Consider the following 57,476-nt stretch of genomic DNA (forward strand, 5'->3'; position numbering starts at 1 on the left):
TGTTTTTGAGTTGGTAGGGTTCCAAAATAGGCCGTGTATAAATGGAATACGGTTAAGGCCACCCCTAAAAAGGTAACAACCCATGCCCATTTTCCAATATTTGATCGAAACTGATTTTCCTTATCATATTTCTCTAGTATTTCTTGTGCATTTATTGGTTGCTGATCTTTCATTGTCTCACCTCATTTTTAATTGGATTTTATACCTCGATTTTATTTCACATCGTCCAAACTTTTAATATCAGAGCTTTTACGTGTGACAATTTGAATAACCTCTGGATAAATATGCCCAATAAATGCGGCGTTTGGAACTTCATGTCCTTCAAATGCTGCCTCGCCATTGACTGCTTGTATTGCTGGTACATGTACAGACATACCTAAATCCATGTTTCCATCTCGAATACTAGATAGGTTTTCTACAGATGCGCCAGTTTCTGTGTTTGTTAAGTTAAATCCTTCGATATGTTTGTTCCAAATACTTGCCATCTCTCCCCCTAGTGGATAATAAGTGCCGCCTTGACTTCCAGTTCCGAGTATAAAATCATTCTTGCGGTTGCTTTTGTCAGCAGTAAGCTCTGCTACTGGGTTGTCAATAGTGAGACCCTGTTCCTCATAATAACGCTTTGCGCCAGGATGAATAGGAAGCCCCTCAGCTCCGTTTAGTGCGTTTTCTAAAATCATCTGCTTTGCTTGAGCATGTGTATTTTCATTTGCGTTTTCAATCATTATCTTTGCTAGCTCATAACCAAGCTCATCATCGATCGTATCTGTACTTCCCATTAAAATAGCGTAGGCAGTCACAGTTTCCACATCTGAATCTAAAAAGTCATACGTATCCTTAGGAATAGTGTGACGTCTATATCCGCTATTCTCTTCAATATAAGAGATTGCATCATCAGATAAACTAATCATCACAACATCTCCTGCAGAATTTTGCAAGCTTTCGATACTTGCAGCCGGGAGTCCAAGGATACCTATAGAAATATCAATATTTCCATCCTGTACACCATCAGCAGCATCACCAAAGCCCTCCTGATAAGCTTTGTAATCATCATCAGTAATTCCATAGGCATCTAAAATTAGCTTAGAGACGGAGCTAGTCTCACTAGCCGGAGGGCCGATAGCAATATTTGGCTTCCCTCCACTACACGCTGCAACCAAAAGTGCCAAAACCATTAACAAAACAAGACTAAGACTCTTTTTTTTCAATTTCTCTCCCCCAAGGTTTATTTTTCACCCAAATGATAGCGCTTCCATTATGTTGTAAAAAAATAAGCCGGTTGGCATATCAAATAGATGATTATTAATATTATACTTTTAATCTATAATTTTACAACTAAATATCAGTATTTTCTGATTTTTATAAATGGTTGCAGGATTATTACAGGTGCCAGGCACCTGTAATAATCCTGCAACAATCTCTTTTAATATGTAGATAAGATAATTAATTATTTGAAAATGTATTTAAATTCGTGATTTTTAATAAAAATTAATGTACAATAAGCACATATTTGAGGAGGTAATGAGAACATGAAACAGTTAGATGCACATGAGATTATTTCTTACATTCAACACGCAAAAAAATCTACGCAAGTGAAGGTATACATAAAAGGAAGTGGGATTGACCAACTTTCTTTCGGAGAAAATACAAAGGTTTTTGGACAAGGGAATTCTCTTATTCTATTTGGAGAATGGTCTGAAATTCAACCGACATTAGATGAATATAAAGCACAAATTGAAGATATAGTAGTTGAAAATGAAAGCAGAAACTCTGCAATACCTTTATTAGATTTAAAAGGTATTAATGCAAGAATTGAACCAGGTGCAGTTATTCGTGATCAAGTGAGCATTGGTGATAATGCAATTATCATGCTAGGTGCTGTAATCAACATTGGCGCTGTCATTGGTAAAGGTACAATGATCGACATGGGAGCAATCCTTGGTGGTCGTGCAACAGTGGGAGATAACTGTCACATTGGAGCTGGAGCAGTGCTTGCAGGTGTTATTGAGCCACCTTCTGCAACTCCAGTAATAATTGAAGACGACGTATTAATCGGTGCTAATGCTGTAGTTTTAGAGGGGTGCCGAGTTGGCAAAGGAGCAGTTGTTGCTGCCGGAGCAGTTGTAACAAAAGATGTACCGCCATATACAGTAGTTGCGGGTACACCAGCTAAGGTAATTAAAGATATCGATGCACAAACAAAATCTAAAACAGAAATTATGCAAGAACTACGTCAAATTTAAGAAGGTGACACATGAAAACCTTACTTGATATTCGTCGCGATTTGCATCGTATACCGGAGCTTGGATTTAAAGAGGTGAAAACGCAGGCTTACTTATTGGAGCAAATCCACTCGCTTCCACAGGATCGATTAACGATTGTTACGTGGAAGACAGGTATTGTCGTGAAAGTAGAAGGACTCCAGCCAACTCAAACGATTGGCTGGAGGACTGATATTGACGGTCTCCCAATCACGGAGGCTACCGATGTTGCCTTTTCATCTGAGCACATGGGTAGAATGCATGCCTGCGGGCACGATATGCATATGACCGTTGCGCTCGGTTTGCTTCAAAAAATAGTAGAGTCACCATTAAACGATCATATGGTGTTCTTGTTTCAACCAGCAGAGGAAAGTCCAGGTGGTGCTCTTCCGATGTTACATTGGCTAAAGGAAGAACAGCCCGAGCTTATGCCAGACAAGATATTTGCTTATCACGTAGCTCCAGAATATTCAGTTGGTACGATAGCTACTCGCCCTGGCTTACTATTTGCCAATACCTCTGAGCTCTATATGGACTTATTAGGGAAGGAGGGCCATGCTGCCTATCCACACCAAGCAAAGGATATGTCGATTGCGGCAGCGACTCTTTTGCTACAGTTGCAGTCTATCGTTAGCCGAGTAGTCAATCCAATGAAGCCTGCAGTTTTAACTATTGGAAAGTTTTCATCGGGAACTGTCCAAAATATTATTTCTGGTCATGCTCGTTTAGAGGGAACTATTCGGACAATGGATGCTTCTACAATGACACTCATTAAAGAAAAAATAGAAGCATTCTGCCATGCCACTGAAATAGCATTTGATTGTGACGTGAAAATCGATTATGGGTCTTCTTATTATCAGGTATATAACAATGAGGATATCGCCAATGATTTTCTAGCTTTTGCAGAGCAGCATGAAGCAACCAACGCCATCCACTGTGAGGCCGCGATGACAGGCGAGGATTTTGGCTATTTCTTAAAGGACATACCAGGCATGTTATTCTGGGCTGGTGTCGATTCTCCTTTTGGACTTCACCACGCGAAGATGAATCCAAGTGAAAAGGTTTTAGACTATCTCGTTCCTTTTGTAGACAAATACTTCAGAACACTTACAAGCAAATAGACTGGACAGAGATGATGAATCTCTGTCTTTTTTTTCTAAGAAACAATAAAGTCTTCTGATTTATTGCCTTTTGAGTAGGATTGAATTTTTTTGAAAATTGGAGGTGATATTAGCAAAATCGTACCATCTATTACACATGCTTTTCGCTTAAGCTGATTCTATTTGATGGCTGAATATAACAGTATAAGTTATTCCCCTCTAATTACTCTCAATCTAATGATTGGAGCGACAGGCGGCGACTCCAGTGGGATGAGTGAGACAGATAAGCCATCACAACGTGCGCGCTAGCGACGGTGATGGCTTATCGCTCACCCCACGGAATGCCCCCGCCGAGAGCTGAAATTTGTCATCTATATACATGCTTGCCGGGTAAACTATTTCTATTTAATAGTTGAAAATAGTATAAATTATTTCATCTAGCAGGGATTATCCTACTGCAAATAGAACTAATATTAAAATTGATGAAGAATGTAGGTGTTTGTTATGAGTGAAATTATTAATTATTACAACCAATTTGATGAGTGGGGGAGACTTGAAAGAGAACCAATTGAATTTCAGGTGAATTGGCATTACATAAAGAGATATCTTCCTCCTGCTGGGAATATACTCGATAACGGGGCGGGACCGGGGAAATATTCAATCAAGCTAGCAATGGAGGGCTATAGGGTAACCCTAACTGACCTTACACCGAAACTAGTAGAGATAGCGAAAGAAAAAGCAGAAGAATTTCATCTGGAAAATCACTTTTCAGATTTTCTTGTAGCAGATGCAAGAGACTTATCCGGGATCCAAGATGAGCAGTTTGATGCGGCTCTTATGCTTGGACCTATGTATCATTTACAGGAAGAAGCCGACCGGATAAAAGCAATACGTGAATTACATAGAGTAACCAAAAAGAATGGGCTTGTTTTTATTGCGTTTATGCCTAGGATTAAGCACATACTTACTTCTCTCATGTACCCTGAAAATTGGAAGCCAAATAACCAGATGAAAAGCATTCAACAATTTAACGACACAGGCAGCTTTAATCACCAAGAAGCTGGGCGTTTTACAGGAGCGTATTATTTTAATATCGAAGAGATAAAGCCGTTCATGGAAGCGCATGGATTTGAAAGCTTAGAATTAATAGGCTCAAATGTCGCTTCAATATTGAATAAGGAAAATTGGGACTACTGGAAAGACAAAGGTGAGCAGGAATACAAAAATCTAATTGACCTGCTGATTGAAAAAGCCAATGACCCTTATATTTTAGGGATATCCTCTCACCTATTGTATATTGGAGTAAAAAAATAGCTGAACAATAAAGAGGGTGAAAGTGATTTGTCACCGCCACCCTCTAACATTTATTAATCCACCAATTGAACATTATAATCTTTAAACCAAATATGCGTTTGAGCTAAGTAAGCTAATAGCTGGGGACCAGTCATCAATTGTCCAAACCAAGGAATCTTAAAGGCCTCTCCATTAGATTCGATTAACGTTTGAAGACTTCTAGGGTCAAATAGTTCATGCAATATAGAATTCTTATCTAGCAGTTGCTCCTTCAGCATGAGCTGAACCTTTGCTGCATAGACCGGATTATGGGTTTTTGGATAAGGGCTCTTTTTACGATAGAGCACTTCGTTTGGAAGAATTCCCTCTAATGCCTTCCTAAGAATGCCTTTTTCTTGGTTTCCAACCATTTTAAAATCCCACGGAATATTCCACGCATACTCTACAAGACGATGGTCTGCAAAGGGGACACGCACTTCTAAGCTTGCTCCCATGCTCATCCGGTCTTTTCGTTCCAAAAGTGTGGACATAAACCAAATCATATTCATATAAAAGAGATTTCTTCGTTCTGCTTCTAAGGAGGACTCGCCAAACAGCTGAGGTGTTTCTGCTACGCTTATATCATATGCGTTTTGTACATAATCTTCAATTTTCAATTTTTGTTGCCAGCTATCGTTTAGCAAGGAGTGTCTTTCATGCTTGGATCGAATCCAAGGGAAGCCTGTTTCTGCATTTCCAACCTTATGAAACCAAGGGTAGCCCCCAAATATCTCATCCGCACATTCTCCGGACAATCCTACGGTAAAATCCTTTTTTATTTCTTTACAGAACCATAGTAAAGAGGAGTCTATATCTGCCATTCCAGGTAAATCACGTACATGGACTGCCTCCGTTAAAAATTGAGCTAGATCATCCTGTGTAATGACTGAAAAATGGTGAGTAGTATGAAGAGAGCTAGAGACTTTTTGGATGAAAGGGAAGTCCTCGCTAGGCTGAAATTCATTTCCCTTGAAGTGAACATTATTGTTTTCATAATCAATCGAGTAAGTATGAAGAGGGGGTATTCCATCTCTTTTATAAGCATTTGCAGCAATTGCAGAAATAGCACTAGAATCTATTCCTCCCGAAAGGAATGTACATAAAGGCACATCGGACACAAGCTGTCTTTCTACCGCATCTGTTACTAAGTAACGTACTTTTTCTATCGTTTCCTCTAATGTGTCGGTATGCTCTTTACTTTCCACGTTCCAATACCGCCACATACGCAGGCCGTTTTTCGAAAAAGTTAATGCATGTGCTGGTCTAAGCTCCTTTATCCCTTTATATACACCGAATCCAGGAGTGCGGGAAGGCCCAAGCCCAATAATCTCTGATAATCCATTCCGATCAATCTCTGTTGGAACATCTGGGTGTGCAAGCAATGCCTTTAATTCAGATCCGAATAGCAATCCATCATTTCTTTCCGTAAAAAACAATGGCTTTACTCCTAAGCGGTCTCTTGCTATAAAAACCTTTTGCTCTTCTTCATCCCAAATGGCAAAAGCAAAAATTCCATTAAAGTAATCAACACACTTTTCCTTCCATTCAATATAAGAGGTTAATAATACCTCTGTATCTGAATGCCCTGAGAATGAATGCCCTCTACTTAATAATTCCTTTCGTAAATCTTCCGTGTTATAAAGCTCTCCATTATAGCAAAGCGTATAATTCCTAGATTGATAGCTTTTGCTCATTGGCTGTTTGCCTCCGACGGGATCAACAACAGTCAATCTTCGATGACCAAAGAGAGCATGGACCGCACTCCACACATTATGATCATCTGGTCCCCGCTTTTTTAAACTCTCTGCCATTTTCTCCACAACAGGAGAATACCCCCGTAAATCTTTTCTAAAATCAACCCATCCGGTTATTCCACACATATAATTCGCATCCCTTCTTTCACCCCCATAGTATATGCAAAAAAGTGCTGAAAAAGTGACGAGAGATAAGTGACCGAAATAAGTAAAAGTACCACGAACATGTGAGGTTCGTGGTACTTTCATTTAGGATTATGTTGTTACCTTTAATACAGTTTTAATCTTTTGGATAATACCGCCTGAGCTATAAGTAAGAACGCTTCGTTTATAGAAGGACAGGCTGATGATGAATGCTACGATAGAGGTAACGGTTAGTATTAGTAGAGCTAGCATCGGCTCAAATGCCCCGATGTCAGTTGCACCAATGCGTAATGGCATTACCATACCCGATGTAAATGGTATGTAAGAGAATACCTTTACAAGCATGGTGTCTGGACTTTGCGCTCCGAAAATTAATACATAAAATCCAATGATTCCGATGATAGTCATTGGCATAACTGCCTGACCAGCTTCCTCTACTTTAGATACAAGTGAGCCTAACAATGCACCAATGATTAAATTTAGCACAATGGTCATGATTAAAAATGCTAGGGCATAACCAATATAAGAATAGGAAAGCTCTTCAATCATAGGCTGTAAACTATCAATTTTAGAGCCACCATCAACTGTCATAAAAATAACTGCTAACAAAATTATCAAAGCTCCGATTTGTGTAATTGCCAAGAGAAATGTACCTGTTAATTTAGCTATTAAATGAGTAGATGGTTTAACACTTGCAAGAAGAACCTCTAAAACACGAGAACCTTTTTCAGAAGCCACATCTGTTGTTATCATAGATAAAAAGGATATTAAGAAACCATAGATTAATGAGCCGATGAGCATAGAAGCAACGATTCCTACTGCCTTCTCATCCTCACTCTTGCCTCCAGCAGAGGCTTCGTCTAAATTTTTCATTGTAATGATGGTTTCGGACTGTAGAATTTTATCTGCTTCTTCGGCTGTGAGGTTCAGCTGCTGTACCTCATACAATTTCCCAGCATATTGAAGAGTGGAAGATAGACTGAGCTGATCAGTAAATGCTAATGGCTCATATGTTGCTATTTCCGCGTTAAGAGAATTCTCTTCATCTTTGATAAAAATGGCAGCTGCATAGTCTCCGTCAATGACTTCTTTTTCTACCTCATCATTTGGAGAAGTAGGGAACGAAAACGCTAAATCATTATTAGATTGGAACAAAGCCTCTATATCAGCCTCTGTTTCATTTATCACTGCAATTTCTAGTGCTTCACTTTCAAAGAATGCAGCCTTTATATCTGACCAAAACATTACGATGGAAATCACACCAACGTAGATGGCAAGCATGATTATAAATGATTTTGCTTTTATTTTTTGAGTATATAACTGTTTGACTAACAACCAAAATTTAGACATTCTTGCCACCTACCTTATCCTTGAAGATTTCATCTAATGACAAATAATCTAAGCTAAATTTCTCAATATACTTGCCATCAAAAATAGAGTCAAAGATTGCTTGCGCATATTTTTCATCTGCTAGTGTAAGGATATATTGGTCTTTTCCAACATGGACATACTTAACGCCCTCCATGCTTTCAAGTGTCTCCTTTGAAAGCTCCGTACGAATAGTAAGTTTTGTTTTTCCATATTGTTTCTTTAAGTCTAGCAGGCTTCCAGCATACAAAGAGACACCACGTTTTAAAAGACATAAATGATCACAAAGCTCTTCTACATTTTCCATCTGATGGCTAGAAAATAATATAGTTGTGCCCTTGTCTTTTAGCTCTAAAATGGCACCCTTCAACAAATCCTTATTTACTGGATCCAGTCCACTAAATGGTTCGTCTAGTATAAGAAATGCTGGCTGGTGAATGAAGCTTGCGATCAATTGCACCTTTTGCTGGTTTCCTTTGGATAGTGTTTCAGCTTTCGCTTTTCGTTTGTCCTCTAATTCAAAACGATCAATCCAGTAATCCACTTCTTTTTTTAGCTCCTTACGGGATTTACCACGAAGCTCTCCAAAGAAGTAAAGCTGATCCTCCACTTTCATAGCAGGGAAAATACCTCTCTCCTCGGGTAAATAACCTAAAAGATCTCTATTAATATTATTGATATTTGTACCATCCCATGTGATGGTTCCTTCCGTAGTTTCCTGTAAATCTAGTATCATCCGAAAGGTCGTAGTTTTACCGGCACCATTTTGACCGATTAAACCAAATATTTCACCTTTTTCTATGGTGAAGGAGAGATGGTCAACTGCAGTAAAATCTTGATAACGTTTGGTTACTTCGTTAATTACTAACGCCATGTTTAAGCTCCATTCCTAAGTATTTTTTCGTACTACTTTATACGCATTAGAATAATAAATGTTTCAAAAAATTTTGAAACGTTTATCATGGTGTTCCGTCTAATTCACTGATGAAAACAAAGGGGATGATCAGAAATGAAAAAATTACACTATCTTTCGTTCAGCTTTATAGCAATCTGTCTTCTTCTCACACCTACATTTGTTTTGGCGAAGGAGGGAGAGGATACCATGGTTAAAGAAAACTCTAAACTGGAGAGATTTACTGGTATCGTTAAAGAAGTCGTAAATAAAGAAGACAATGTCATACTTACTGTTGAAACAGAGCAAAAAGAACCGATTGTCACTGTTTTTACAATCACAAACGAGACGCTTTTATATAATAGCGGCACAGCCAAGGAAATAGAAAAAAAGGAATTTGTCAAAGGGCAAAGAATAGAAGCCTACTATGATAAAACAAAAGCTAGGACTATGATCTATCCAGCCCAAATTTCGCCAGAGTTAATAATTGCTCATGATGGCAAAAATGTAGGCTTTACAAAGGTAGGGGTCTTCGATGAGGAGTTAACAAGTGAAGACAACCAATTAAAGCTGAATCTCTCTAAGGAAACGCTTGTTGTTAATAAGGATGGAGAAAGTATCGATCAAAAAAATTTAGTGGGTAATGAGCTGATTGTATTTTATAAGACCTCGACAAGAAGTATTCCTGCTCAAACAATACCGAACAAAGTAGTTGTTTTAGAAGAAAAAGATGCAAGCAACTTTATGAAATTCTCCGGTACTATTAAGGAAGTTTCTAAAAATAATAAAGAAGTAACATTAACTGTAGAAACGAATGAGAAAGAGCCTCAGATTTCAATTTTAGTATTAAATAAAGATGTAATAGCTCTTAATAGCGCTTCAACAAAAGCGATTTCTATTGACTCCTTTAAAAAGGGGATGAAAATTGATGCCTATTACGATAAAAATAAACCAATGATTTTAATTTATCCACCAAGAATCTCTCCAGAAATCATTGTTGCTCATGAAGAAAAGAGTGGCCTAGTGAAAGTGTCAAAATTCGATAAGCAATTTGTTAGTCTAGATAAAGAGCTGAAACTTCAAATTACCAACAAAACAGAATTGGTGGATGAAAAGGGAAAGAAAATTTCCAAGAACGATTTAACAAACAAGGAGTTAATCGTATTTTATAGTTCACCTAAGAACAATCAAAAACTTACGACTCCATCAAAAATTATTGCACTAGAATATATTGAACCTGTTCAAAAAGAGCTCAACAAAATAATAGAGAATGACCATTTAATTCAAAATGGAGTTAAGATGATTCCTATACGTGAGGTGGCTCAGTATTTAGGATATGAAGTAATGTCCCATCCAAAACGTAATAGTGTGTACTTAAAGCTTGGCAATAGCTCACTTTCCATTACTAGGGGAGAGCTGAAGTATGGATACAATAGAAGTATAAGAGAATTTCAAGAAACACCGGTTTTGCACAACAAGAAAACCTATGTGTCTGAAGATATTTTAGAAATTCTTGTTCCAGAGTCTTAAAGAATATGTCGTCCGCTCATATAGAGAAGGACGGCTTTTCTTTTGGTACAATTTATATAGAGAAATATTCCAGGGGGGAAAGTAAATGAATGTATACAAAATAGACAGCGATTTTCCAATGGATTTGTTGTTGTTAGCAGATCCCGCAGAGGAATTAGTTAAAGCTTATTTAGATAAGGGTCAATGCTATATAACGAAAGCAGGAAATAAAATAATTGGCGTATATGTCTTAGTGCCTTTGAATAACCAGACTGTGGAGCTTAAAAATATAGCTGTACATGAACAACATCAAGGAAAAGGAATAGGAAAAGAATTAGTTCTCGATGCCATTGAGAAATCAAAAGAGCTTGGTTATCAAAAAATAGAAGTAGGTACAGGAAACTCCAGCATAAATCAGCTTGCACTCTATCAAAAGTGTGGATTCAGAATTGTTTCTGTGGATAAGGATTTTTTTAAAATTAATTATCCCGAAGAGATTGTGGAAAACGGCATTCCTTGTGTGGATATGATACGACTAGAGAGGATTTTATCCACAGAAAAATAAAATAACTCTAAGCGTGTCATTACTTAATAGAGGTGTGTTCTTACTAACGGAGCAGGTTATGCTGGATTGGGGGAAAGATAATGCAAATTATTGAGTTACAGGAAAGGAATAACCTATTCGAAAAAGCAATTCAAGTATTTTGGAAAGAATGGGGAAATGAGCATAATTATAAATTTTATGAAGATGCTATGATTCATTCTTGTCGTTTTTCAGATATTCCAAGATTTTATGTGATGATTGAAGAGGAGGAGATTATTGGAACTTATGCGTTATTAAGAAATGACCTTAATAGCCGCCAAGACCTTTGCCCATGGCTCGCCTGCTTATTCGTGAAAGAAGAATATAGAGGTAGAGAAATAGGCTTAATGCTGCTACAACACAGCCTGAAAGAAGCAGCAAGAAAAGGATATGATAAGCTTTATTTGTCCACAGATCTTGAAGGCTATTATGAAAAATACGGGTGGAAAAATAATGGTGTTGTGTACGGCGTGAGTGGTGATCATATCAAGCTATATGAAAAGGAAACAGGTTTAAAGTAAGGTAATTCTAAAGTAAATTATTTTACTTTAACTAATGATCTATTTAGTGAAAATACAATGAGCTGGGATATATATTTCCTAGCTCATTTATGTATATCTTTTGTTTTTAATAATTATAATGTTTAATTTTGCCAATTAGAATGCGAATTTCCTCAGCCTTAAACATTAAAACTGCCCCCCGAATAATGATTGGGAGCAGTTATTACTATGCGTTATGTAAAAGTCCTAACACTTTCTTTAATTCTTTTGCTTCAATTTGTCCTGGAGCGGAAGCTGATACAACTGAACCAAAGGTAGCTGCTGAACCGAAAATTTCTCCAGATAAACGACTGATAATACCTGATTTAGCCATAGACATTGTAATAATCGGACGATCCGCATATGTAGAATACATCGTATAGGTAGCATCCAGGAGGGTAATAACATCGGCTGGACTATTAGGCATAACAGCAATTTTAGGAATATCTGCACCTAGTCTTTGCATAGCTGTTAAGCGTTCTATTATTACCTCTTTTGAGGGAGTTCCATTAAAATCATGGTTGGACATCACCACAGAAATATGATTATCCTTAGCTAAAGAAACTAGCTCCTCAACTTCCTCTGAGAAAAGCTCAATATCAATTAAATCTATTTCCTTTGTCTGGATCACTTCACGTAAAAGTTGCTTATAATAATCAGGTTCAATAACTTTATTGCCGCCTTCCTTGTGACTTCTAAAAGTAAACAAAAGGGGGGTAGGATATAAATAACCTCGTATGTATGAAAGGGTGTCTTTGACAGATTCTAAGCTTTCAACTTCCTGTAATAAATCTACTCTCCATTCGACTACATCAGGAGATGCATCCTTAACTAATTGTAGCTCCTTAAAAAGGGCTTCTTTATTTTTTCCGATTAGTGGAACAATAATTTTTGGTAGTCCTTCCCCAATATGAATATCCCGAATAGAAATAATTTTCATAAATATCTCCCATCATGCAACGTTTTACGTTATATTAACATAAAACGTTGCAAAGGGGATGTAAAAATGAGATTTCAAATCTATGAAAGTGCAGAGAAGTTTTACGATATTGCAAAACCTTTTTTAAAGCAAAACGAGGACAAATTTAGCTTATTTTTAGGTGTGCTTGAAAGAATTAGAGTGGGAGGATATGAGGATCCACTGATGGCTACTATTGAGGAGGATGGAGAGTTATTGGCACTTTTCCAGATGACTCCACCACATCCACTTAATATTATTTTTGTCGATTTAAATAAAATCGAAGCGTCAATCGATTTATGTATTGAAGAGATTTTACAACGTGGTATACATATAAATTCGATCATAAGTGTAAAGGAATGGGCTATTCGCTTCGCGTCAAAATGGGAAGAGAAAACGGGACAAGCAAATTCACTATTAATGGACCAGGGATTATATCGATTAAATAAAGTGGATGATACGCTAGAAAATAGCCCAGGATCTTGGAGATTTGCTAATAACGATGATGCTCCATTAATAGAATCATGGTATAGCCAATTTGAAGAAGATACTGGACTTCCTAGTACTGCTAAAGAGGAAATAGCCCAGAGAGTGACTGCTATGTTGAATGGACAGGAGGTTTTCTTATGGGAGGACGATGGAGAGATTGTGTCTATGATGAAGAAGGCTAGACCATCAACTCATGGAGTGACTGTTTCTATGGTATTTACTCCTAAAGAAAAGCGACGCAAAGGTTATGCAAGAACAATGGTAGCAGCCTGCAGCAAGGAGCTTTTAAAGGAATATGACTTCTGTGTTTTATATACCGATATGTTAAATCCCACATCCAACAAAATATATCAAGAAATTGGTTATCAAAAGTTGATGGATTCAGTTCATTTAAAGCTGGGGAATAGATGAGATAGTAAATGTTAGATAGATAAGGAGACATTTATTCACATATTGACTTTAGTATTTGATTCGATTAAAATTAGTGAAAATTCATACACAATTCGATGATAAAGAGAGTATCTGATGAGATAATGATTAGCGAGTCAGGGGTAGTGAGAGCCTGATACAGGACTTTTCAGAGAAACGCACTTTGGAGAAGCTTTTTGAACTAGAGTAGAAAAGATCGGGGAAGTCCTCGTTAATAACGTTAAAGCGGTCACAATATGTGACAACTAGAGTGGTACCACGGGAATTTCAGCTCTCGTCTCTTCATAGAGATGAGAGCTTTTTTATATGGAAAAACAAAATGGAGGGTGAATATATATGGAACTATTAAAGCAAATTGCTATTTCGATTGAGACTGAGTTAGAAAGTAAGTTAACAGTGAAAGAAATACAAATGCTTTTAGAGAAACCAAAGAACATTGAATTAGGAGATTTAGCATTTCCTTGTTTTACGCTAGCGAAATTATATAAAAAATCACCACAGCTTATCGCTTCTGAATTGGCAAAACAGGTGAAGAGTTCACTTATTGCTAATGTAGAGGCAGTAGGGGGCTATTTGAACATCTTTTATGACCAGAAAACTATTGCGAAAGAAGTGTTAGGGGAAATACTTAAAAATCAAAACAATTATGGCCAGCTACCAATGAAAGACGAACAAGTTACTATAGACCTTTCCTCACCAAATATTGCTAAGCCATTCTCTATGGGACATTTACGTTCAACTGTAATCGGAAATGCTCTTGCCAATATTTCTGAGAAAAATGGCTACAAAGCTGTTCGTATTAATCATTTAGGTGATTGGGGAACTCAATTTGGAAAGCTGATTGTTGCTTATAAGCTATGGGGAGACAAAGAAAAAATTGAAGCCTCCCCAATAGAGGAATTATTGAAAATCTATGTAAAATTCCATGAAAAGGCTGAAGTGGATGAAGAGCTCAATGTTGAGGCAAGAGCTGCCTTCAAGAGTCTAGAGCAGGGTAACGAAGAGGCACTACAGCTTTGGAAATGGTTCAAGGAAGCCTCTCTTAAAGAATTTCAATATATCTATGAATTACTAGGAATTCAGTTTGATTCCTTTAATGGAGAAGCATTCTATAATGACAAAATGGAACCGGTCGTCAAAGAAATAGAAGAAAAGGGTTTGCTCGTGGAATCTGACGGGGCGTTAGTAGTCGAGTTAGAGAATATGCCACCATGTTTGATCAAAAAAACCGATGGAGCTACTCTATACGCAACGAGAGATTTAGCTGCAGCCTTGTATCGTCAAAATAACTATGCCTTTACTAAAGCATTTTATGTAGTCGGCAACGAACAATCACTTCACTTTAAACAGCTTTTCAGTGTGCTTCAAAAAATGGGCTATGAGTGGGCAAAGGACTGTCAGCATGTACCTTTTGGGATGATGCTTAAGGATGGTAAGAAGATGTCGACTCGTAAAGGAAAAGTGGTTTTATTAAAAGAAGTCTTAAACGAAGCTATCGAGGAGGCGAAAAAAAGTATTGAGGAGAAAAATCCTTCACTTCTTCACAAAGAGGAGGTTGCTAAATCAGTTGGAGTAGGGGCCGTCATCTTCCATGATTTAAAAAATCATCGTATGAATGATGTAGAATTTTCTCTGGAGCAAATGCTTAACTTCGAGGGTGAGACTGGACCCTATGTTCAGTACACTCACGCACGCATAAACTCACTCCTTCAAAAAGGTAAGTTTGAGACTAATAACATGAGTTTTGAAGGACTAGGCGAACCTGGATGGCCAACGATAATGACACTTCAAGGCTTTCCACAGGTTATCCAGAAATCCTTTGAACATGCAGATCCATCACTTATCGCAAAATATTGCCTAACGCTAGCTCGCCATTTCAATAAATATTATGCGAACACAAAAATATTAGTTGATGATGAAACAAAGCAATCGAAGCTGACGCTTTGTTATGCGATTGCCATAGTTTTAAAGGAAGGGTTATGTTTACTTGGGATAGATGCTCCGGAGCAGATGTAGAAAAACCCCACTGTCTTGCTGACAGTGGGAATTTCTTCAAAGCTTCTTACTTGCTAGCCTTATGTTTGAACCCTTTACCTCTGTAAAATAACCTCCAAACATATTCTAAGGGACCTGATTGAAACTTTAAATGTTTAATCCAAAGATAGCTAAGTAAAAACTGAAATATATAAATGGACATAGCGATGATAGTGGTTTGCCAAAGCTGAATTTCTCCAAATAAGCCCAGACCATAGCTATAAAATAAGAGGCTACAAATCACGGATTGTAAAATATACATACTAAAACCAAGCTTTCCAATGTAAGAAAAGAGTAATAGTTGTTCTTTATATTTTAGGAAAGCAAGACAGAAGAAACAAAGATAGCCTAGCATCAGTAATGGACCTGCTATAAATACACCTATCATTTCCAACATTAGATTCGAGGAGTTTGACAATAACATAGGTAACTCTAAGATTACTCCAGACAATGTGGCAATTAGTCCAAAAACAAGGAAAGAATGATTTTTCTCGTGAAGGTTCTCTAATAGCCTTCTTTTTCCAAAAAATACTCCAAGTAAAAATATCCCTAAAATTTGAGGGAAAAACAATATCATATTGAAAAAGCTCATAACAAAGTCCATAGAACGTTTTGCTACTATTTCAGAAAAAGTTCCTTCCGCATATATTTGCTCATCTATTTCTTGAGAAAATTTAATCTCTTCGGAAAAATCAATAGAAGAATAGTTCCCTGTTCCAGAGGTCAATCCGGTAGATATACCAAGTAGAAGTGGGACAATAGAAAGTAATACAAGAGACCAAATAAGTATTGTCTTAGACTTTCGTTTTAAGAAAAATAACAGTACAATGCCAACTATTGCGTAAGTGGTTAAAATATCGCCATACCAAAGCAACAAGCCATGGATCAATCCGAAGATGAATAAGGCAAACATCCTTTTTAAGTATAAAGGGGTAAATTTTATACCTTGTGTAGTAGATTTCATATACAAAATGGTGGCGCCATACCCAAAGAGAAAAGAAAATAGTAGCATAAACTTTCCTTCAACTAAAAGTGCAGTAAAAAAGTCAATCGACTCGTTGAGCTTACCTTCTATAGGAACTCCTCCCAAACTAATTGCTTGAAGTGATTCGTTAAAAAAATGTATATTCACTAACAAAATCCCTAATAATGCAAAACCTCTTAAAGCATCAATAACTTCAATTCTTTTCAAACTCATTCCTCCTTAACTTGTTATAAGAATAAGAATAGAATTGAAATATAATAAAATAATAAGTAAAAAGTTTATACTTTTGTTATAAGTATGAAATAGTATGAGTAAAAGGGGAGGTGTGCCATATTGCTCAAAGAAAAAATCCTAATTGTGGACGATGAAGTGGATATAGTTTCTTTTATGAAGGATTCTCTAGAGGACGAGGGTTATGAAATCTTAACTGCTCACAATGGATACGATGCTATTCAATTAGCTAAACAGAATCCACACTTAGTTTTACTCGATGTAATGATGGATGGGATAGATGGATTCGAGGTATGTGAAAAAATAAGATCCAATCTCTCTGGTCCTATTATTTTTCTTAGTGCTTGCCAGGAGGAATCTAATAGAATTAAAGGCTTGTTAGTTGGAGGGGATGACTATCTCATTAAACCATTTAGTCTTACCGAGCTTAAAGCTAGAGTATATGCGCATATAAGAAGAGAAAAAAGAAGAATCGAAAGCTATGCTTATGAAGTAAAACAATATGGGGAAGTAAACATTGATTACAAAGGTAGAACGATTCATATAAATGGAGTAAATGTAGAATTAACAAACAAACAGTTTGATATTGTTTGGTTACTTGCAGAGAATAAAGGACAAGTTTTTTCTAAATCACATATTTATGAGCGAGTATGGGGATTAGAAGCCGATGGAGAGGATTCCACAGTTACCGAACATATAAAGAAAATAAGAGCAAAATTTCAAGCAATCAAGGAGGACAATACATATATACAAACTGTATGGGGAGTAGGTTATAGATGGGGGTAAAAACAACAACTCTTAATAAGAGACTTCATCGATTAATTGTCTACATTTTATTATGCAGCCTTTTAAGTACAATTCTTACATGGAGTATTTTGATATATATCGGAGAATCAAAAATGCGTGAAGCCAGTTTTTATGAACAAATGATTCCTAAAATTGAATCGAAAATTCGATTAGAAAAAGACTCAATCTTAGAAGTTTCTCAAAAAAACAAGTTAGATATGATTATTCCATCCGAAGGTTTTAAATATAAGGTTATCGATATAGAGGGTACATATAAATACGGCAGCCATGAGGATCAATTAGACATAGAAGTCAAACAACTATATGAAAAATTAAACATTGTGGATTACAGTGAGAAAAATTACTTTGTTAAATATATCCCTATAATTGATGCCCACCAAAACTTGCAAGGTGTAGTAATGCTTTATTATCAACTGAAGGTTACACCAATCGAATCCTCTGATACATTGTTGTTAAGAGTGGGAATCCCATTAATTCTTCTTACACCTTTTTTCTATATTATTTTATTCACTATTATATTTGTACGGAGACTTAGCAGAGAGATTAAATTACCTTTAGAGCAACTAATGATTGCGACAAGCTTTGTACGTAAAAAGGATTTAAATTTCAACATAGATAAATATGAAAAAATAAGAGAAATACAGCTTTTAATAGAAGCTTTTGAAAATATGCAACATGAGCTGAGTGATTCTCTACAACGTGAGTGGAAGCTACAAAAAGAACGTAAGGAGGCTGTTGCGGCCCTGGCACACGATTTACGAACGCCACTTACCATTATCCAGGGTCATGTAGAAGGCTTAGAAGAAGCAAAGAAAAAAGGAATTGATCGTTTTGATAGATACCTAATTGTGATTAAGTCAAATATTCAGCGTGCAGTTAAGCTAGTTTACGACTTAAATCAAACGACTCTTCTAGAAAACGATTTTTTTCAGTTAGACAAAAAAGAATTTGATCCCATTCATTTCTTTCAGGGGAAGATGGAGGAATATGAACACTGGTGTATGAAAGAACAAGTTGTATTTACAGGTAAGCTTAAAGATGAAAGAAGTAAGAAAATCGATATTTTCGCTGATTCCAATAGAATATCGCAGGTACTGGATAATCTCTTCACCAATAGTCTTAGATTCGTACAACAAGGAGAGATTTGCCTGAATGTACTTATGACCGCTGACTGGTTATATATAAAAATGTTGGATAATGGCCAAGGGTTTGAAAAAGGAAAGGAAGCGAAAGTATTCGAATCCTTTTATCAAGGTATAACTGGAGAAAGCCGCAGAAACGGACATGCTGGCCTTGGTCTGTATATAGCAAAGACAATTATTGATAAACACGATGGAACTATCCAAGCTTTTAATAACGAAGACGGCGGAGCAACTGTTTCTATTAAATTACCTTTGTATTAAGTAGATATTGCCTTTATAAAGGAAAAAAGCTAAGCTCATTTTTAATGAGCTTAGCTAAGGTTAAACAAGAATTCGTTTATTTTAAATCGATGATTATGTCATCCATTTTGTATTGTTTTTGATCCGCGGTGCTATTATAGGAGCGGCCACGACCAATAATTGAACCACCCTCGCTATATCTAATGATATCATAATCATATAATTCTACGTCAGGAGTTATTATGAGTTGAGTAGCCTCAGGGTTAATTTTCTCATATATAGCGCCCCATTTAATATTATTCTCATTATTCTTTAAAGAAGAACCACCACTTCCACTTTGCTCTTCCAGCGAATAAAGATTACCTAAATCATCACGTACTATTAAGTCGACTGCGATACGATCCCATTCTTCTTGCAATTTATCGGAGGGAATTTGTTCATAAAGAAAGTGAAACGAATTTGGAGATATCGTAAGCTTTTGAAGATGGATTGTAAGATCGTCTTGTTCAAGCTTTTTATCTATATTATAGATAGATATATCTGCCTTATTTAAAGTAAAGTTAAATTTCCAATCACCTTCAATAGGGTCATTATCAATGGTTCTTCCTGGACGTAAATAATCTATGTTCCATTCTATTGGTAAAGAGGTATCCTCTTCGTCCATTTTCATAGTGAAAATACCTACATATTTGTTTTCGCTCTCTGATACTTTACTTGCTTCATGACTTCCCGTTTTCGGAGAATTTTGAAGGTGTGGAATTCCCCTAATTACTACTGGATATCCTAAATCTCTATTGGCATCAATAGTATAGGTGACAATCATAGATTCACCATCATAAATGGCATCATTTACTGTTACATTAATCCCATTGCTTGTTGCGGTTAAATTAATAGGAGTAGACACATCTGCATACCCCGCGTAAAAATCTCCTTTGTCACCACTAGTTTCATAAAAGAATTTATAAATATTGCTGATTACTGGGATATTGTCCGCGTAGGCAGTGAAAGATAGTCCAACTATAGCTGAGACGCTCAATCCTACGGCAAGGGAAGCGGCAGCTAATAACTTTTTACCTTTCCTTTGTTTAGATGTGTTGATTTTATTTTTTAATTCTTTTTTTACCTTCGCTCGCTCAAATTCGCTTACTTCCATCTCTTCAAATTCGTCTACGTCTATTTCAATATTATTAAATTGCTTGTAAAGATCTTTCATACATAGCTACCTCCTAGAAGAAATTTCTTAACCTGTCCATTTAGCCTCTTCTTTCCTCTGTATATACGATTATCAACAGATGCTTTTGTTTTCCCTAGCTTCTTAGCGATGGCCTCTGTACTTTCGCCAAGAAAAAAACGCATGATGAAGATCTGTTGATCGATTGGATCTAGTTTATGGACTAATTGCATTAGTTCATTTCGATTTTCTGTTAGAATCAAACTTTTTTCTATAGAGTCGGCTGGCTGAAGTTCCATCTGTTCACTAGAAATCTCCATATTACGAGTTGCTTTTCGGTAATAATCGATAGCCTTGAATTTAGCGATTATACAAATCCATTTTTTAAAATCAGTTGTGTCGCCATTAAAATCCTTTGCATGATGCCAAATAGATAAAAAGATATCGTTTATGCATTCATCTATCATCCCATCATTTTTTAGAGGAGAAAGAACCTTGTAGGAAACGCCTTTTATTAATGGCAAGTAATTATCCACAACATATTCCAGTGCGTCTTCTTTTTCAGATTTTAGCCTGTGGATAAAATTAGATTCAGTTGATTTCATCTACAATAGCTCCTTTTGGTATTTGTAAAAGCTTTTACACTCTATATAACGCGCTAAATTTAAATTTTTCTCAAAAAATGAAATATTTATTTTAGAGTAACATGAGAATTACAATAATTGGGCATAAAAAAAGCCGCGTATTATACGCAGCGTTGTGTTACTTAATATTTTTACTTTGGTAGAGTAACTGAGATTCGCCTGAGAGTTCCCAATTCTCTACTGTTTCATATGCTTGCTCTGGGGTATATCCTTTACCAACGAGGACACCCATGAGTATAAATTCCTGGAGAATATGCTTTAAATTAACGCCTCTTTCCACATCACTGAGAGCTTCATTTACAAGGTATTGTGTATATTGAATCCACTGGTCAGGGTAGCCAACAGGCTCAGGCTTGTTCCAAGAAGTATTTGCTGAAGTATTTTCTTGCATGCTTTCCGGTACATTTTTTGAAATATTTTCCGTTAAAATATAATTATATAGTTGAGCATGTTTCATTTCGTCTGTCAAAATTTCGAAAACAATATCTCTGTATTCGCGGTAGGGTAGTCCTGCTCGTATTACTCTGTATTTTTCCATTGCTTTTAACTCTCCGAAAAAAGCTTTCTTAATACCGGCCTCATAATTGGCAGGAGAAACGAATTGCTCTTCTGTCGTAACCACCACATCATTACCAGTCAATGCTTTATACATTTCTCTGAACCACTGATTATGCTTTATCTCATCGTTTCGGATAGAGGTGATTATTTCTATTTGTTCTTGATTAGGAGCTAAGGAGATTAGGTAGTCATAAAAAACTTGATCTTCCTTTTCTCCTTGTACGGCTTCGGCTATTAATGTTAACGATTGCTGATAAGCCTGTTGGGCATACATCTGTTGGTTGTAGTTTTCGATATTATTCATACATTTCCCCTTTTGTCATAGTCCTTACCTAGTCTATGAGAAAAGAGGAAAAAAGGTGTTTGGATCTTGTCTAGGTTAAGTTAGGTACCATTAATTAGAAATCCCGGATATTATCCGTTTTGCTACAGTTAATCTGCCATTGTCAGAGGTTAGCTTTACTTGATTCGTTCCTGCACCGTAAACAGTTTTGGAATTACGTTCTCCAAAAATGTCTATTTTACCCCAATCCACTTTAGCGTAGATAGATACATCTTTAGGCTCGGATTCGGTTTCAATCATGATACTGCCATTGTCTGTTTTTAGATCAATCATTCGATCAATGCTAGTTGTTAACAGTTCGATTCGTCCATTGTCGGTTTTCCCCAGGATATCCCCACTTACATATTGCATCGTTATGCGGCCATTGTCTGTTTCTGCATAAGTTTTCTCTGTATCCACATTGCGGAGTTCGATTCTGCCATTGTCGGTCGTAGTAGTTAGCTTGTCAGCCTGTACTCGATCTAACTCAATTCGACCATTGTCTGTGTTAACCTCCATAATAGTAGCAGCTATTTCTTGAAGTGCAATGGAGCCGTTGTCAGAAGTAATCTTCACATTTTTACCAAGCAATTTCTCTACTCGAATACGACCATCATCAGTTTTCATAATAATAGTTGAATAAAGTTTTTTTGGTAGAGCGACATTTACTTTTAGTTCTTTCACCTGAAAGATAAAAGTAAAGAAGCTCATTTTTTTAGATTTCAAATTAATGGAGAGAGTATCATTTATCACTTCGACTACAAAGGAAAGCTTTTCATTATCCCCAATCAGTTCTACAATAGTTTCATCCGTTTCAGACGGAAAAACGTTTAGAGAACCATAATCAAGATCTACTAACACATTAGAAAAGTTAGGCTCCGGAATGCGTATCAACTTATCGCTTGTAAACGCTTTTGGCTGGGATTTCTCTGGAACATAATTCTCAAGAAGCTCCTGCGCAATAATCTTTGGTGAACCAAGTGAGGCAGATATTTCGCTGTCCGTTTTTCCATCTTCCCGTGCATTAGAGAAATATTCTCGAATATCCGAAATAATTTCACTGCGCTCGTCAGTAGTCATTTGATGTAATGCAAGTTCCAATTCCTTAATAAATTGTTGCTCAGTCATTATTTACACCCTCTTCGATTAGATTATTTACACCATCCGTAAAGCTTTTCCATTCATTTAATTGCTCATGAAGATATGTTCTACCTAGGTCCGTCAGCTTGTAATATTTACGTGGGGGACCTTCCGTTGATTCCTGTAAATAAGTTGTGAAGTAGCCTTCCTTAGTTAACCGTCTAAGGAGTGGGTAAACCGAGCCTTCAGAAATTGATATTTGATCAGATATTTTTTGTACCAGCTCGTAACCATATCGATCTTGTTTATCCAACAAGACAAGGACGCACAGATTTAAAACACCCTTTTTAAACTGTATATTCACTTTTCTTTCACTCCCTTAGCTACTATTTAATAAACAGTACCGTTGAAAGTAATATATCACATGCTATTATACATTGCAAGGTACTGTGGAAAAAATATAAATTATTGGATTGCTTTTTCTTTCATTTACGGGTGAAAATCAGGTAGTTTAGGAGCGGATACCGCCACTTTAGGAGACATTTGTATGTGGTTTAGGGGCGAAAACATAGTAAATATGGGCACATCTTCGATTTAGGAGCCACTTTCTACTGTTTATGGGCGAATTCGGCGACTTTAGGATACATTTGTATGTGGTTTAGGGGCGAAAACTTAGTAAATAGGGGTGTGCATCTTTGATTTAGGTGACACTTTCTACTACTGTTTACGTGCGAATCCTCTAGAAATATAGGTTAATCATTAACTTAGGGACTCTTTCCCATACTTGCGGGTGTATCCCGCTACTTCACCGATTTTTTGGGGTGCGGTATAATTAAAGCAAAATGATATGTGGCAGAAGAGGGGAATGGGAAATATGTTCAAGTGGCAAGGGGCAGCTGGTATTTGTTTTAATGAGCGAAATGAAGTGTTGATGGTTTTACAGGCTGCACCAGGAGAGGATAAGCTGTGGACAGTTCCATCAGGTACGTTGGAAGAGGGAGAAACATTTGAAGAATGCTGTGTCCGAGAATTTTGGGAGGAAACAGGTTTAACTGTTCATCCGAGTGAAAAGGTACATCAAAAGAATGGTTTACTAAGTGATTATGGTATTTCGTATTATGTAGAATACTTTGTGGTGAACTTTGTTAGTGGAGAATTGACAATCCATGATCCAGATGAATTTATCCACGAAATTGCTTGGAAGTCATTGGACGATATTAAGAGATTGCCACTAGCTTATCCCGATGATATCCACATACTTGAGCAACTTTTAAAAAACTAGAAGGCAAGCCTTCTAGTTTTTAGTATATTCACGAATAGCATCTCGTAAAAATTGAGCTGCCCCAGCCTGAACTTTATTATAATAAGCTGCAAAACGTTCGTCTGCCACATACATTTCGGCTAGACCCGCGTGAGCTTCCTTCGAATATTTTGGCCAATAGAAACTTATCCACTGCTTATGCAGGCTTGCTGTCTTTTGTCCCAGGTCACTTGTTGGATCGCCAGCTGTCATAGCTTCTTTTAAACTATCTAATACTTCTTGTTCTAATTTAACTATCTCCTCATATTGTTCCTGTGTCATATCTTTTAGCTTAGAGTTGGATTGATCTACTGTTTGATTTCCGTATTTATTTCGAATTTCTTCACCATACTTATCCTCATTGTTGTCCACAAGCTGTTGTTTAAAGCCTTCAAATTTTTCATTATCTGTCATTTTAATACCCCTTTCTTTTTCTTGAATCGATTTATCCACATTATTTATTAACAAATCAAGCTGGACCCTTTTTTGAAGTAGTTTTTCTTTGTGCTGCTTTAATGCAGAAGTACTGTCAAAGCTTGGAGAAGAGATGATTTCTTTTATTCGTACTAAGTTTATCCCCAACTCTCGATAGAACAATATTTGTTGGAGTCGGCTTACTTCGGCTGAACTATAAATTCTGTAGCCTACCTCACTGAATCGGGCTGGTTTCAGTAAGTCGATTTCATCGTAATAGCGTAAAGTACGAGTACTAATTCCTGCAAGTTCCCCAAGCTTTTGAATCGTGTATTCCATTTCTTCACCTCCTGTTATAAATAGTCTAAGGGTTCACGTAGCGTAAAGGTCAAGTGATATTATTTAAATCTACTCAGACATTTTTACAAGGCTTATGGACAATTACTTTACGAAAAGGAAATTCTATTTTATCTTTGAACAAAGGGGGATTTTAAATGACTACAATAGGATTTATTAGACATGGTGTTACCGCCTGGAACAAAGAAGGACGAGCACAGGGTACAACAGACGTACCTTTAGATGATGAAGGGATACAAATGGCAGAGCGAGTTGCTGAGCGGATGGAGAAGGAACAGTGGGATATCATATACACTAGCCATCTTATTCGGGCAAAGCGGACTGCAGAAATTATAGCAGAAAAGCAGCCTAGTATTGATTTTCGAGTAGATAAGCGCTTAGGTGAAATTGGTGGCGGTATAATAGAGGGAACTACCGAAAATGAACGAGTTGCGAAATGGGGACCAAATTGGAGAGAGCAGGAAATGGGCTTCGAGAAGGAAGAAGTTATTATCTCTAGAGGGATGTCCTTCATTGAGGACATAAAAAAAGCACACCAAGGTAAAAAGATTTTAGTTGTTAGCCACGGAGGATTTCTTGCAAGAATTTTATATGCGCTTATTCCGGATGGAGAATTCTCTACAGACATAGGAAATACCTCTTTGACCATCGTTGAGCTGCAAGACGAGGAAAACCACTGTCATCTATTTAATTGTATGAAGCATTTAGAGAAGAGGGAAGTATAATGAAAAAGGATGCTTCCTATTATATTGAGTTTTTAGGCTTAGAACCTCATCCAGAGGGTGGTTACTTTAAGTCTTCATTTGCCTCGACAGAAACTCTAGATGTATCTGGGTCATCTAGAAATCTATATACAAGCATTTATTTTTTACTTGGAGAGAAAGATATCTCCCACTTTCATCGTTTAAAGTCAGATGAGTTATGGTATTTTCATGGTGGAGACCCATTAGTTGTTCATGTAATTGACCCAAAAGGAAACTATCATGAATATAAGCTTGGGTTAGATATAGCCAACGGAGAAATGCCACAAGTAATCGTTCCTAAAAATTCTATTTTCGGCTCCTCAGTTTTAGAGGGCGGAGAATTTTCTTTAGTGGGCTGCATGGTTGCTCCTGGATTTGAATATGAAGATTTTGAGCTTTTCACTCAGGATGAACTTTTAGAGAATTATCCGGAGCATGATTTCATTATTCGAAAGCTTGCGTATGAAATAATTCCGAATTAATCGATTAGCCAAAACGCTTTCTTTAAATGATGTATAAGTTCAGTAAATGACATAGTAGCAATAAAAATGACTTCGGTGTGCAACCGCGGTCTTTTAATTTTGTCTAATATTCGGTTGAGTAACTCTAAGTGCCTGGAATGATCATACTGATTCAAATTAAAAAATGAGCTTGGAATTACATTTCCAAGCTCATTTATCAATAGAATACTTTCTGAAGATGCCAATTACTCTTTTCTTATCCGCGCAGAATAGGCATTGAACAGCATCGGAACGATCCACCTGATTTAATGATTTCTGAGAATTCGATTTCCAATACTTGATAACCATGCTGTCTCAGCTGGTTATTAACATCCTGATTTGTTGGCAAACTTAGCACTCGGTTTTGCCCTATAGACAACACATTCGTACCCATTGAGAATTGCTCACTTTCGCTCACTTCGATTAAATGATACATGCTCGATAAATTTTCTACAATTTTAGGATCGAGCGCATCAGGATAAATTAATGCATCTTTTGAGGAAAGGATATTGAACACACAGTCTAGATGCAAATATTTTGGATTAAAAGGGATAGGTATAATTTCAAAATCCGGCAATTCTTTTTGTAAAGCTTGAACAGCATCCTTACATGTACGATGGCTAATGCCAATAAACACACGATTGCCATCCACGATTACATCGCCACCTTCAATGGAATGCGTGGAAAGCTTCTTATACGAAATGTCATGTTCATTCATCCAAGTTGCCAATACTTTCTCTTCGCCTTGACGAATAGGATTCGCCATTTCGGATATAAATAAACGGTTGCCCAAAGTAAACCCAATATCTCTAGTGAAGACCTGTTCAGGGTGGTCTTTGCTTGGTTGTAGTTTTATCACTCCCACGCCTGCATTCCTTAAAGTCTGTTCAAACTTTTGATGTTGCGAAATGGCAAGTGAACGGTCTATATTATCATTTATATATTTTTTTTGTACGTCATTAATCACTTCTCTAATTTCCATGAATTGTGGTTCACATAAGACTACTTTTTGAAGCGTTCCATATTCACTTTTACAATGTATTTGAGATTTATCTTGAATTATTTTCACCATAAGTAATCCTCCATTTTCTTCACTCATTACTTTTGTATTCCCTTAATTTTTCATTTCATAACCTATTTGTGAAATTTATTTCCTTTTGTACCTAGTTGTTTCAAGAATTTTAGAATGGGGTAAAGAATATGTACATTAGTTAAAGTAAAGAATAGACATAATAGATGTAAGAATGAAGATGGTGGAGGAGATCGTATGATTACAAAGGAACAAGCATTATTAACAAAAGAAGATTTTCATACTAGAACTGACTTGCCTAGTTGGCTTTATAAAGAATACGAAACCTTTCATAACACAGTAACAGATAAAACGTTTCCATGTTTTTTTGGAATGAGTGGCGAATTAAAAGGCGAGCTCCGCTATGCTTATATCAATCAAGATGACTGGAGTAATCTACCTTCTGCAGTAGAAGAATTTCTAAATTTATTTAAATTACCAAATTACAAGAGACACGGTCTTTTTGTATTTGTGGAGCCTTTTGAGCAAGAGGGTTCTATTGAAGATTACCGAAAGCAGTTTTGGGATATCCTCCAATACTTACATGAAGTTGATGAAGTAGAATGGCCCGAAGACAGTCCACGCGACCCAGAGCACTATTTATGGGATTTCCGATTCAATGGTGAGCCAATTTTTGTGTTTGGAAATGCTCCTGCATACAAGAAGCGAAAGACACGTCATCTAGGAAATGCGATGGTTCTTGGATTCCAACCTCGCAAAATTTTTGAAGGGTTAGAAGGAACTGAAAAAGGTGGCATTATGTCACGTGAAAAAGTTCGTAAACGTGTAGAAGTGTGGGATCAGCTACCTAAGCATCCAGACATAGGCCACTTCGGCGACCCGACACATAACGAATGGAAGCAATCCTTTATTGGTGATGATAGTGAGCCAATTCAAGGGAAATGTCCATTCCGCCATAAATCACAGGCATAATTTCCAATCCCCGTTTGGGGATTTTTTTGTGGAAATTAAGTACAGAGTGAGTAACGTAGAGATACGTTGCTTGAATTGAAGATTATGATTCATTCTGTATTAAGTTAATTATTTGTTGTGCAAATTGGTTTAAATAATTTAGTTAGGACATTTGAAAATGATTGATTATTAAAATTAAAATACAAAAAAAGGTATAGTGTCGGTACTAATTGAAATACAATAGGGTAGACGATCATTCGGGGGCCTTTAAAATGATTAAAAAAATTGGAATTATCATAGTAGTAATTTTTATGTTTACTATAATAGAAGCGGTCTTAACAACTAACAAAGAAGAGAAATCAAAAGAGTTTATAAGTGAAGAAGAAGCAGCTAACGAAGGACAGGCAGTTGTTTCGCTTGTTTTTGAGCTAGCTGAAAAAGGACAGGTTATAAATGTACCCTTTATAGTTGGCGAAACAGATACAGAACAATTGTACGAGCTATGGGGAGTACCTGATGAGAGCAGCAATCTTTCGAATGATATTTATGACACCTATCTATCTCGAAACGCAACTGTTGGACATCATTCAGGAACTGTTTTTGATATCCGAACTAACTCGACATATATACAAGAGGTTCAATTGGAAGACATCCATTCGGTTGCAGGAGAGCCAGATATTATACGTAGCTATCAGGATGAAGGGAAAGAAGAAACTATTTTAGTTTATGAAATTCTCCCGAATATACAATTAAAATGGATCCTACCAAAGCCTACGGAAAATGATCCGAATCCTAACGTTCATCATATTTCGGTTTATACGGACTTAAAGGAGGTAGACTCAACGGTGACAACTTCCCCAGTGGATAGTATGTCCTTAGAAGAAAAAGTGGGCCAAATGATTTTTGGAGGAATTGAAGGAGTAGAATTATCGGAGAAAAGTAGGGAAATGATTCGTGAGGATAAGGTTGGAGGAATCATTTTCTTTAAAGATAACCTGGTAAATGCAAATCAGATAGTGACATTACTAAATTCCATTAAGGCTGAGAATATGCAGCAGCAATATCCGCTGTTTTTAGGGATAGACCAAGAGGGAGGAAGAGTGACAAGGATTCCAGAGCTCAACAATCTTCCGACCAATAAACAAATTGGTAAAAAGGACAATCCAGCATTAGCATTTCAATTGGGAGAATTATTAGGCAAGCAGCTGAATGCGTTTGGATTTAATTTGGATTTTGCACCTGTACTTGATGTTGACAGTAATCCTAATAATCCTGTTATTGGAGATCGTTCTTTTGGAAGTGACCCTAAATTGGTGAGTGAGCTTGGTATTTCTACTATGAAGGGCTTGCAAAGTGAAAATGTTATTTCAGTTATTAAGCATTTTCCTGGTCACGGGGATACAGAAGTAGATTCTCATATTGAACTTCCAATAGTAAGTAAGAATATGAAAGAGCTTCAGGCTTTAGAATTCATTCCCTTTCAAAATGCTTTAAAAAGTGGAGCAGATGTGGTCATGATTGGTCATATATTATTACCAGAAATAGATGCTAATAAGCCATCATCCATTTCAAATGTGGTCATTACGAAAATACTACGAGAGCAGCTGAAATATGAAGGAGTCGTCATGACGGATGATATGACGATGAAGGCCATTTTGGATAATTATGAAATAGGAGAGGCGGCAGTTGAAGCTGTCAAGGCTGGTAATGATATTGTATTAATCGCACATGACTATGAAAAAGTGCAAAGAGCCATTCAAGCTATTTTAGAGGCCGTACAAAATGAAGAAATAAAGGTAGAACAAATTGATCGGAGCGTGGAACGTATTCTTCAGTTAAAGGAGAAATATCAACTAAGCAACGATCAACTTTCTTCTATTAATGTAAATGAACTAAATAATTTAGCTGAAGAATTAACAAATAATATTTTAAAATAGCAAAAGCTTCCTATTTAAAAGGAAGTAAAAAGGTATGGGGAAAAATTCCCCATACCTTTTGTTGTCTTCATGGTTATTTTATAGACTATTATTTTTTAGGTTAACCGAAAGGGATCCATTTGTTTGTAATTGTGCAAAGTATACCTCATCGACTGACTGAACCCCGTGCTTGCGCAACTTCTTCATTACCCATTCTTCGTCTAGTTTCAATTCTTTTAGATTTTTCCGTACAATTTTACCGTCTGATATAATTTCGGTTGGAATATAAGTGGGCATGGAAACGTCTGCCTTCACATCTTGTTTTGTTGCATTTTGTTCTGCAGGTTTTTTAAACACACTTAGCTCTCCATTTGTTTCTAATACTGCATACTGGACATCGTCTATAGAAAAGATGGATTGTTCTCTTAATAACATCATTACATCATCCATGTTCATGCGAGAAGATTTTAAGGATTTTAGAGATATTCTTCCATCTTTAATGATAATTGTTGGCTCATCATCTAAAAGCAGACGCAACTTAGGGGAAAGCTGTGAAAGATATGTCATAAGGATTGTAAGTACTGCCCACCATATTAGTGATATAATTCCGTCCACAAAGGGAGTTTCTTTTTGTGAAGCAATTTCCGAAGCGATAGATCCTATAGTTATTCCTGTAATGTAATGAAAGAAAGTTAATTGGCTTATCTGCTTCTTTCCCATTATGCGTGCTAAAAAAAGCAAAACTGCAAATGAGATGGTAGTTCTCCAAATCATTTCCCAAAAACTTATATCAGCCATTGTGATCAATACTCCTTTAAATATACTTCTATGTATTGTGACCCACTAGCATCTAACTATTCTCTTTTAGGAAAATTTTATAAATTCAATGATTTTGCGATATAATAACTAAATTGGGTTATTTTCATAAATTGCACTTACTATTAAACATGAATATTTATAACTTTTTGATTGTAAAAGCTGCGACGATACCAGCTAAATGAGAAATGACCGATTAAAGTGGAAATCATTTATATTCTTTTTTTGTTCGTGTTTTTCATATAGATAGCAATTATAAAATTGATCCAAAAACTATTTTTATAGGGAGGTGTGGTAAATTGTCGCAAACAGAAACTCTGAATAGGCAGGGGAATCCTGTCTATCCTATTATGGTGGCTATGGGAATATGTCATCTTTTTAATGACACTTTACAATCTGTTGTCCCAGCTATGTTTCCAATATTTAGAGGTGAACTTGGATTAACCTTTACTCAGTTAGGATTTATAACATTTTCCCTTAATATAGTTGCTTCTATACTACAGCCAGTGGTTGGCTTTATAAGTGATAAAAAGCCAATGCCATATGCTCTTCCTCTAGGAATGGTAAGTTCTTTTATCGGTGTGGCAGGATTAGCTTTTGCACCAGATTACTGGATAATACTCGTAGCTGTTATATTTTTAGGCTTGGGATCAGCAGTATTCCATCCGGAGGGGTCTAGGGTTTCTTATATGGCAGCGGGGAATAAAAGAGGACTATCTCAATCGATTTATCAGGTTGGAGGGAATTCTGGACAAGCTTTAGCCCCTCTTATTAGTGGATTCATACTACTTCCGCTTGGACAAAGAGGAGCTGCGTTATTTTTAATCGTTGCTGCGATAGGTATTTTTATATTGAGTAAAATTTCTAGATGGTATAAGGAACAACTAAGAGAAGCGGGTTTAGGTGCTAAGAAAAAAGCATTTATATCTTCTTTGCCTGTATTGACTAAGAAACAGGTAGGGATTGCACTAGGGCTTTTAATGATAATTATTTTTGTGCGCTCTTTTTATGTTACGAATATTACTAGCTTTTATATTTTTCATTTGACGGAAAACTATAACTTCGTAACAGATAAAGGCCAACTAATTATTTTCTTGTTTTTAGCTATGGGGGCAGTGGGGACGTTTTTTGGAGGTCCGATGGCTGATAGGATTGGAAGAAAAAAAGTGATTGTCATTTCAACCATTGTACCAATACCATTGTGTCTTGTATTACCTTATGTGCCTGTTTGGGCTATTTTAATACTACTAACTGCTATTGGATTTTCAATCATGCTCAGTTTTTCCGTGACAGTTGTTTACGCACAAGAGCTAGTTCCGAACAAAATTGGAACAATGGCTGGTCTTACGGTTGGATTGGCGTTTGGAATGGGAGCTATAGGAGCAGTAGTTATTGGTATTCTTATGGATTACATAGGAGTGTATTCAACTATGGTGGTTGTGTCGCTTCTTCCTATATTAGGATTAGTAGCTTTTGCTCTACCAAAGGATGGGAAGGTTGCGGCATAAGAAAAGCGCAAGCGCCTGTGTCAGTTAAATGGAGAAAAGTGAAGGGACAGTTCCTTAGTCATTCCAAACGCTCTTGTTTGTAGCGAGCTTACGCAGGAGCAGCGCCGAGCTTTCATATTTACAAAAAAAGAGCAATCCATAAAGGAGTGCTCTTATATATTATCTTGCTTTTAGTCTACAATCAGCTGGAACTTGAGATGGATCAGTTACTAGATTGTCTTGGATATGAACTTGCTGCATTTTGTTATTATGCATAAATTTGAATATCCCATTATCAAAATCTGTACCAATTTCTTTAAAGAAAATTCCTTCCTGACACATATTCTTTGCACAGGTAAAGGATACTTTATAAGTATCTCCATCATTCACCAAATAGGCTCTTACACCTTTTTCAAATATTCCTTCTTCTTCTTCTTTTATCGCACGTTCCACCGAAACCACATGGAAATCTACAAATGGGATTTCCTTTAATAGTACATTCATAAAGGAGCCTTTCGTAATTTCTTCCCATCTGCTCTGAGCTGTTTGTCCGATAATAATCTGGGTGATATTAAATTGATGTGCTACTTCCTTAATCACTTTAGGAGAAGGACGCTTTTCATTATCACGGATGATAAATTCTTCCACGTCTAGTTCATCTGCTAAAGATCTCCACTGCTCTACGTATCCTGATTTTTCCGCATCGAAAGCATCGTACGGAAGTGGATCCACAGTTAAGATATAGAGTGGACAGTCCATAATACTTGCCATCTTGTGTCCTCTTCTAATGAGTCGTTCACCATTTGGTCCATAGTATACGCAGACAAGTATACTTTCGTCCATTCTACCTTTTACGCGTTTCACGGTTGTCTACACCTCATTTATTATAGTCTCATCTATTCTAGTAACATGTATAAAATATTGCAAATTATAAGCTATTGTAAACACCAGAAGTGCAGAGATGCATCATTTAGTGTATAATTTACTTAGGAAAATCATGAAAATACTATTAATTATTTTTAAGGAGTTCTAAAGATTTACCATATGCTCTAAATGTTTTAAAAAAATTGTCTTTGATTCACTATTAAAATTTGCATAGAGGATTGTTTTGCTCCTAACCTCTTATGCATTGGACATACCCTCTATAAATAGGACTATTAACTGTCCTTGTCTATACGTTTTGTAGCCACTCATTTCGTTATAAATCACACCAAACAAGTTAGCTTAAATTCAGCAATGGTAAACACCCCTGTTTCAACTAATGCTCTTATTGGAACCCCATATGGAATCCTATTATGCAACTAGTTACCCTTATAGTCAAGTCTCTCTTTCAAATGAAATAAATCTTTCTATATAGAAAATACCCTCAATATATGGAAATAGGAGGTTACAATTTGTTTTCTGTTAACTTTGCTATTATTTTACCTTTTATAGTAGCCGCAATTATACCGATTTTTTATAGGAATTTTAAAAAAATACATATTGGTTGGTTTGTGTTGCTAGTACCGACCATCTTGTTTGCAATGCTTGCAAGCTATATTCCCTCAATTGCAAGTGGAAAAACATACTCTCACACATATAGCTGGATCCCCTCATTAGATATAAACTTCACTACTTATTTAGATGGTCTAAGTATAATATTAGGTTTACTTATTACTGGTGTAGGTAGTTTAGTTATACTATATTCTATTTTTTATCTTTCCACTAAGGAATCTTTACATCATTTTTATTGTTACCTCTTGTTATTTATGGGAGCCATGCTAGGTGTAGTGTTTTCTGATAACCTGATGGTTTTATATGTGTTTTGGGAACTAACGAGTGTTTCCTCTTTCTTATTAATAGCCTTCTGGAGCCATCGTAATGCTTCTAGACGTGGGGCTCAAAAGGCTATGCTTATTACTGTCAGCGGTGGTATAGCAATGCTAGTAGGATTTATCATGCTGCATACAATGACTGGCACCTTCAGTATTCGAGAAATCATTCCGATGGTATTGGAAATTACGAATCATCATTTATTCGTACCTGCCATGATTTTAATCCTGTTGGGTGCATTCACTAAATCTGCTCAGTTTCCATTCCACATATGGTTACCAGATGCGATGGAAGCGCCGACACCAGTTAGTGCTTACTTACATTCAGCAACTATGGTTAAAGCAGGAATATATTTGGTGGCGCGTTTTACACCAATATTTGGAGTAGACCAAATATGGTTTTGGACAGTTAGTATTGTTGGGATGATCACCATGTTCTGGGGGTCCTTTAATGCAGTTAAGCAAACAGATTTAAAGGCATTACTTGCTTTCTCCACAGTTAGTCAGCTTGGCCTAATTATGAGTTTACTAGGTCTTGGTTCAGTTGCATTACAATATGGTTACTCTGAGGATTCGGTTATTTATACTCAGGCCACCTTTGCAGCACTATTCCATATGATTAATCATTCCACATTTAAGGGTGCTCTGTTTATGGTTGTTGGTATCCTTGACCACGAGCTTGGAACACGGGATATTCGAAGATTAGGCGGGTTAATGACTTTAATGCCGATTACTTTTACAGTAGGGACAATTGGTAGCTTATCAATGGCAGGATTGCCGCCATTTAATGGATTTTTAAGTAAGGAAATGTTTTTTACGGCTACCGTTTATATAATGGAGGCAGATGTCTTCTCCTTGCAAAATTGGGGTATTATTTTCCCGGTCATCGCATGGATAGGGAGTGTGCTAACGTTTGTATATTGTATGATTTTCATCTTTAAAACCTTTCTGGGTGATGCACAGCCGGAAAAACTGGATAAACCGATTCATGAAGCACCGATTGGTATGCTTATATCGCCAATCATATTAAGCGTTTTTGTTGTAGGTATATTTTTCTTTCCAAATATATTAGGGAATTATATATTGAAGCCAGCAATGGCTAGTATCTATCCAACTTTTGGTGATCCGGAGAAACTAACACCCTCTATTTACGCATGGCATGGTTTTAATACGGAGCTACAGATGACAGTTGGAGTAATAGTTGTCGGTTTTCTTCTTTTTAAGATTTTAAAATATTGGAGACCAATTTATAGCATATTACCACAGAAATATTCCTTTAATGCTTTATATACCAACTTTTTAAATTTTTCAGAGAAGCAGTCTACAGTTACAACGAAAAGTTATATGACAGGTTATTTAAGAGACTATCTTCTATATATTTATATATTCTTTATTGTGACAGTTGGTGGCTATTTAATAATTTCAGGAGCATTTTCAGTTGATACAACCCCAAGTGCTAAGTTTAGTGCATATGAGATTATTTTGGTGATTATTATGGTAATTGCTAGCTTGGCCATGCTACGTGCTAAATCGAGAATTACTGCAACTTTACTCAATGGAGTTTTAGGTTATACCGTAGCTATTTTCTTTGTAATATTCAGAGCTCCTGATCTAGCATTGACACAATTGGTAGTTGAGTCAGTAACCACTGCACTTTTCCTATTGGCGTTCTCTCATTTACCAGATTGGAAAAAAGAAAAAGTATCCTTGAAAACCAAGAACATGAATGCCATTATATCAATCGGGGTAGGGCTAGTAGTAGTTTTAGTTGGTTTGTCTGTGTTAAATTATGACCAGTTTGAAAGGATTTCTTACCTATTTGAAGATGCTTATAATTTAGCTGGAGGAACTAATATTGTTAATGCTATATTAGGGGATTTCCGTGGCTTTGATACTATGTTAGAAGTAGTCGTTCTCTTTATAGCTGGCTTAGGTGTATATACCATGATTAAGCTTAGAGCAAAAAAGGAGGATACCGATAGTGAAAATTAATGATGTTATTCTTCGAAATGTTGCTAAAATAGGTGTGTTTATTATTTTAACCTTTGGGGTTTATTTATTTCTTTCAGGTCATAACACGCCGGGAGGAGGCTTCATCGGAGGCTTAGTATTAGCCTCAGCATTTGTTCTGCTGTACTTATCGAATGGCATAGAAAAGGTTCATAATAGTCTTCCCTTAGACTTTAAGCTAGTAGCTGCTGTGGGAGTGCTATTAGCAACAGCAACCGGTTTTGGTTCATTGATATTTGGGGTGCCATTTATGTCACAATCATTTGCCTATTTTGATTTGCCTATTTTCGGTAAAACAGAGCTTACAACCGTCACAATCTTTGAAGCAGGGGTGGCTTTAACGGTAGTTGGGGTGCTAGTTACAATAATTTTAAGCATAAGTGAGGATGATAGCTAATGGAAACAATTATGGTTATATTGATCGGTATTTTAGTTGCCGTTGCTACTTATCTAATCCTTTCACGTAATATTATTCGAGTAATTTTAGGGACTGCGGTGTTATCACATGCAGCTCATTTACTCATATTGACTATGGGAGATTTAAAAAGAGGGAATGTGCCTTTGTTAAAGGAAGCAGATGGTCCTTATACAGATGCGTTGCCACAAGCCTTGATATTAACTGCTATTGTAATAAGCTTTGCAGTAACAGCTTTCATACTTGTTCTTGCATACCGAGCGTATCAGGATATTGGCACAGATGACCTGGATGCATTGAGAGGAACAAATGATGAATAATATAATTGTCTTGCCTTTAATAATTCCTATAATGATAGGAGTATTATTAGTATTCTTTAATCGATATATTAAGCTGCAACGTATCATTACTTTATTGACGGTGTTATCAATCACCGGGATTAGTGTATTTATCTTAAATAAGATTCAATTAGAAGGAATTCTTCGATTGGATTTTGGTGGGTGGAAGCCTCCGTTTGGAATTCTATTTGTTGCTGATTCGTTTTCAGTGCTACTAGTGCTTACTGCAAGCATTGTAACTGCACTTTGTGTTATGTATGCTTTCTCTTCCATTGGAGAAAGACACGAGAAGATGTACTTTTATCCGTTTGTGTTGTTCCTATTAGCTGGAGTAAACGGATCGTTTTTAACTGGTGATATGTTTAACCTATTTGTGTGTTTCGAAGTTACGCTTCTGGCATCTTATGTGCTAATAACATTGGGTGGTACAAAACGCCAGCTAAGAGAATCTATTAAATATGTGGTGATTAATGTAATTGCTTCATGGTTCTTCCTACTAGCGCTTGCCTATTTATATGGTTCTCTTGGAACGCTCAATATGGCACACCTTTCAGAAAGAGTAGCTGAAGCAGGGCAAGATCCCTTGCTAACAACTATAGGTATACTATTTTTAGTCGTATTTAGTATAAAAGCAGGGCTTCTACTATTCTTTTGGTTGCCAGGTTCATATAGTGCGCCTCCTATGGCAATCGCTGCCTTATTTGGAGCTCTTTTAACAAAGGTAGGTATCTATGCATTGTTCCGTACCTTTACGATTATTTTTTATCACGATACGCTAATAACTCACACGATTATTGGTGTTATGGCCGGAATTACACTCGTCGTAGGCTGTATGGGAGCAATCGCTTATAAGGATTTACGATTAATAGCCTCCTATAATGTAGTGATTGCAGTAGGATTTATGCTTGTAGGTTTAGCGATAGGAACTCCTGTAGCCATTGAGGGATCAATTTATTATATAGTGCACGACATGATTGCTAAAGCAATGCTATTTTTATTGGTGGGTACGATGATTTCTTTAACAGGAAAAACAAAGATTAATGAAATTAGTGGATTAATAAAAAACTATCCTTTACTTGGTTGGCTGTTCTTTGTTGTTACTTGTTCTTTAGCTGGGATTCCACCACTTAGTGGTTTCGTAGGGAAAATTTTAGTAGGACAAGGGGCGATTGAGTCAGGATCATATATTTTATTGGCTTTGGCATTCCTCTCCAGTATAGTAGTTCTGTATTCTTTACTTCGCATATTCTTAAACTCTATTTTCGGTGAAACAATCATCAGCTTAGAGGATGAAACTCCTATGAAGTTTAGTATGATTTTTCCAATTTTCCTACTAGGTATTGGAACGCTTGCACTAGGACTTGGAGCAGAGGTAATTTCCGGATATGTTACTGATGCAGCAAATACGCTGTCTAATCCTGCCATATATATTGATGCGATATTAGGCGGAGAAGAGTAATGGGAGAGGTGATTAACAATGCCAGCACAATTTCTACTTAATTTATTTATAGCGTTTTTGTGGACTCTGCTCATGGACACTGAGGAGTTACAATTACAAACTTTTGTAAGTGGGTTCTTCGTAGGAATCGGGATTGTATTCCTTATGCATAGATTTTTTGGAACACAATTTTATTTAAAGCGTCTATTTGCAATTATTAAATTGATATTTATCTTTATCAGAGAATTGGCTACATCTAGTATAGTTATTAGTAAACAAATATTAAGTCCTAAGCTAAAGATTAAGCCAGGGATATTTACTTATAGAACTAAGTTGTCTAGTGAATGGGAAATTACGACGCTTGCGTTATTGCTTACTTTAACTCCTGGTTCTGTCGTAATGGAAGTAAATCCAGAGGGAGATACCTTTTATATTCATGCGATGGATATGGAAACTTCAAAAGCTGATGTTTTGCGTTCCTTAACAAAGTTCGAAAAAGCAATTATGGAGGTGACTCGCTAATGGTAGAAAAAATATTAGTACTTTCACTTTCTTTGTTTGCAATCTCCATAGGGATCGCACTTTTTCGAATTATAAAGGGTCCTTCAATGCCAGATAGAGCAGTAGCATTAGATATGATAGGAGTTAACCTAATATCTATAATAGCCATAGTTTCTATTGTACTTAAGACAAAGGCCTTTCTGGAGGCAATTCTTATTTTAGGAATTTTAGCTTTTATCAGTACAATTGCTATTGCCCGATATATTGAAAGGGGTGTTATCATTGAGCGTAAGTCAGATAATTGAGCTAATCGCTGCTGTAATTGTCCTTTTAGGAAGCATAATGAGTGTTATTAGCGCTATTGGGATTGTTAGACTTCCCGATGTGTATACCCGCTCACATGCTGCAACTAAAAGCTCTACGGTTGCAGTATTACTAACCCTTTCAGGTGCGTTTATCTATTTCTGGGTACATGATGGCTTTGTAAGTGTACGCTTGATATTAGGAATTCTATTTGTTTTCTTAACTGCTCCTGTTGCGGGTCACCTTTTAACAAGAGCTGCTTATCGGTCAAATGTAGAATTAGCAGATAATTCTTCCGACAATTCTTTAACGGAAATCCTATTTGAAGAAGAAGATGAAAACGCGAAAAATAGCTAGCTAATAAATTTTTTATTAGCTAGCTATTTTTTTATGTTTTAAATTAAATAAATGTTCTATTAATTTTATATAATATATTGCATTCTGTATAAATTCATAGTATTATCATGATTGTTATTAGCAATTAAGTGATGATGAATAATCATTTAGCACATGTATTTAATACAACTAGAACAAAATAAAAAGTAATGATTATTTTTTTATATCACAGGGGGCAAGTACAATGGACAATAAATTATCTTTTTCAAGTTATTTGGTTATTGGAGTAATGTTATTTGCTTTGTTTTTTGGAGCAGGTAACTTAATTTTTCCAGCAAGTCTGGGTCAAAACGCAGGTACAAGCTTATGGTTTGCTATAATAGGCTTTTTAATAACTGGTATCGGTCTTCCATTCTTAGGAACTTTAGCAATGGGCTTCTCAGGAAGTAAAAACTTACAGGAACTATCTAGTAGAGTACATCCGACTTTTGCTGTGATTTTTACTTCTTTGCTATATTTAACAATTGGACCTTTCTTCGCTTTACCGAGAACCGGAGCTGTTTCATATGAAATTGGGATTATGCCTTTTGTAAATTCAGAATATACACAAATCGGTTTATTGATATTTACTGTCGTTTTCTTTGGTCTTACTTTATGGCTTTCCTTGAACCCATCCAAGATTGTAGATAATGTAGGGAAATACCTTTCACCAGGGATTTTAATAGGGCTCTTAATCTTATTGGGGTTTGTAATCTTTAAACCTATGGGTGAATTTAGTACGCCACAGGGCAGTTACATTGATAATGCTTTTATGACAGGATTCACAGAAGGATACAATACAATGGACGCGTTAGCTTCATTAGTATTCGGTATTATTGTGATAAATGCAGTTCGCTCTATGGGTGTAACTTCTAAGAAGGGCATCTTAGCGGCCACTGCCAAGTCTGGTGCTATAGCTATCTTCTTTTTAGGAATAATATACGCTGGTATTGGTTACTTAGGAGCTACTTCTGTTGATTTGTTCGGAATAATGGAAAATGGTGGACCAGTTTTAAGCGCTGCCTCGGAGCATTACTTTGGTTCCTTTGGAGCTATTCTATTAGCAATTGTAATTATTCTAGCATGTCTAACAACAAGCATTGGATTAACTACTGCTTGTGCAGAGTACTTTCATACGTTAATTCCTTCCATTAGCTATAAAGCATTTGTAATCATTTTTAGTGTATTTACATGTGTGATTGCTAATTTTGGTTTATCGAATATTATCACTTACTCAGTACCTGTACTAATGCTTTTATATCCATTGGCTATTGTTTTGATATTGCTAGCTTTCTTGTCGCCGTTGTTTTATCATGCACGATTTGTGTACGTAGCGGTTATGATTTGTACATTCCTAATAAGCATAATTGACGGCTTAAAAGCACTATGTGATTCTTTAGAAATCGAATACTTTGGTTGGTTAGAATCCATCCTAGATTTCTATGACAATGTATTACCATTTTACGATGTAGGTCTTGGTTGGATAGTTCCTTTCGTGATTATTACTCTTATAACAGGTGTTATAGCTCGAATAAATGGGAAGAGACCAGTACCATTAAATAGTTAATATTCAAAAGCCTATCGACTAATTTTGTCGATAGGCTTTTGTAGTTAAGTGTGAAATCTTATAGGAAGTAGCATTCTCTATCACGTGCACCCTTATTTACTATTTAATTTTAGAATTTTTCAATGGTATAAATCCAGTTAGCACGCATTACTTCAGCTAGCTTTGGAATATCCTTTTCCTTGAATAATCGTATTAATTCCTTATGCTGTTCAATGGAATATTCCCTTAAGTTAATTTTTTCATAATAGTAAAGTCTACGAACATGTGCTTGAAGCATTTCTACCATAGAGAATATGTATGGATTATTAGCACGATCCACAATCAGCTGATGAAATTCCTCATCTAATTTTAATGCTTTTGTAAAATTCTGTGCATGCAGAGCTTCTGCAAATTCATTGTTTTTTTGTTCTAACAGGTTTAATGTTTCTTCATCCATATTAGGTGTTGCTAGTTCAGCTGCAAGTGCTTGTAATACAGACAATGGAGGAAGCAGGTTATAGATATCTTCTGGCTCCACTGGCGTAACCTGTGTTGCTCTGCCTGGTTGCATCGTTACAAAGCCCTGCGATTCCAGTAACTGAAGAGATTCTCTAATGGGTGTCCGGCTAACTCCTAAAGCTTGGGCTAGCTCTATATCGTTTAACTTTTCGTCCGGTTGTAGAGTACCATCTATAATCCATTGTTGAAGCTGATTAAATGCATGAAGTTTCGCTGTAGTACGAACTGGTTTAGTATGATCGACTGGTATAGGCATGAGACAGCCTCCTTATATTTTCCTAGTTGAATCATATTATACACTATATTATACAATATATCGCAGTTTTTATTGAAAGATTTCCTTATTCTACTAAAATTTTTAGCGTAATACTTTTAACGTCAATTACAGATTCCTCTGCCATAATGTCCTGAAGCATTATTTCTTTAAAGTAGGCCACACTCTTTTCTAATGGCAAATGTAATATTTTTCGTAAGGCTGTCTCGTACATCTTAATAAATTCAGGATCGGTATTTCCATGTTGGAGTTCTGTAAAGGCTTCGTATACCTGGTCCATTTTATCTGCCAGTTCTAGTAGACGACCCTCTATTGTTTCGTCCTTACCTTCTTTCATTCTGTCGAAAAAGACGGGACGGAATTCTTCAGGTATCTCATCTAATATAAACTTTTCCATCATCTTTTCTTCGACATGGGAAAGCATTTGCTTTAATTCCGGGGAAGCGTGTTTGACTGGAGTTTTAATATCTCCGATAAAAATCTCTGCAAAGTCATGGTTAATGGTTTTTTCATACAGGGATTTCCAGTTAATCACTGCACCATTATTTTCTTCAATGGTTCCAAAGAACATAGCATACTGAGCTACCTTCCATGAATGTGCAGCAACGTTATGTTCCTCGTATTTAAACCTGCCTGGTGCTCGAATGATTCTTTCTAAGTCATTCATGCTCGTAAAAAAACGATGGATACCCATTGTTAATCACTCCTTTCTTTTATATTACCTAAATAGCCGAAATTCATGTAGTGGAAACTTCCAAGAATTCTAATTAGTTTTATTTTCCCTTCATTGGGGTAATCCTAATACTAACGTTAAGGAGGAATTGATATGGCGAAATATGAAAAGTTAAAAGAAAATTTACTTGATCGGTTTAACGAACTAGAGGAAAGCTTAAATAATGATGAGGAATTTGAAACAACAGAGTTGTCTAATTACGACAATCATCCTGCTGATAATGCCACTGATTTAACTGACCAACATACGAGATTGGCTCTGCGAAAGCATGCAGAAGAAGAGATAGAAGATATTAAAGATGCCTTACAGGCTTTAGATGAGGGTACTTATGGAAAATGTAGTGTATGTGACAAGCAAATCCCTATTGAACGATTAGAAGCTGTTCCGACAACTCTAACCTGTGTAGACCATGCGCAGCAAGAGGTAAATGATCTTCGACCTGTAGAAGAGGATAGACTAAATGCTGATACTGATCATCCAGTAGATAAAGAAGCAAGAGAAATCAGGGATTTTGAAAATAGCTTTGAAGATGTGGAAGCCTTTGGATCATCAGATACACCGCAGGATAAATGATAAAAATGATGCCAATTCCAATACGGTATTGGGCATCATTTTTATTTTTTAGTATTTACTTTATGTAGAAAGTTGAAATAATGTCTTTTTTAGCATCAGTCAAAAGTCTTAAGAAATATCAACCACTCTCATTTAACAGCCTGAATTCTTTCTGATACACTAGAGGCAAGGAGGAATTTAAAATGGCAGAAGCTATCGTAATGTTTGATGGTGTGTGTAATTTTTGTGATTCCAGTGTTCAATTTATAATCAAAAGAGACTCTAAAGGTTATTTTCAATTTGCTGCGCTTCAAAGCGATGCCGGAATGAAATTAAAAGAACAATACAGTATTTCACATAATATAGACAGTTTTATCCTCATAGAAGACGGGAAAGTCTATAAATTTTCTGATGGTGCGCTAAGGGTATGTAGAAATTTAGAAGGAATATGGAGATACATGTATATTTTTATATTTGTTCCAAGACCAATTAGAAATAGTATTTACAAATTTATCGCAAAGAATAGATATAAATGGTTTGGTCAAAAGGATAGTTGTATGCTTCCTTCTCCAGAAGTACGAAGCCGTTTTTTATAAAAGTAAATAATAGATTGATGAGGTGATTGATTACATGAAGCAAGAAGTTTTTGATGTAACAATTATAGGGGGAGGACCTACAGGTTTATTTGCTTCCTTTTATGCTGGACTCCGTGATTTAAAGGTTAAGATTATTGACAGCCTTCCAGAGCTAGGCGGTCAATTGATGGAACTTTATCCGGATAAGTATATATATGATATTGGGGGTTTGCCTAAAATCTTGGCAAAAGATTTAGTAGCTAATTTAGTTGAACAGGCTGCTTACAGCAATCCTACAATATGTTTAGAGGAAACTGCGAACGAGCTTGAAAAGCAGGATGAGTATTTTATATTGAAAACGGATAAAGGGGTTCATTATTCAAAAACAATTCTCCTGACATCAGGGGTTGGTTCTTTCCAACCACGGAAATTAACTGTGCCTGGAGCCAAGGAATATGAAGGAAAAAACCTTCATTATAAAGTCAGGGATTTAAATGACTTTCAAAATTCCAACGTATTAGTTTTGGGTGGCGGGGATTCCGCATTAGATTGGTCGTTAATGCTAGAGGACATAGCTTCCAGTGTGACCATTTGTCATCGACGAGAGCAATTTACGGCGCATGAAAAATCTGTTCAGCAGTTAGATAATTCAAAGGTAGTTGTTAAAACCTCGTATGCAATCAAAGAATTAATAGGCGATGGAGAACGTGTTCAAGAAGTTGTAGTGGTAAGTAAGGACAAGGTAGAGGAAAACATCCCGGTAGATCATGTGCTAGTCAACTACGGAAATGTTGCCTCGCTTGGACCACTCAAAAGCTGGGGCCTCGAGATGGAAAAGAACTCAGTAGTAGTCAATGAAAAGATGGAAACAAGTGTAGAGGGAATATATGCTGCGGGTGATGTGTGTACACATGCTGGGAAAGTAAAGCTAATAGCTGTTGGATTTGGAGAAGTCCCTAATGCAATCAGTCATATTAAAGCCTTCATAGACCCAAAAGCTCGAGTGCAGCCAAAACATAGTACCAGTCTTTTTGAAGAATCCAAATAAAAATCCCATGCCTCTATTAGGAGGCATGAGATTTTTATTTGTAAAATACTTTATCGATGTTATATTTTGCTTTTAATGTATTGATCGCATATGTTTCATATATTTCACGATCCATTGGCTCTTCAACTACACAAACACTAATTTTATACACTTCTTCACGATGCTTAATCATTGGAGAAACATTATCTTCAAAGTGTTTTTTAATGCGTTGACGAATTTTACGTGCTTTTCCTACGAATAATAGCTCATCATTTTTGTTATAAAACATAAAAATGCCGCCTTTATCTCTAGGAATTTGGTGGAAGTCGATAAATCCGTAGATTGATGGTATTTCAACTTCTCCTTCATTTAGTGCTTGCTTACGTTGAGTAATTGTTACAGTTGGTTTTGGTAATTCGATTTTAATCATTTCTCTCACGTCCTCTTATTGTCTGTCCCTTAGTTTATCACATTGGAGCGGTAATATCTATTCGAAAGAGGCAGGATTAAACTTACGAGGTACGAAGGTAATTTAGCAACAGAGATAAGGATCTTTAAAAAGATGTATAGTTAGAAGCATTATGCTAAAAAGGGTAGAGTGACACTAGGAAAGATGGGGAGAAGTTATTTTCCTCAACTGGTTTAGAAAATAGTATTCACAATTGTAAGATATGTGGATGTGCTAGGAGGATTATAACTTGGGCAGCTTACCAGACTGGTTTTTTGCAGTAGCAATTGCTGTTGTCATTTGTTTTGTTATAGTGGCAGAGTGGTGGACGCGAAGAGGATAGAGTTTATGGTATAATAATATACTAATGATAAGAAAAGAAAGAGGAATCATATGCTAACATTTGAAGAAAAAGAAGCAATTATTCAAGAATTTCCGGAACTAACTCGTAAGGAAGTATCCATGAAGCGAGTTAACTACCATTATGAAGAGAGCTTATACGATAAAACTACAGTAATCTACCATTTACATCCAAACGGAAATGGTTTTGTTTATGTTGGAGATCTTCCTCAATATGAAGCAAAAGAAAAAGGATTAGTGAATATTCGAGAAGTATCAGCAGATGAGCTTCGTAAAATGATTAAAGACTCTATTGACTACTTGGCAACGGAGGAGGAAGAAGCCTTTGATGAAGAAGTAGAAGAGGAGTGGACAAACAAAGAAAGCTCTAAATTGACTCTTTTACAAGAGGATACTCTTTGGAATATTTATCATGGATACAACCTAGAAGAAAGTTTTGGCTCCTATGATGAAGCAAAAGCTTATCTTTTAGAAGAAGGCTTCCGACGTGGAAAAAGATAAGGAGGTTTTCATATGAAGGGAAAATCGACTGTAGCAATTATTATAGCGATTTTACTCGTAGCTATCGGAGCTACATTTTACTTCATCATGAACTTTTTCGAGAATAATCCTACACAAACACAGCCGATAGGCTATACTACTGGAATTATTATTGATACGGAGGATAGCGGTATCCTTGTTGTAGGAGATTTAACTGAAGAGGAAGCAACACAGTTAACGGTAGAAGAAGCGATAGAAGCTGGAACAAATGCCACTTGGTTTAGAATTTCGATGGCTCAGCGCAACGATTTCGAGTTATATGACCTAGTTAAAGTTGGATATGAGTCTTTACAAGAATCTCATCCAGCTTCAGGTGAAGCTAAAACAATTGAAAAGTTAGATGAATGAATACAAATCTCCTTAGTGATTATCGCTATGGAGATTTTTTTTCTAACTCAAAATCAGCAAGAGAAGGTTGATTTCGCTTTAGGCGGACGCTTTCCGTGGGGTGAGCGATAAGCCATCACCGTCGCTTACGCGTCGTTTGCGATGTCTTATCTGTCTCCCTCATCCCACCGGAGTCGCCGCCTGTCGCTTCAATCATAAGTTGTATAGAAATGAGAAAGTCGCTTGGATAAATAACTCAATACTAAATTACAGGAAAAGCAGGTTGATTCCGCTTTAGGCGGACGCTTTCCGTGGGGTGAGCGATAAGCCATCACCGTCGCTTACGCGTCGTTTGCGATGTCTTATCTGTCTCCCTCATCCCACCGGAGTCGCCGCCTGTCGCTTCAATCATAAGTTGTATAGAAATGAGAAAGTTGCTTGGATAAATAACTCAATACTAAATTACAGGAAAAGCATCCATAGAAGGCTGATTCCGCTTTAGACGGGCGCTTTCCGTGGGTGAGCGATATGCCATCACCGTCGCTTGGGCGGTTTGTGATGTCTTATCTGTCTCCCTCATTCCACCGGAGTCGCCGCCTGCTGCTTCAAGCATAAGTTGTATAGAAATGAGAAAGTCGCTTGGATAAATAACTCAATACAAAGTTACAGGAAAAGCATCAACAATAGAAGGTTGATTTCTACTTTAGACGGACGATTCAATCCTATATGCTGTAATAATGGTTAAGATATAGTTGTATTAAGGGAGCTCTTTTATTTTGCATTATGCCTGTATGGGTATGTGCTTGAAATTCACGACATCAAAAAGTCCTGTGTCAGTGAGCTTTAATTCTGGTATGACTGGTAGGCTTACGAAAGATAAAGTTAAAAACAAATGAAAGTCTAAATGAGGATGTATTAAGTGTAGTGCACCGTGTAAAGCCTCTAACTCCTCGACGGTTTGATTTGCAGGTTTATCTGACATCAGCCCTGCTATAGGCAAGGCGAGGGAAGCCATTACCTTTCCTTCATCCATAATTACAAATCCTCCCTGTATACTTTCCAAGTACTTACAGGCTGCAAGCATATCCTCATCATTTGTCCCAAGTACAATCATGTTATGGGAATCATGAGCAACAGTAGTTGCTATTGCCCCCTTCTGAAGGCCAAATCCGTTTACAATTCCGAGACCAATATTTCCAGTTGCTTGATGACGTTCAATCACTGCAAGTTTAAGTAAATCTTTCTCTGTACAAGGAGTAAACAGACCATCGGAAACAGGAACTTTGACAATTTTTTTGCGAGTAGTGATTTGATTGGGCATTATTTCTATTACATTGGCCGTTCCATTGTTCGTAATAGGAATGGAAAAATCAGAAACAGAAAGTCTAGGTAGGTGAACGGTCTCTGTAATTTCTTTGGAAAGGTAGTTTTGGAAAGGTTCTTTTTTTAACATCTCGTTATTTTCTGCAATTTTTTGCCCATTCTTCCATACAGAAACTGCACGAAATGATTCTAGATTATCTATCATAAAAAAGTCGGCGTTAAAACCTGGAGCTATTGCCCCTTTGTTGTGCAGTTTATAGCATTCTGCTGCATTTAAGGTTGCTAGTTGAATTGCCTGTAAGGGCTCCATACCTTCGTTAATAGCTAGACGGATGGAATGGTCAATACTTCCTTCTTTTATTAGCTCATCCAAATGTTTGTCATCAGTACAAAACATAAATCGACGAGCGTTGTGCGCATTTACAGCAGGTAGAACATCTTTTAAGTTTTTGGCAGCAGACCCTTCTCTTATCAAAACATACATGCCCTGTGAAATCCTATCCAATGCTTCCTCGGCAGTTACACATTCATGATCAGTTTGGATTCCTGCCACTCGGTAGCCCCTAATTTGATTTGATTTAAGCCCAGCTCCGTGACCATCTATTTGGACATTGGCTTCGAGGGCCATTATAAGCTTGTCTAGCATATCAGGCTCTCCGGAAAGCACTGCAGGAAAGTCCATTACTTCAGCTAAGCCTAGAACCTTTTCTTTGCTTAAAAATGGTTGTAAGTCTTCAGCTTTTAAGATAGCTCCGGAATTCTCGAAAGGAGTAGATGGAACACTAGAGGGCAGCATCATAAAAATATCCATTTCACTTTTTTGAGCATCATCTAGCATAAATTGGATCCCTTCAGCTCCTGAGACATTAGCTATCTCATGTGGATCAGTAATAACTGTTGTAACGCCGCGCGGAAGGAGAATATCACTAAATGCAGATGGAGTTACCATAGAAGATTCAATGTGTATATGAGCATCTATTAGACCTGGAATGACATATTTACCTTTTGCATCTTCCTCAGACTTCGCTTCAAAAGTGTTTGTTGTATCAACAGCTACTATATTTCCGCTGTATACTACAATATCTGCTAATCTCCATTCTAAAGAATAGACATCTGCCACCTTTGCATTTCGAAGAATAAAATCAGCTATTGCTTTCCCTTGGGAAACAAGAATTCTATCTTTTAATTGCTTTGGATTAATGTTCACAAAGTCGTGCTCCTTTTCTGAATAATTTACTAATTATAGTAGAACTGCGAGTATAAGGAAAGTTATAATGAAATTATAATCGTACAGGGGGAATAGAGATGATTTATCGAAAAACACAGGCCGCCAATATAGCATTAGCCTTTCTTTTGCTCGTGCTTCTATCTAATTTTCTATTGTATCGCCCACAAGTGCAGGACTTCTTTTCACTTCAACTTCACAGTGGCGTAGCAATAGGGTCTCTTATTGATTTAGCTATTGTATCACCTTTATTAGTCTATGCCACCTTTAAAATTTCTATCAAACAAGTAATCGGTCTTATGGTTGGTGGTGTGTTCATAGCTAGATTTTTTATACCTTTTGAATTATTTGCTCCGTTTTCGGGGTTGCTTTATATTGGTATTGCTTTTGAAGTATTGTTAATTTTGGCAGAGTTAAGCCTAGTTTTTCTAGTCATTTACAAAATCCCAAAGATTAGATCACATATGATTGATATGAAGACTTCGGCACTATATAGCTTGATACCTTCTGTTAAGGAAGTAGTTACAAAAAATATTCTTATCCGTATTATCATTTCAGAATTTTTAATGTTTTATTATGCAATTTTTACTTGGAAAAAGGAGGCCCCGAGTCATCCGAATGTAATTACCCTGCATAAAAAAACAAGCTATATAGCTTTTAATATAATGCTTATTCATGCAATTGTTATTGAAACAATTGGTCTTCATTGGTGGCTACATGATAAATCTGTTATTTTGTCATTGGTCCTATTAGCTTTAAATATTTATAGTGTTTTCTATTTCTTAGCTGATATTCAAGTGACTCGACTACACCCAGCGGAGATAAAAAACGAAAAATTGTATGTGACACAAGGACTAAGTGCCCGAATAATTGTCCCTCTTCATCTGATAAAAGAAGTAGAGTGGGGTGCAGCCTTACCAGATAAAAATGTCCTTCAATTTATGTATCGTGATTTTGAACCACTAGAGCCTCAGGCAATAATACACTTACAGGAGCCTGTAGAGGCGACTATGTTCATGGGCAAGGAAAAAAGGGTGACACAATTCGCCATCCGTGTAGATGAACCGACGAAGCTGATGGAACTATTAAAAGTGCAGTAAAACACATTATTTGACGTGAGATTACAACTTGGCTATAATTATCTCAAATTCGAGATAAAAGAGGAGCTATTGTTATGAAGCATTTATATATGCAAGGTGAGGATTCTTCGAAACCGACCTTATTATTACTGCATGGTACAGGTGGAAATGAGCATGACCTAGTGGGATTAGGAAAGGAAATAGACAGCTCTGCGAATATTCTGAGTGTACGTGGGAATGTATTAGAAAATGGAATGCCGCGATTTTTTAAACGTCTTGCGGAAGGCGTATTTGATCTTGAGGACTTACAAGCCCGTACAGAGGAGTTAAAAAACTTCATCGACGAAGCGGCTAATAATTACAAATTTGACCGTGATAAAGTAGTTGTAATTGGTTATTCAAATGGAGCCAATATTGCAGGAAACCTTTTGTTTGAATATAAAGATGTCTTCAAGGGTGCGATTCTCCATCACCCAATGGTGCCACGACACGGAGTAGAGGTTCCAACTATGCCTGGTACGCCTGTGTTCATCGGGGCAGGGAAGAATGATTTTATGTGTCCAGCAACAGAATCCCAAGAACTGAGAGATATATTGCAGGATTCAGGAGCAAACGTAGAACTATATTGGCATGAATATGGTCACCAATTGACGCAAGACGAAGTGCAAGCCGCTAAGGAATGGTATAAAAAGAACTTATAAAGAAGAATTGTTCAGCTCACGATAAAGCATAAAAAGGCCTAGTAGATTAAGAATATCTACTAGGCTTTTTTTATTGTTTCGTGTTTATTTAAGAAATGGCAATTGCATCATTCACTTAAACCATGATGTTTTACTATTAGTTTGTAACTACAACTTAATGAAAGTTCTTTGCTTTGTAAGGTCCTTTTCTAAAAGGCAACCACCAGTTCCAATTACCAAAGAGCTTCATCAGGCTTGGTACTAGAAGCAAGCGTATGATGGAAGCATCTATAGCCACTGCAATAGCTATACCGATACCGATTTGCTTAACAGGCATTACTTCTGTGAAGGCAAATGCTCCAGTAATGACAATCATGATTAATGCAGCAGAGGTAATAATTTTGCTAGTAGAGGTCAATCCATCTACTGTTGCCTTAGTATTGTTGTGATGCTTCAAGTACTCCTCTTGAATGCGTGATATCAAGAATACCTCATAATCCATACTTAGCCCAAACACTAGACTGAAGACAATTACCGGAATAATTAAAGCAATAGTCGTTTCCTCTAAACCAAAATGACCATATTGAAATATATAAACCAGTATGCCAAACGTCGAAGCCAAACCAATAACATTCATGATGATAGCTTTTAAAGGAATTAGCACTGAACGGAATGCAACAGTTAATATGACAAAGGTAGAGCCAAGTATTATCGCTAGGAGAATCCCAACCTTATCAAATATTTCATCGAATATTTCTTGGTTGAACTTCGGTTGACCGCCTATTAAAATATCTGTACCAATATCTTTGTCGGCCCATTCCCTTGCCCAATCCTGTGCTTCATCGGATGAGCCATTAAGCCCTAATGTGACAGGAATCATTAATTTGTTTTCTTGTATAAATGTCTCTACTAGTGGAGTAAGCTGACTAGAAACTTCAGGAACCGTCATGCTTTGCTCCCATTGTTCGACTGTCGATATCTCACTGGCTGTGAAAATCGTATCTACCGATTTTACATCAGGATCGTTCAACAATTGCTTTTCTAAATCCTTAATAGAATTTAGTCCATCTGTACTTTCCCAACCATCTGGACGATCAGCAATTACATAAATCGTAGACTGGTCCCCCATATCAAACTCATCCTCCATCAATTCATACGCTTGTCGCGAATCATAGTCCTCTGGAAGAGAATCGACAGATGGAATTGTTAACGTCATCTCTTTAACTGGAATTATACCAATTCCTAGCAATACCAAAGCAACAATTATTAAGGTGACCGGTCGCTTCATAACGAAGGAGGCAAAATTTCTCCATTTAGTAGTAGCACCAGGCTTCACACGAAGAAGGGTCCATTTATTGATGCGCTCCCCTAATACCATGAGTAAGGCAGGTAGGAGTGTAATCGAGCCTAAAACTGCTAAAGCAACAACTAACATTCCACCAAGAGCAATATTTTGAAAGATTTCTACTTCTAAAACAAACATTGCTCCTAAGCCAATAAATACACAAAGAGCAGAAAAAATAATAGAGCGACCCGCTGTTTTTACAGAAATTTGTACTGCTTCTATAACAGAATTTTCGGCGAGCTCTTCCTTATAACGATTGATGAGCAATAATGCAAAATCAATACTAAGTGCTAGCCCTAGCATTGGGACTATGTTCAAAACGAAAATAGATAAGTCTAGGGATCCACCAAAGAATGTCAGGACTCCAAGTGCGGAAACTACCGTTACAATACCAATAGCAATTGGAACCAAAGCAGCTACTACACTTCCAAATGCAAGGAGCAGAACGACTAGGGCAATTGGAAGACCTATGGCTTCGGCACTAGCTAAATCCTTTTGACTTGCGGTATTAATATCTTTATTGATGGCAGCTGCACCGGTTAAGGTGATGCCCTCTTGGTTGCCGATAGATTGACGAATTTCATCTACTACTTCAGACATACTTTCAGTATCATTGTTAAAATGCAGCATTGCATAGGATACATTTTCCTTATGTAGAGAAGGATCCTCTAATGGTGATTGAATGTCCTTTACAATCTTCAAATCTTCTATATCATTTAACGTTTCCTCGATTTGTTGTTCCGATGTTTTTTCAAATACAACAAAGAGCGTCTCTGCTGGAAGGTCAAAGGTTTCCGTAAGCTCATCCATTACTTTCTGATGTTCTCCATCCATATTAAAACCGTCGCCCTCCAATAAACCCGGAAGACGTAGGGCAAAAAAGGCGAGAGCGGCAAACAGGATGATCCATATTCCCAAAGTGACTTTATAGTGACGTGTCACTAGGTTAGCTAAAAACTTCATATATTTCCTCCTTAGGTAAAGCCAAATAATATATAGCTTACAATTTAAACAGTAAGATCAAAGTGGTAGAGTTTCCTTTTTATTGTAATAGAAAGTAAGTTCAACTGCTAATATAATGCTATGATAAGAGTAAACTTTTGAAGGAGGAGTAACCTTGAAAATTACAGCTCCAAAATGTAGAGAAGAATTAGAGGCTATTAACATAAAAGATGCTTTAGAGGAGGATTACTATATATCTAACGGAACTATTAGCTCACTGGAGGGGATTACCGAGTGGGAGGAAAGAGTCGTTTTTGATCAAATTCATTTCCAGCAAGCATCATTTGAGAGCTTACATTTTTACCAGGTAGAGTTTATTGATTGTATTTTTGAAAAGTGTGATCTATCTAATGTAGTAATGGACCAAGCACTATTCCACAGAGTGGAATTTATCGAGTGTAAGCTTTTTGGAGCTAACATTACTGACGGCAGACTAACAGATGTCAGGCTGGTGGAGAACCTCGCAAACTACTTAAATTTAAGTTTTTCTAAGTTAAAAAAGGTGTCTTTTACTAAGTGCATATTGAATCATGCAGATTTTGTAGATTCAACCTTTCAACAGGTAGAGCTAGAAAACTGTGAACTAAACGAGGCAAACTTTACAGATACCTCATTGAATGGAATTGACTTAAGTACCTCAACTTATGAAAATCTAATAGTATCAATGGAGGACCTTAAGGGATGCACTGTGTCCATGGAGCAAGCGATAGGCTTTGCCAAATCGTTAGGAGTAATCATAAAAGAGTAAAAGAAAAAACCTCGTATTCAATTACGAGGTTTTAATTATTTAAAAGAATAAATTTAAGATTTGGAAGATGATAGCTGCTACTAGAGCAGAAATAGGTAAAGTGATAATCCAAGTTAATACAATTTTTTTAGCAACTCCCCATTTAACGCCTTTCACACGTTGTGCTGCTCCAACCCCCATAATAGCGGATGAAATAACGTGTGTTGTAGACACTGGCAAATGAATAGTTGTTGCACCAAAAATAATCATAGCAGATGATAAGTCAGCTGCCGCCCCGTTAATAGGACGAATCTTCATGATTTTACCACCAACTGTTTTGATGATTTTGTATCCTCCGATAGAAGTACCAAGACCCATTGCGGTTGCTGCAGCAATACGAACCCAAAGTTGGATATCATCTGTAGCCTGCCATTGGGCAGCAATTAGAGCCATTGTTATAATACCCATTGCTTTTTGGGCATCATTTGTACCATGAGTAAACGATTGTAATGCCGCTGTACCAATTTGAAAAATCCGAAATCTTTTGTTTGTCCCATACAAGCTTCCCTTTTTAAAAATGACTTTAAATAGAGACATCATTAAAAATCCGATTGCTAAAGCAAGGAATGGGGATAAAACTAATGCGATTAAGATATTGGTAAAACCATTATAGTTCAAAACCCCAAACCCAGCAGCAGAAATAGCTGCTCCAGCAATAGAACCTATTAAAGTATGGGACGAACTAGATGGAATTCCATAATACCAAGTAACTAAGTTCCAAATAATCGCTGAAAGTAGAGCCGCTAAAATGATTAACGATCCGTTTTGAAGAGTAAAAGGATCGACTATATCTTTTGTAATTGTTTTAGCAACTCCTGTAAAAGTTAAAGCTCCTACAAAATTCATAATAGCTGCCATTAAAACAGCAACTCTAGGCTTTAAAGCTCTCGTAGAAACTGAAGTAGCAATTGCGTTTGCGGTATCATGGAAACCATTAATAAAATCAAAGGCAAGTGCAAAAAATACAACTAGTATTGTTAGTATAAAAATAGTATCCATTACTGAAACTCCTACGCGTTACGCATAATAATTGTTTCAAGCGTATTAGCTACGTTTTGACAATAATCTGCGATATCTTCTAATTGTTCATATATATCTTTAAATTGAATAATGCGAATTGGATTTTTTTCGTTTAAGAACAATTGCTTAATGGAAGAGCGAAGTACCTCATCACATTTGCGCTCATAATCTTTAATGAGAATGGAATGCTCATGCATTTTAAGTAATTTTTTCTGAGCTAAAAGCTCCATCGCTTTAACAATTTCGTCAGTACTCTTAACGATATACCCTAAGAAGGTACGCATTGAATCATCGATTTCAACTAAAGTAAACATCTCCAGATGCGCAGTGAAATTGTCGATTCCATCTAAAATATCGTCCATTCGGATTGCTAATTCCAGAATATCTTCACGTTCAATCGGTGTCATGAAGGATTTGTTCAACATAACGATTAATTCATGAATTAATGTATCCCCAGCTGTTTCGTAATTCTTAAGGTGTAAGCTAATTTCTTTTAAATCTGAAGCATTATTAATACGGAAATCATCTGCGTAATGAGTGGCTTCACGTACATTTTCTGCAATTTTTAACAGGGACAAGAAAAAAGGATCTGGTTTTTTTGAACTAATCATAAAAGCCTCCTAGACTTTGAGAATGTATTGTTGCTATGAATTTACCTCAAATAGCATACCAAAAAAAATGCAAAATCTACACACTTTTTACTTGAAATTTGCGAAATTTACAATTCTGTAACATTTCAGTGTAGATAAAGGGGGAATAAAAGGCGAAAAAGCCTAATTTTGACGAACTTTGACGGTAATAACTTGTAAAAATAATCAATCAATTATTGTTAAATTTTGAAACTTCTTTGTATTAGATACGTATAACTAGTAAGCAATCAATAAACTGGTAAAGGGGTGAGAAAAATAGATCAAATTTTCTTATACGGCTTAATTGTAATTGGTCTTCTTACTATTCTTTATGTGTTATTTGCAGATGCAATAGATGGCTTGGAAATGGGATTTTTTAATCCGACAACGGTACTCTCCTTCCTATTATTTATTTGTGCTGCTGGATTCATTCTTATGAAGCTAACTAATTGGAGTGAAATTGTAATAATCGCTGTTTCTGTTGTCATATCAGTCCTTTTAACCTTTTTGCTTTACTTTTTTGTCCTTTTACCCCTTGCTTCTGCAGAAGTATCCACAGCCTATACAAACGAATCTTTACAAGGGCAAGTCGCAAAGGTTATTGTTCCTATACCCTCAAATGGGTATGGTGAAATCATTATTGAGACAGTTAACGGTTTAATTGCAAAAAGAGCAACAGGTTTTGACAATGAAGAAATAAATTATGATAAACAGGTTTTAATAATTGAAGTGAAAGATGGCACTTTTTTAGTCAAAGAATATGTGCCTTTTATAAAATAAAAAGGGGGAATTATAGTGGGAATGGAAATGTTAATAGTTATAGGAGTAGTTGTATTTGTTCTATTAATAATGTTGGCAGTCTACGTAACAAAATATAGAACAGTTGGGCCAGATGAGGCACTAATAGTTACAGGCAGCTATTTGGGTTCGAAAAACGTCCATACAGATGATTCGGGTAATCGCATTAAAATTATTCGCGGTGGAGGTACATTTGTATTTCCAGTATTCCAGCAAGGCGAGCCACTTAGTCTTTTATCAAGCAAATTGGAAGTAACCACCCCAGAAGTTTATACTGAACAAGGAGTTCCGGTTATGGCCGACGGGACAGCTATTATAAAGATTGGCGGTTCAATTTCAGAAATTGCTACAGCAGCTGAGCAGTTTTTAGGGAAATCAAAGCAGGATAGAGAAAATGAAGCAAAAGAAGTACTAGAAGGTCATTTACGTTCTATTCTAGGGTCTATGACAGTAGAAGAAATTTACAAAAATAGAGATAAGTTCTCTCAGGAAGTACAACGGGTAGCTTCACAAGATTTAGCGAAAATGGGATTAATCATTGTTTCATTTACGATTAAAGATGTTCGCGATAAGAATGGATACCTGGATTCACTAGGGAAACCAAGAATTGCACAAGTTAAGCGTGATGCGGATATCGCAACAGCTGAAGCAGAAAAAGAAACGCGCATCAAGCGAGCGGAGGCTTCCAAGGATGCTCAAAAGGCAGAAATTGAGCGAGCGACAGAAATAGCTGAGGCGGAAAAAGACAACCAGTTAAAGGTTGCTGAATATAGACGTGAGCAAGATATTGCGAAGGCACGTGCAGACCAAGCCTACGAATTAGAAACAGCTAGGTCTAAGCAGGAAGTAACCGAGCAGGAAATGCAAATTCAAATTATCGAACGTCAAAAGCAAATTGAGTTGGAAGAAAAAGAGATACTACGTCGTGAAAAGCAATATGATTCAGAGGTTAAGAAAAAAGCGGATGCAGATCGCTATGCTATCGAACAAAATGCAGCTGCATCCAAATCACGTGAAATTGCCGAAGCCGATGCAGAAAAATATCGAATTGAAGCAAAGGCAAAAGCAGATGCGGAAAAAGTTCGTTTGGATGGTTTAGCTAAAGCAGACGCTCAGCGTGCACAAGGGGAGTCTGAGGCAGATATTATTCGACTTAAAGGTCTTGCAGAGGCGGAAGCAAAACGAAAAATTGCTGAAGCGTTTGATCTGTACGGTCAGGCCGCAGTTTTAGATATGGTTGTAGATATGTTGCCTGAATATGCAAAACAAATTGCTAGCCCACTTTCGAATATTGATAAAATAACTGTAGTAGACACTGGTGGTGGAGAAGGCGGCGGTGCTAACAAGGTTACCTCTTACGCTACTAATTTGATGTCTACACTTCAAGAAACTTTAAAGGCTTCCTCCGGA

The 57,476-nt window shown here is 36.7% G+C and carries 57 protein-coding genes and 1 other annotated feature (2 of these 58 running past the window's edge); of the genes, 34 read left to right on the forward strand and 23 right to left on the reverse strand.

Annotated features, from left to right (window positions below; translation table 11 throughout):
* Both ACQKNZ_RS15910 and ACQKNZ_RS15915 read right to left on the reverse strand, forming a co-directional pair.
* Positions 1 to 173, reverse strand: partial view of a TRAP transporter permease gene (locus tag ACQKNZ_RS15910; protein WP_154312149.1) — the 5' end (the start) only. 1,798 nt of this gene lie to the left of the window's left edge; the window shows 173 of its 1,971 coding nt (coding positions 1–173); the start codon lies at positions 171 to 173; the stop codon falls past the left edge of the window.
* A 39-nt stretch (positions 174 to 212) separates the two neighbouring features.
* Positions 213 to 1,208, reverse strand: coding sequence for a TAXI family TRAP transporter solute-binding subunit (locus tag ACQKNZ_RS15915; RefSeq protein WP_342577597.1), 996 nt, complete (start codon positions 1,206 to 1,208; stop codon positions 213 to 215).
* Between the two features lie 321 nt (positions 1,209 to 1,529).
* Here ACQKNZ_RS15915 and dapD point away from each other — a divergent pair, with 321 nt between their 5' ends.
* The 3 genes from dapD to ACQKNZ_RS15930 all read left to right on the forward strand — a co-directional run bounded on the left by dapD (position 1,530) and on the right by ACQKNZ_RS15930 (position 4,675).
* Positions 1,530 to 2,243, forward strand: a complete 714-nt coding sequence (gene dapD, locus ACQKNZ_RS15920) for a 2,3,4,5-tetrahydropyridine-2,6-dicarboxylate N-acetyltransferase (RefSeq protein ID WP_151112326.1) — start codon at positions 1,530 to 1,532, stop codon at positions 2,241 to 2,243.
* Between the two features lie 11 nt (positions 2,244 to 2,254).
* The gene (locus ACQKNZ_RS15925; RefSeq protein ID WP_427660653.1) at positions 2,255 to 3,382 is read left to right on the forward strand and encodes an N-acetyldiaminopimelate deacetylase; all 1,128 of its coding nucleotides are present in this window, start codon (positions 2,255 to 2,257) and stop codon (positions 3,380 to 3,382) included.
* Positions 3,383 to 3,865: 483 nt separating this feature from the next.
* Entirely contained in the window at positions 3,866 to 4,675 is an 810-nt protein-coding gene (locus ACQKNZ_RS15930) for a class I SAM-dependent methyltransferase (protein WP_154312151.1), read from the forward strand.
* Between the two features lie 53 nt (positions 4,676 to 4,728).
* Here the strand turns inward: ACQKNZ_RS15930 and asnB are convergent, their stop codons facing one another.
* The 3 genes from asnB to ACQKNZ_RS15945 form a co-directional block, all read right to left on the reverse strand.
* Entirely contained in the window at positions 4,729 to 6,573 is a 1,845-nt protein-coding gene (asnB, locus tag ACQKNZ_RS15935) for an asparagine synthase (glutamine-hydrolyzing) (protein ID WP_342578703.1), read from the reverse strand.
* A gap of 129 nt (positions 6,574 to 6,702) precedes the next feature.
* Entirely contained in the window at positions 6,703 to 7,941 is a 1,239-nt protein-coding gene (locus tag ACQKNZ_RS15940; protein WP_144539355.1) for an ABC transporter permease, read from the reverse strand.
* A complete protein-coding gene (locus tag ACQKNZ_RS15945) occupies positions 7,934 to 8,833 on the reverse strand; it encodes an ABC transporter ATP-binding protein (protein ID WP_151112334.1) in 900 nt (299 codons plus the stop codon). Before ACQKNZ_RS15945 ends, ACQKNZ_RS15940 begins: the two co-directional genes overlap by 8 nt.
* A gap of 135 nt (positions 8,834 to 8,968) precedes the next feature.
* Here ACQKNZ_RS15945 and ACQKNZ_RS15950 point away from each other — a divergent pair, with 135 nt between their 5' ends.
* The 3 genes from ACQKNZ_RS15950 (at position 8,969) to ACQKNZ_RS15960 (ending at position 11,464) form a co-directional block, all read left to right on the forward strand.
* A complete protein-coding gene (locus ACQKNZ_RS15950) occupies positions 8,969 to 10,381 on the forward strand; it encodes a stalk domain-containing protein (RefSeq protein WP_144539359.1) in 1,413 nt (470 codons plus the stop codon).
* Between the two features lie 85 nt (positions 10,382 to 10,466).
* Positions 10,467 to 10,925 (forward strand): GNAT family N-acetyltransferase, encoded by a 459-nt coding sequence (locus ACQKNZ_RS15955; RefSeq protein ID WP_151112338.1) that lies wholly within the window; start codon positions 10,467 to 10,469, stop codon positions 10,923 to 10,925.
* Positions 10,926 to 11,005: 80 nt separating this feature from the next.
* Entirely contained in the window at positions 11,006 to 11,464 is a 459-nt protein-coding gene (locus ACQKNZ_RS15960) for a GNAT family N-acetyltransferase (RefSeq protein WP_144539363.1), read from the forward strand.
* Between the two features lie 205 nt (positions 11,465 to 11,669).
* Here the strand turns inward: ACQKNZ_RS15960 and aroD are convergent, their stop codons facing one another.
* The gene (gene aroD, locus ACQKNZ_RS15965; RefSeq protein ID WP_151112342.1) at positions 11,670 to 12,422 is read right to left on the reverse strand and encodes a type I 3-dehydroquinate dehydratase; all 753 of its coding nucleotides are present in this window, start codon (positions 12,420 to 12,422) and stop codon (positions 11,670 to 11,672) included.
* A gap of 66 nt (positions 12,423 to 12,488) precedes the next feature.
* Between aroD and ACQKNZ_RS15970 the strand changes: the two genes are divergently transcribed.
* Together ACQKNZ_RS15970 and argS are read left to right on the forward strand one after the other, a co-directional pair.
* Complete coding sequence (locus ACQKNZ_RS15970; protein WP_427660658.1) at positions 12,489 to 13,340, forward strand: GNAT family N-acetyltransferase; 852 nt, start codon at positions 12,489 to 12,491, stop codon at positions 13,338 to 13,340.
* Positions 13,341 to 13,426: 86 nt separating this feature from the next.
* Positions 13,427 to 13,643: a binding site (T-box leader), on the forward strand.
* Positions 13,644 to 13,694: 51 nt separating this feature from the next.
* Entirely contained in the window at positions 13,695 to 15,374 is a 1,680-nt protein-coding gene (argS, locus tag ACQKNZ_RS15975; protein WP_427660660.1) for an arginine--tRNA ligase, read from the forward strand.
* A gap of 46 nt (positions 15,375 to 15,420) precedes the next feature.
* Here argS and ACQKNZ_RS15980 read toward each other — a convergent pair whose 3' ends face one another.
* Positions 15,421 to 16,584: a DUF418 domain-containing protein gene (locus ACQKNZ_RS15980; RefSeq protein ID WP_427660662.1), complete on the reverse strand. Its 1,164-nt coding sequence runs from the start codon at positions 16,582 to 16,584 to the stop codon at positions 15,421 to 15,423.
* Between the two features lie 126 nt (positions 16,585 to 16,710).
* Between ACQKNZ_RS15980 and ACQKNZ_RS15985 the strand changes: the two genes are divergently transcribed.
* Entirely contained in the window at positions 16,711 to 17,394 is a 684-nt protein-coding gene (locus tag ACQKNZ_RS15985) for a response regulator transcription factor (protein WP_427660664.1), read from the forward strand.
* A gap of 113 nt (positions 17,395 to 17,507) precedes the next feature.
* Positions 17,508 to 18,818 (forward strand): sensor histidine kinase, encoded by a 1,311-nt coding sequence (locus ACQKNZ_RS15990; RefSeq protein ID WP_427660666.1) that lies wholly within the window; start codon positions 17,508 to 17,510, stop codon positions 18,816 to 18,818.
* Positions 18,819 to 18,894: 76 nt separating this feature from the next.
* Here ACQKNZ_RS15990 and ACQKNZ_RS15995 read toward each other — a convergent pair whose 3' ends face one another.
* The 5 genes from ACQKNZ_RS15995 to ACQKNZ_RS16015 all read right to left on the reverse strand — a co-directional run bounded on the left by ACQKNZ_RS15995 (position 18,895) and on the right by ACQKNZ_RS16015 (position 22,936).
* Positions 18,895 to 20,010 (reverse strand): DUF4179 domain-containing protein, encoded by a 1,116-nt coding sequence (locus ACQKNZ_RS15995; protein ID WP_427660668.1) that lies wholly within the window; start codon positions 20,008 to 20,010, stop codon positions 18,895 to 18,897.
* The gene (locus ACQKNZ_RS16000) at positions 20,007 to 20,573 is read right to left on the reverse strand and encodes a sigma-70 family RNA polymerase sigma factor (protein WP_427660670.1); all 567 of its coding nucleotides are present in this window, start codon (positions 20,571 to 20,573) and stop codon (positions 20,007 to 20,009) included. The genes ACQKNZ_RS15995 and ACQKNZ_RS16000 overlap by 4 nt, the downstream gene beginning before the upstream one ends.
* Before the next feature lie 157 nt (positions 20,574 to 20,730).
* Positions 20,731 to 21,474 (reverse strand): hypothetical protein, encoded by a 744-nt coding sequence (locus ACQKNZ_RS16005; protein ID WP_427660672.1) that lies wholly within the window; start codon positions 21,472 to 21,474, stop codon positions 20,731 to 20,733.
* 90 nt (positions 21,475 to 21,564) lie between these two features.
* Positions 21,565 to 22,620 carry a DUF4097 family beta strand repeat-containing protein gene (locus ACQKNZ_RS16010; protein WP_427660674.1) on the reverse strand — a complete coding sequence of 352 codons (1,056 nt, stop codon included), beginning with the start codon at positions 22,618 to 22,620 and terminating at the stop codon, positions 21,565 to 21,567.
* Positions 22,613 to 22,936: a PadR family transcriptional regulator gene (locus ACQKNZ_RS16015; RefSeq protein WP_144539385.1), complete on the reverse strand. Its 324-nt coding sequence runs from the start codon at positions 22,934 to 22,936 to the stop codon at positions 22,613 to 22,615. Before ACQKNZ_RS16015 ends, ACQKNZ_RS16010 begins: the two co-directional genes overlap by 8 nt.
* Before the next feature lie 510 nt (positions 22,937 to 23,446).
* On the opposite strand from ACQKNZ_RS16015, the gene ACQKNZ_RS16020 reads away from it, so the two are divergent.
* Entirely contained in the window at positions 23,447 to 23,854 is a 408-nt protein-coding gene (locus ACQKNZ_RS16020; RefSeq protein ID WP_144539387.1) for an NUDIX hydrolase, read from the forward strand.
* A 12-nt stretch (positions 23,855 to 23,866) separates the two neighbouring features.
* On the opposite strand, the gene ACQKNZ_RS16025 is transcribed toward ACQKNZ_RS16020, so the two are convergent.
* The gene (locus ACQKNZ_RS16025; RefSeq protein WP_427660677.1) at positions 23,867 to 24,625 is read right to left on the reverse strand and encodes a MerR family transcriptional regulator; all 759 of its coding nucleotides are present in this window, start codon (positions 24,623 to 24,625) and stop codon (positions 23,867 to 23,869) included.
* Between the two features lie 155 nt (positions 24,626 to 24,780).
* On the opposite strand from ACQKNZ_RS16025, the gene ACQKNZ_RS16030 reads away from it, so the two are divergent.
* Together ACQKNZ_RS16030 and ACQKNZ_RS16035 are read left to right on the forward strand one after the other, a co-directional pair.
* Entirely contained in the window at positions 24,781 to 25,368 is a 588-nt protein-coding gene (locus ACQKNZ_RS16030; RefSeq protein ID WP_427660679.1) for a histidine phosphatase family protein, read from the forward strand.
* On the forward strand, positions 25,368 to 25,868 hold the full coding sequence (locus tag ACQKNZ_RS16035) for a cupin domain-containing protein (protein WP_427660681.1): 501 nt from the start codon (positions 25,368 to 25,370) through the stop codon (positions 25,866 to 25,868). The genes ACQKNZ_RS16030 and ACQKNZ_RS16035 overlap by 1 nt, the downstream gene beginning before the upstream one ends.
* A gap of 235 nt (positions 25,869 to 26,103) precedes the next feature.
* Here ACQKNZ_RS16035 and ACQKNZ_RS16040 read toward each other — a convergent pair whose 3' ends face one another.
* On the reverse strand, positions 26,104 to 26,958 hold the full coding sequence (locus tag ACQKNZ_RS16040) for a dimethylarginine dimethylaminohydrolase family protein (protein WP_427660683.1): 855 nt from the start codon (positions 26,956 to 26,958) through the stop codon (positions 26,104 to 26,106).
* Between the two features lie 195 nt (positions 26,959 to 27,153).
* On the opposite strand from ACQKNZ_RS16040, the gene ACQKNZ_RS16045 reads away from it, so the two are divergent.
* A complete protein-coding gene (locus tag ACQKNZ_RS16045; RefSeq protein WP_144539397.1) occupies positions 27,154 to 27,888 on the forward strand; it encodes a YqcI/YcgG family protein in 735 nt (244 codons plus the stop codon).
* Between the two features lie 251 nt (positions 27,889 to 28,139).
* Positions 28,140 to 29,804, forward strand: coding sequence for a beta-N-acetylhexosaminidase (gene nagZ / locus ACQKNZ_RS16050; RefSeq protein ID WP_191697520.1), 1,665 nt, complete (start codon positions 28,140 to 28,142; stop codon positions 29,802 to 29,804).
* A gap of 78 nt (positions 29,805 to 29,882) precedes the next feature.
* On the opposite strand, the gene ACQKNZ_RS16055 is transcribed toward nagZ, so the two are convergent.
* Positions 29,883 to 30,581 carry a YetF domain-containing protein gene (locus ACQKNZ_RS16055; RefSeq protein ID WP_225216097.1) on the reverse strand — a complete coding sequence of 233 codons (699 nt, stop codon included), beginning with the start codon at positions 30,579 to 30,581 and terminating at the stop codon, positions 29,883 to 29,885.
* Positions 30,582 to 30,949: 368 nt separating this feature from the next.
* Here ACQKNZ_RS16055 and ACQKNZ_RS16060 point away from each other — a divergent pair, with 368 nt between their 5' ends.
* Positions 30,950 to 32,107, forward strand: a complete 1,158-nt coding sequence (locus ACQKNZ_RS16060) for an MFS transporter (RefSeq protein ID WP_191697570.1) — start codon at positions 30,950 to 30,952, stop codon at positions 32,105 to 32,107.
* Positions 32,108 to 32,266: 159 nt separating this feature from the next.
* On the opposite strand, the gene ACQKNZ_RS16065 is transcribed toward ACQKNZ_RS16060, so the two are convergent.
* Positions 32,267 to 32,950, reverse strand: coding sequence for a histidine kinase (locus ACQKNZ_RS16065; protein WP_144539400.1), 684 nt, complete (start codon positions 32,948 to 32,950; stop codon positions 32,267 to 32,269).
* Positions 32,951 to 33,480: 530 nt separating this feature from the next.
* Between ACQKNZ_RS16065 and ACQKNZ_RS16070 the strand changes: the two genes are divergently transcribed.
* From ACQKNZ_RS16070 to brnQ, 8 genes are all read left to right on the forward strand, one after another.
* Complete coding sequence (locus ACQKNZ_RS16070) at positions 33,481 to 35,889, forward strand: Na+/H+ antiporter subunit A (RefSeq protein ID WP_186318205.1); 2,409 nt, start codon at positions 33,481 to 33,483, stop codon at positions 35,887 to 35,889.
* The gene (locus ACQKNZ_RS16075; protein WP_144539404.1) at positions 35,879 to 36,304 is read left to right on the forward strand and encodes a Na(+)/H(+) antiporter subunit B; all 426 of its coding nucleotides are present in this window, start codon (positions 35,879 to 35,881) and stop codon (positions 36,302 to 36,304) included. Before ACQKNZ_RS16070 ends, ACQKNZ_RS16075 begins: the two co-directional genes overlap by 11 nt.
* Complete coding sequence (locus tag ACQKNZ_RS16080; protein WP_144539406.1) at positions 36,304 to 36,642, forward strand: Na(+)/H(+) antiporter subunit C; 339 nt, start codon at positions 36,304 to 36,306, stop codon at positions 36,640 to 36,642. Before ACQKNZ_RS16075 ends, ACQKNZ_RS16080 begins: the two co-directional genes overlap by 1 nt.
* On the forward strand, positions 36,635 to 38,119 hold the full coding sequence (locus ACQKNZ_RS16085; RefSeq protein WP_427660687.1) for a Na+/H+ antiporter subunit D: 1,485 nt from the start codon (positions 36,635 to 36,637) through the stop codon (positions 38,117 to 38,119). The genes ACQKNZ_RS16080 and ACQKNZ_RS16085 overlap by 8 nt, the downstream gene beginning before the upstream one ends.
* An 18-nt stretch (positions 38,120 to 38,137) precedes the next feature.
* Positions 38,138 to 38,620 (forward strand): Na+/H+ antiporter subunit E, encoded by a 483-nt coding sequence (locus tag ACQKNZ_RS16090; protein ID WP_151112373.1) that lies wholly within the window; start codon positions 38,138 to 38,140, stop codon positions 38,618 to 38,620.
* Positions 38,620 to 38,904: a Na(+)/H(+) antiporter subunit F1 gene (locus tag ACQKNZ_RS16095; RefSeq protein ID WP_144539412.1), complete on the forward strand. Its 285-nt coding sequence runs from the start codon at positions 38,620 to 38,622 to the stop codon at positions 38,902 to 38,904. The genes ACQKNZ_RS16090 and ACQKNZ_RS16095 overlap by 1 nt, the downstream gene beginning before the upstream one ends.
* Positions 38,882 to 39,259, forward strand: a complete 378-nt coding sequence (locus ACQKNZ_RS16100) for a Na+/H+ antiporter subunit G (RefSeq protein WP_144539414.1) — start codon at positions 38,882 to 38,884, stop codon at positions 39,257 to 39,259. Before ACQKNZ_RS16095 ends, ACQKNZ_RS16100 begins: the two co-directional genes overlap by 23 nt.
* A 223-nt stretch (positions 39,260 to 39,482) precedes the next feature.
* Complete coding sequence (gene brnQ / locus ACQKNZ_RS16105; RefSeq protein WP_154312167.1) at positions 39,483 to 40,844, forward strand: branched-chain amino acid transport system II carrier protein; 1,362 nt, start codon at positions 39,483 to 39,485, stop codon at positions 40,842 to 40,844.
* A gap of 109 nt (positions 40,845 to 40,953) precedes the next feature.
* Here brnQ and ACQKNZ_RS16110 read toward each other — a convergent pair whose 3' ends face one another.
* Both ACQKNZ_RS16110 and ACQKNZ_RS16115 read right to left on the reverse strand, forming a co-directional pair.
* Positions 40,954 to 41,598 carry a GntR family transcriptional regulator gene (locus ACQKNZ_RS16110; protein ID WP_144539419.1) on the reverse strand — a complete coding sequence of 215 codons (645 nt, stop codon included), beginning with the start codon at positions 41,596 to 41,598 and terminating at the stop codon, positions 40,954 to 40,956.
* A gap of 85 nt (positions 41,599 to 41,683) precedes the next feature.
* Positions 41,684 to 42,310 (reverse strand): YfbR-like 5'-deoxynucleotidase, encoded by a 627-nt coding sequence (locus tag ACQKNZ_RS16115; RefSeq protein WP_151112379.1) that lies wholly within the window; start codon positions 42,308 to 42,310, stop codon positions 41,684 to 41,686.
* A gap of 132 nt (positions 42,311 to 42,442) precedes the next feature.
* On the opposite strand from ACQKNZ_RS16115, the gene ACQKNZ_RS16120 reads away from it, so the two are divergent.
* The 3 genes from ACQKNZ_RS16120 to ACQKNZ_RS16130 all read left to right on the forward strand — a co-directional run bounded on the left by ACQKNZ_RS16120 (position 42,443) and on the right by ACQKNZ_RS16130 (position 44,524).
* Complete coding sequence (locus ACQKNZ_RS16120) at positions 42,443 to 42,922, forward strand: TraR/DksA C4-type zinc finger protein (protein WP_144539423.1); 480 nt, start codon at positions 42,443 to 42,445, stop codon at positions 42,920 to 42,922.
* A gap of 182 nt (positions 42,923 to 43,104) precedes the next feature.
* Complete coding sequence (locus ACQKNZ_RS16125; protein WP_144539425.1) at positions 43,105 to 43,497, forward strand: thiol-disulfide oxidoreductase DCC family protein; 393 nt, start codon at positions 43,105 to 43,107, stop codon at positions 43,495 to 43,497.
* A gap of 34 nt (positions 43,498 to 43,531) precedes the next feature.
* The gene (locus tag ACQKNZ_RS16130; RefSeq protein WP_144539427.1) at positions 43,532 to 44,524 is read left to right on the forward strand and encodes an NAD(P)/FAD-dependent oxidoreductase; all 993 of its coding nucleotides are present in this window, start codon (positions 43,532 to 43,534) and stop codon (positions 44,522 to 44,524) included.
* Positions 44,525 to 44,558: 34 nt separating this feature from the next.
* Here the strand turns inward: ACQKNZ_RS16130 and ACQKNZ_RS16135 are convergent, their stop codons facing one another.
* Positions 44,559 to 44,933: a nucleotide excision repair endonuclease gene (locus ACQKNZ_RS16135; protein ID WP_144539429.1), complete on the reverse strand. Its 375-nt coding sequence runs from the start codon at positions 44,931 to 44,933 to the stop codon at positions 44,559 to 44,561.
* A gap of 411 nt (positions 44,934 to 45,344) precedes the next feature.
* Here ACQKNZ_RS16135 and ACQKNZ_RS16140 point away from each other — a divergent pair, with 411 nt between their 5' ends.
* Positions 45,345 to 45,812 (forward strand): hypothetical protein, encoded by a 468-nt coding sequence (locus ACQKNZ_RS16140; RefSeq protein ID WP_144539431.1) that lies wholly within the window; start codon positions 45,345 to 45,347, stop codon positions 45,810 to 45,812.
* A gap of 12 nt (positions 45,813 to 45,824) precedes the next feature.
* On the forward strand, positions 45,825 to 46,199 hold the full coding sequence (locus ACQKNZ_RS16145; protein ID WP_144539433.1) for a DUF3221 domain-containing protein: 375 nt from the start codon (positions 45,825 to 45,827) through the stop codon (positions 46,197 to 46,199).
* A gap of 760 nt (positions 46,200 to 46,959) precedes the next feature.
* On the opposite strand, the gene ade is transcribed toward ACQKNZ_RS16145, so the two are convergent.
* Positions 46,960 to 48,708: an adenine deaminase gene (gene ade, locus ACQKNZ_RS16150; RefSeq protein ID WP_427660693.1), complete on the reverse strand. Its 1,749-nt coding sequence runs from the start codon at positions 48,706 to 48,708 to the stop codon at positions 46,960 to 46,962.
* 98 nt (positions 48,709 to 48,806) lie between these two features.
* On the opposite strand from ade, the gene ACQKNZ_RS16155 reads away from it, so the two are divergent.
* The gene (locus tag ACQKNZ_RS16155; RefSeq protein WP_191697518.1) at positions 48,807 to 49,826 is read left to right on the forward strand and encodes a beta-carotene 15,15'-monooxygenase; all 1,020 of its coding nucleotides are present in this window, start codon (positions 48,807 to 48,809) and stop codon (positions 49,824 to 49,826) included.
* Between the two features lie 74 nt (positions 49,827 to 49,900).
* Positions 49,901 to 50,506, forward strand: a complete 606-nt coding sequence (locus tag ACQKNZ_RS16160; RefSeq protein ID WP_340863851.1) for an alpha/beta hydrolase — start codon at positions 49,901 to 49,903, stop codon at positions 50,504 to 50,506.
* A gap of 154 nt (positions 50,507 to 50,660) precedes the next feature.
* On the opposite strand, the gene ACQKNZ_RS16165 is transcribed toward ACQKNZ_RS16160, so the two are convergent.
* Entirely contained in the window at positions 50,661 to 52,793 is a 2,133-nt protein-coding gene (locus ACQKNZ_RS16165) for an MMPL family transporter (RefSeq protein WP_154312171.1), read from the reverse strand.
* 154 nt (positions 52,794 to 52,947) lie between these two features.
* On the opposite strand from ACQKNZ_RS16165, the gene ACQKNZ_RS16170 reads away from it, so the two are divergent.
* Positions 52,948 to 53,580, forward strand: a complete 633-nt coding sequence (locus ACQKNZ_RS16170) for a pentapeptide repeat-containing protein (protein ID WP_144539443.1) — start codon at positions 52,948 to 52,950, stop codon at positions 53,578 to 53,580.
* A 39-nt stretch (positions 53,581 to 53,619) separates the two neighbouring features.
* On the opposite strand, the gene ACQKNZ_RS16175 is transcribed toward ACQKNZ_RS16170, so the two are convergent.
* Positions 53,620 to 54,618: an inorganic phosphate transporter gene (locus tag ACQKNZ_RS16175; RefSeq protein ID WP_144539445.1), complete on the reverse strand. Its 999-nt coding sequence runs from the start codon at positions 54,616 to 54,618 to the stop codon at positions 53,620 to 53,622.
* An 11-nt stretch (positions 54,619 to 54,629) separates the two neighbouring features.
* Entirely contained in the window at positions 54,630 to 55,250 is a 621-nt protein-coding gene (locus tag ACQKNZ_RS16180; protein WP_144539447.1) for a DUF47 domain-containing protein, read from the reverse strand.
* A 285-nt stretch (positions 55,251 to 55,535) separates the two neighbouring features.
* On the opposite strand from ACQKNZ_RS16180, the gene ACQKNZ_RS16185 reads away from it, so the two are divergent.
* Complete coding sequence (locus ACQKNZ_RS16185; RefSeq protein WP_144539449.1) at positions 55,536 to 56,048, forward strand: hypothetical protein; 513 nt, start codon at positions 55,536 to 55,538, stop codon at positions 56,046 to 56,048.
* A gap of 21 nt (positions 56,049 to 56,069) precedes the next feature.
* Positions 56,070 to 57,476, forward strand: partial view of a flotillin family protein gene (locus ACQKNZ_RS16190; protein ID WP_154312386.1) — the 5' portion only. The gene runs 132 nt beyond the window's last position; the window shows 1,407 of its 1,539 coding nt (coding positions 1–1,407); its start codon is at positions 56,070 to 56,072; its stop codon lies beyond the right edge, outside the window.

The sequence above is a fragment of the Psychrobacillus sp. NPDC093200 genome, assembly GCF_050280345.1.
Lineage (GTDB): Bacteria > Bacillota > Bacilli > Bacillales_A > Planococcaceae > Psychrobacillus > Psychrobacillus faecigallinarum.

Coding starts and splice junctions, on each gene's coding strand:
- ACQKNZ_RS16165 (WP_154312171.1), bottom strand. CDS start 52,793: ATGAAGTTTTTAGCTAACCTAGTGACACGTCACTATAAAGTCACTTTG.
- ACQKNZ_RS16035 (WP_427660681.1), top strand. CDS start 25,368: ATGAAAAAGGATGCTTCCTATTATATTGAGTTTTTAGGCTTAGAACCT.
- nagZ (WP_191697520.1), top strand. CDS start 28,140: ATGATTAAAAAAATTGGAATTATCATAGTAGTAATTTTTATGTTTACT.
- ACQKNZ_RS16000 (WP_427660670.1), bottom strand. CDS start 20,573: ATGAAATCAACTGAATCTAATTTTATCCACAGGCTAAAATCTGAAAAA.
- ACQKNZ_RS15950 (WP_144539359.1), top strand. CDS start 8,969: ATGAAAAAATTACACTATCTTTCGTTCAGCTTTATAGCAATCTGTCTT.
- ACQKNZ_RS15945 (WP_151112334.1), bottom strand. CDS start 8,833: ATGGCGTTAGTAATTAACGAAGTAACCAAACGTTATCAAGATTTTACT.
- ACQKNZ_RS16115 (WP_151112379.1), bottom strand. CDS start 42,310: ATGGGTATCCATCGTTTTTTTACGAGCATGAATGACTTAGAAAGAATC.
- asnB (WP_342578703.1), bottom strand. CDS start 6,573: ATGTGTGGAATAACCGGATGGGTTGATTTTAGAAAAGATTTACGGGGG.
- ACQKNZ_RS16020 (WP_144539387.1), top strand. CDS start 23,447: ATGTTCAAGTGGCAAGGGGCAGCTGGTATTTGTTTTAATGAGCGAAAT.
- ACQKNZ_RS15940 (WP_144539355.1), bottom strand. CDS start 7,941: ATGTCTAAATTTTGGTTGTTAGTCAAACAGTTATATACTCAAAAAATA.
- ACQKNZ_RS16095 (WP_144539412.1), top strand. CDS start 38,620: ATGGTAGAAAAAATATTAGTACTTTCACTTTCTTTGTTTGCAATCTCC.
- ACQKNZ_RS16090 (WP_151112373.1), top strand. CDS start 38,138: ATGCCAGCACAATTTCTACTTAATTTATTTATAGCGTTTTTGTGGACT.
- ACQKNZ_RS15960 (WP_144539363.1), top strand. CDS start 11,006: ATGCAAATTATTGAGTTACAGGAAAGGAATAACCTATTCGAAAAAGCA.
- ACQKNZ_RS15995 (WP_427660668.1), bottom strand. CDS start 20,010: ATGAAAGATCTTTACAAGCAATTTAATAATATTGAAATAGACGTAGAC.
- ACQKNZ_RS16140 (WP_144539431.1), top strand. CDS start 45,345: ATGCTAACATTTGAAGAAAAAGAAGCAATTATTCAAGAATTTCCGGAA.
- brnQ (WP_154312167.1), top strand. CDS start 39,483: ATGGACAATAAATTATCTTTTTCAAGTTATTTGGTTATTGGAGTAATG.
- aroD (WP_151112342.1), bottom strand. CDS start 12,422: ATGAAAATTATTTCTATTCGGGATATTCATATTGGGGAAGGACTACCA.
- argS (WP_427660660.1), top strand. CDS start 13,695: ATGGAACTATTAAAGCAAATTGCTATTTCGATTGAGACTGAGTTAGAA.
- ACQKNZ_RS15990 (WP_427660666.1), top strand. CDS start 17,508: ATGCGTGAAGCCAGTTTTTATGAACAAATGATTCCTAAAATTGAATCG.
- ACQKNZ_RS16125 (WP_144539425.1), top strand. CDS start 43,105: ATGGCAGAAGCTATCGTAATGTTTGATGGTGTGTGTAATTTTTGTGAT.
- ACQKNZ_RS16005 (WP_427660672.1), bottom strand. CDS start 21,474: ATGAATAATATCGAAAACTACAACCAACAGATGTATGCCCAACAGGCT.
- ACQKNZ_RS16085 (WP_427660687.1), top strand. CDS start 36,635: ATGAATAATATAATTGTCTTGCCTTTAATAATTCCTATAATGATAGGA.
- ACQKNZ_RS16175 (WP_144539445.1), bottom strand. CDS start 54,618: ATGGATACTATTTTTATACTAACAATACTAGTTGTATTTTTTGCACTT.
- ACQKNZ_RS16145 (WP_144539433.1), top strand. CDS start 45,825: ATGAAGGGAAAATCGACTGTAGCAATTATTATAGCGATTTTACTCGTA.
- ACQKNZ_RS16130 (WP_144539427.1), top strand. CDS start 43,532: ATGAAGCAAGAAGTTTTTGATGTAACAATTATAGGGGGAGGACCTACA.
- ACQKNZ_RS16080 (WP_144539406.1), top strand. CDS start 36,304: ATGGAAACAATTATGGTTATATTGATCGGTATTTTAGTTGCCGTTGCT.
- ACQKNZ_RS16055 (WP_225216097.1), bottom strand. CDS start 30,581: ATGGCTGATATAAGTTTTTGGGAAATGATTTGGAGAACTACCATCTCA.
- ACQKNZ_RS16120 (WP_144539423.1), top strand. CDS start 42,443: ATGGCGAAATATGAAAAGTTAAAAGAAAATTTACTTGATCGGTTTAAC.
- ACQKNZ_RS16040 (WP_427660683.1), bottom strand. CDS start 26,958: ATGGTGAAAATAATTCAAGATAAATCTCAAATACATTGTAAAAGTGAA.
- ACQKNZ_RS16160 (WP_340863851.1), top strand. CDS start 49,901: ATGAAGCATTTATATATGCAAGGTGAGGATTCTTCGAAACCGACCTTA.
- ACQKNZ_RS15970 (WP_427660658.1), top strand. CDS start 12,489: ATGAGATTTCAAATCTATGAAAGTGCAGAGAAGTTTTACGATATTGCA.
- dapD (WP_151112326.1), top strand. CDS start 1,530: ATGAAACAGTTAGATGCACATGAGATTATTTCTTACATTCAACACGCA.
- ACQKNZ_RS16030 (WP_427660679.1), top strand. CDS start 24,781: ATGACTACAATAGGATTTATTAGACATGGTGTTACCGCCTGGAACAAA.
- ACQKNZ_RS15925 (WP_427660653.1), top strand. CDS start 2,255: ATGAAAACCTTACTTGATATTCGTCGCGATTTGCATCGTATACCGGAG.
- ACQKNZ_RS16135 (WP_144539429.1), bottom strand. CDS start 44,933: ATGATTAAAATCGAATTACCAAAACCAACTGTAACAATTACTCAACGT.
- ACQKNZ_RS16060 (WP_191697570.1), top strand. CDS start 30,950: ATGGTGGCTATGGGAATATGTCATCTTTTTAATGACACTTTACAATCT.
- ACQKNZ_RS16180 (WP_144539447.1), bottom strand. CDS start 55,250: ATGATTAGTTCAAAAAAACCAGATCCTTTTTTCTTGTCCCTGTTAAAA.
- ACQKNZ_RS15955 (WP_151112338.1), top strand. CDS start 10,467: ATGAATGTATACAAAATAGACAGCGATTTTCCAATGGATTTGTTGTTG.
- ACQKNZ_RS15930 (WP_154312151.1), top strand. CDS start 3,866: ATGAGTGAAATTATTAATTATTACAACCAATTTGATGAGTGGGGGAGA.
- ACQKNZ_RS16110 (WP_144539419.1), bottom strand. CDS start 41,598: ATGCCTATACCAGTCGATCATACTAAACCAGTTCGTACTACAGCGAAA.
- ACQKNZ_RS16025 (WP_427660677.1), bottom strand. CDS start 24,625: ATGGAATACACGATTCAAAAGCTTGGGGAACTTGCAGGAATTAGTACT.
- ACQKNZ_RS16045 (WP_144539397.1), top strand. CDS start 27,154: ATGATTACAAAGGAACAAGCATTATTAACAAAAGAAGATTTTCATACT.
- ACQKNZ_RS16155 (WP_191697518.1), top strand. CDS start 48,807: ATGATTTATCGAAAAACACAGGCCGCCAATATAGCATTAGCCTTTCTT.
- ACQKNZ_RS16010 (WP_427660674.1), bottom strand. CDS start 22,620: ATGACTGAGCAACAATTTATTAAGGAATTGGAACTTGCATTACATCAA.